Raw genomic sequence first — 56,188 nt, forward strand, 5'->3', positions numbered from 1 at the left:
TCGACCGCGTGCAGTCAATTTGGCATTCTTATGGCTGTTCACCCTGTCCTCGGCTCGGTTTACTGTTGTCTGTCAACTCCAGCTTTACCGGCTTGAGGCAGGGTGAACAACCTATTGGAACATTACACCTAGGGCATGACGCCGGGGATATGGCCCTGCGGGAGTTCGCGGACAAGCTCAGGGAATTTGCGGACAAGCGGAACGCTCTGGCCTGCCGCTACGGCGGGGATGAATTCGTGCTCTTCGCGCCTGTGCGGGACGACGCCGACATTGAGGCGTTTGCCTGTGAACTGAGCAAAACACAGCGGGGCAGCGTGGAAGGCAATGGCAAGGAGTACGTTTACAGCACAAGCATCGGCATCTGCCCGTATCCGCTTGAGGGCTTTCTGAGTTTTGAAGAAGCGCTGCAGGCTGCGGACCAGGCTCTTTACAAAGCCAAGCAGCGGGGACGGGCAACGTTTGCCGTCTACGAACCCGATGAAAACGCGCGCCGGGGCTGAGCCGCCCAGGCGTGCGGCCGGAAATTTTCTCCCTCTTTTCGTGCCTCCAGCCTCTGTGCGGAGGTTTTTTTCTTATGTTCATTGGCTGAACAAACAATTTGTAACGCGGCCAATAATGCGGATTTTCTTTCATTGGACACGGCTCGTGAAAAATGGAGCAGCAAGAATATTCGTAACATGCCTTCCCAAAAGGAAAAAAATTTACTATGATATTCAAAGGAGTCTCACCTCAAATAGGGTTTCACTGTAGCGTCGCAATAGAGAAAACGCTCCCTGTCGGTCCTCACCATTCACGCGCGGACGAAAATCGCCGTCGGCAATGGATTATGACGTCAGGCAGAGGAGCCCGGCCCGGGCGCTGTTCCCTTGCCTGCGGCGGGGGATTGTCGCGGTTTTATTACTGTAAGGGGTGCAGCGTTGCAAAAGCGTTACTTTCCTATAGCGTTGTTGACAGTCATTCTGGCGGTCCTGGCCGTGGTGGGATATGTGCTGCCCTTGCCTCACGAAGCCGTGCCCCAGCGCGTCCTGCTGGACAACGCCGGCGGCCCGGTGGTCCTCCAGCACGCGGAGCACGCCTTCCAGCAGAAGATCCCCTGTGAGAAATGCCACCACGAAAGTCCGGTCAGGCGCGAGAACGTGCAGCGTTGCGAATCCTGTCACGGCGCGGCGTTCGATGCGGCCTTCAGGAAAAACCACATGGCGGCCTTCAACGACAACGCATCCTGCGCCACCTGCCACCATTATGAGCTTGCGGCCAAGAAGTGGGGGCACAAGAGGCATCAGGAAGAATACGGGGTGGACTGCCGCGAATGTCACCACAAAAATACCGAGATCGAAGCTGAACCGCAGAATTGCGCGGACTGCCACGATTCCGGCGCGCCCACGGGCAAGAAGGCTGAAGAGGGCACGCCGCCCAATCTGGCCGACGCCGTGCACGCCCGTTGCGTGACCTGCCACGAGGAGATGTTCGCGGCCAAGGCCAAGGGCTGCGCCCAGTGCCACAGCCAGACGGCCGTGCGCGACATTCTGCCCAAGGAAGGCCTGGTCAAGCTCAATCCCATGTTCACCAATTGCGCCGTCTGCCACGGTCTGCCCGCGGAAAAGCTCATTCCCGGCCGCATGGACGCCTACCACAAACTGTGCATGGGCTGCCATGAAAAGCTGAAGAAGGGCCCCTACGGCAAGGAACAGTGCGCGCAGTGCCATACCAGCAAGTGAGGCGGGGATGAAAGAGTTATTTCAGATGTTGAACGATCCCCGTTTCCATCTGCTGTACGGGGTGACGCAGCGCTTCAGCACCGGGCCGGAGCCGCAACTGGTGCGCCTGAACCGTGAGGGCTTCAAGTTGGTGGAGGGGGTGACCAAGAAAACCCTGGTCCACCCGCGCATGCGCCTGGCGGTGCATCCCTCGCCGCTCAAGGGAGACGCCTTTTCGCCCATCTTCGGCCGCATTTCGGAGATCAACGAGCGCAGCATCTTTGTGGAAGCCGTGGAGCCCAACGAAGAGCAGCGTCTGGCCGCGGAAGCTGTGGAAAAGGACAAGGTGGACCTGCTGGCCCTGCCGGAACGCGGGGCGGAGCTGGGCAAAATTCTCAAGGGACTGGGTCTGAACACCCGCTCTCTGGGCCAGGACTGCAAGACGCTGATCATCAACGGCCTGAATCCGGACCCCGGCGTGACCTGGGCCGAGCCCATGCTGCTCACCCATCTGGACAATCTCAAGGCCGGTCTGGAAGTGCTGCGCCGCCTTTCCCCGGCGGAAAAGATACTGCTGGCCGTGCCCAAGGAAATGCGCCTGCACTACCATGATATTGAGGTGGCCCATGTGCCCTCCCAGTATCCGGCCAGCGTCAACGCTCTGGTCGTCAAGGCCGTCACGGGCAAGGAAAATCCCGAGGGCGTGGGCATCGTCGGGCTGCACAACGTCTGGAGCCTGGGCCGGGTGGCCCGCACCGGTCTGCCGCTCATCGAAACCGTGCTGACCATCGGCAGTTTCGAACACTCGGGCAATTACATCGTCAAAGAGGGCAGCACCATCGGCGAGCTGCTGCACTTCGCCAACATCGAGCTGAAAAACGGTGACACCCTGGTGCGCGGCGGCCCGTTGCGCGGCGAGAGCCTGGACAGGCTGGACCGCAGCGTGACCAAGGGCTCCACCGGCGTGTTTGTGGTGGAGGCGGGCACCATCCCGCCCATGCAGGGGCACAGTCCCTGCATCAACTGCGGAGCCTGCGTGCTGATCTGCCCGGCCCGTCTGAGCCCCAGCTTTCTCAGCCGCTACGCCGAATTCGCCCTGCATGAGCGCAACCGCGCCGAGCACATCGAATGTTGCCTGGAGTGCGGCCTGTGCGGTTATGTCTGCATCGCCCGGCGGCCCGTGCTGCAATACATCCGCCTGTCCAAGCATAAACTGGCCCAGGCCGACGCGGCCGCGAAACTTCAGGAGCTGCGTCCCGTGCCCGCCGAGGGCGCGGCGGTTCCCGAGGCCGCAACCGCCGCCAAACAGGGAGGTGAATGATGTCCGCAGCCGCCACGTCCGTGCTTCTGGCCATGAGCGCCCCGCCCTACTGGCACTGCGGGCGCACCATCCGCCAGACCAGTTTTTACATGCTGGCCGGTCTCGCCCCGGCGGTCATCATGGCCGTCTGGAACTGGGGCCTGCCCGCCGCGCGGGTCATGGCCCTGTGCGTGGCCACCGCCGTGCTCACCGAGGCCCTCTGCCAGAAAGCCATGGGCCGCGAGCTTTCGGTGGACGATTTCACGGCGGTCAATTCCGGCCTGCTGCTGGCATTTCTGCTGCCCGCCGCCGCACCCTGGTGGCTGGTGATGCTGGGCGCGTTCATCGCCATGACCCTGGGCAAGATGGCCTTCGGCGGACTGGGGGCCAATCCGGTGAACACGCCTCTGGTGGGGTGGGCCGTGCTCTTCGTCTCCTTCCCCCTGTTCATGGACCCCAACGCCATGCAGCTGGCCACGGACTACATGGACCCGCTGATCCGGCTCAAATATTTCGGCGCGGCCGCAGCCGACGCCATTCCCTTCACGGACCTGCTGCTGGGCGGACAGATCAACGGACTGGGCGCGGGCCAGGTGGGCGCGCTTTTCCTGGGCGGTTCTTTTCTGGCCGCGCGCGGGATTATCCGCTGGCAGATTTCGCTGGGCTTTTTCCTGGGCGTGGCCGGTCCGGCGGCCCTTTACTACATGCTGGACCCGGCCCTGAACGCCTCGCCCTTCTTCCATCTCTGCACGGGGTCGGTGATGCTGGGCGGCTTCTTTCTGGCCACGGAATCGGCCAACGCCCCGGCCCGGCCGCTGCCCATGTTCATTTACGGTCTGCTGGGCGGCGCGCTGACCATAGTCATCCGTAAATACGGCGTCTATGTGGACGGCACTCCCTTTGCCATCCTTCTGGTCAATCTGCTGACCCCCTTCCTGGATCTGATCCGTCCCAAACCTTTTGGAGCGCGTTAGTCATGATCGGCATGTTGCGAATGGTGGTGGTGCTGTCGGTGCTCTGCGGACTGTCGGGCTTTGCCCTGTCCTATCTCAAAATGGTCACGGCGCCGCGCATTGAGGAACAGGTGCTCACCTACGTGCAGGGCCCGGCTCTGGCGCGAGTGTTCACCCATGCCCAGAATTCGCCCATTGCGGACCGCCGCAAATTCCCGCTGGAGCACGGCTCGGTCATGGTCTTTCCGGCCTTGCGCGACGGCAGGCTGGTGGGCGTGGCCCTGGAAGAGCAGGGCAAGGGCTACGGCGGCGAGATCGGGGTCATGGTGGGCTTTAACGTGGGCAACGACAGCCTGGAGGGCATCGGCATCACCACGCTCAAGGAAACGCCAGGCCTGGGCATGCGCGTGACGGAACAGGCCTTTGCCGGTCAGTTCAGCGGCGCGCGCGCTCCTGTGGCTCTCACGGCGCAGGGCGGCGGCATCGACGCCGTTTCCGGGGCCAGCATTTCCTCCGGCGGCGTGGTGGCGGCCGTGAACAAGGCGGCCCAAGTCTACAGCCTGCTCAAGCCGGAAATTCTCAAGGCCTGGTCCAAATAGGGCGTCCCGCGCCGGACCGGGAGCGCCGCGCGCGGCGCGCTGATTTTGCCGTAAGGAGGCAGCCATGACTGTCATGCAGGAATTCACCAAGGGGCTCTGGAAAGAGCTGCCGCCTTTCCGTCTGGTGCTGGGACTCTGCCCCACCCTGGCCGTGACCAATTCAGCGGACAACGGCCTGGGCATGGGCCTGGCGGTTATTTTTGTGCTGGTGCTCTCCAATATGCTGATTTCCATGGTGCGCACCATCATCCCCAAGAAAGTGCGCATCGCCTGCTTCATCGTCATCGCGGCCTCGCTGGTGGTGGCCGTGGAACTGCTCATGCAGGCCTACGCCTATCCGCTTTATCAGCAACTGGGCATCTTTGTGCCGCTCATTGTGGTCAACTGCATCATTCTGGGCCGGGCCGAGGCCTTTGCCGCCAAAAACGGCGTGGCCGCCTCGGTGGCCGACGGCCTGGGCATCGGCATCGGCTACACCTTGTCCCTGACGTTTCTGGGCTCGTTGCGGGAAATCTGGGGCAACGGGACATGGTTCGGCCATGCCGTCATGTGGGACGGCTTCGAACCTTTTCGGATCATGGTCAAAGCGCCGGGCGCGTTCATCTGCCTGGGCCTGATCCTGGCGGCCATGAATCTGATCAACTTCTGGCAGGCCCGGCGCAAGGGCCGCGAACCCCAGCCCCTGACAGAGGGCTGCGGTGCATGCCAGGCCTGCAATATGAGCCGCGAGGCTTAGACCCCGGCCCCCACGGACGTGTGAAAGGAGCGGCGCATGGAAATTTTCGCGATCTTTATCTCCGCCATCTTCGTCAACAACATTGTGCTGGCGCAGTATCTGGGCAACTGTCCCTATCTGGGCTGCTCCAAGGAAAAAGGCGTGGCCCTGGGCATGGGCGGGGCCGTGATTTTCGTTATCATCGTGGCCACCTGCTGCACCTGGCTCATGCAGCGCTATGTGCTGGCCCCTTATAATCTCGGCTATCTGCAGACCATTGTCTTCATCGTGGTCATCGCCGCTCTGGTGCAGTTCGTGGAGATGTTCCTGAAAAAGGCCGTGCCGCCGCTCTACGCGGCTCTGGGCATTTTTCTGCCGCTGATCACCACCAACTGCGCGGTCATGGGCGTGGCCATCCTGGTGCAGCGCGAGGGCTTCGGCCTGCTGGAATCCATGATCTGGGGCGCGGCCTACAGCGTGGGCTTTACCCTGGCCCTGCTGCTCATGGCCGGCATCCGCGAGCGGCTGGACACCTGCCGCCTGCCCAAGTCCATGGCGGGCACGCCCATCGCCCTGGTCATGGCCGGGCTGATGTCGCTGGCGTTCATGGGCTTCAAGGGCATGGGCCATTGAGAAGAGGCGTCTTTTGGTCCCCGGCGGCGTCAGGCGTCGCGCCGCGGGACGTTGTGGGCGGCATTGCGAAGTAAAAGAAAAGTCGTATCTGATAGTGAGAAGTTAGTCGCGTTATTGTTACGTTAGCCGAGGTTGCCGTTATGGTCTTTGTCTCCATTCTGACCCTGTTCGCCCTAGGGCTCACGGCTTCGATCATTCTGGCCGTGGCGTCGCGTGTCTTTTACGTCAAAGAGGACCCCAGAGTGGAGGCCGTGGTGGAGGCTCTGCCCGGGGCCAATTGCGGCGGTTGCGGCTTTGCGGGCTGTGAAGGCTACGCCACGGCGGTGGTCAATGATCCCTCGGTTCCGGCCAATAAATGCTGTGCCGGAGGCGCCGCCACCAGCATCGCCGTGGGCGAGCTTACCGGCAAGACCGTGGCCGAGGCCGAACCTCTCTACGCCTTGCGGCGTTGCGACAAGCTGGCCGGAAAGGTGGCCCCGCGCTACCAGTACCAGGGCATGCCTTCCTGCGCGGCGGCGGCCCTGATGCGCGGCGGCACGGACGTCTGCGTGTACTCCTGCCTGGGTTTCGGCGACTGCGTGCAGGCCTGCCCCTTCGGGGCCATGGAAGTGCGTGACGGCCTGGTGCGCGTGGATCGCGGCAAATGCACGGGCTGCGGCGTCTGCGTGTCCGCCTGTCCGCGCGGCATACTGGAACTGACGCCCCAGCGGGGCCGTGTGGCGGTCTACTGCAACACCAGGGACAAGCTGCGCGCGGTCATGGACGTCTGTGACGTGGGCTGCATCAAATGCGGGAAGTGCATCAAGGCCTGTCCGGCCAAGGCTGTGCGCCTGGAGGACAACCGCATTGTCATTGATCAGCTCCAGTGCCTCTCCTACGGACCTGTCTGCGAAGAAGTCTGCGTGAGCGGTTGTCCGCGGCATATTTTGCGCTCCACCCGGAAGGCCATCGCGCTCCGGCCCGCTGCGGATGCCGAGGACACGGCCGCGACGCCGTCCGCGCCCGCCGGTCAGGAACAATCCCAGCCCCAACCCCAAGCCTGAGAGGAAGCAGCATGCCGTTGAATCACAGCCGTCGTCATTTTCTGCGTGCCGCGCTGCTGAGCGGCGGGGTTCTCACCGCCGCCTCCCTGACGCCCGCTCTGCTGCCCCTGGCCGTCAAGGCCGCTTCAACCGCCGAACCGCTGCAACAGACACGTTTGTTCATGGGCACCGTAGTCACGGTCAGCGTGGTCGACCCTGACGCGGACCGGGCCGAAGTCGCCCTGGAGCGTGCCTTTGCCCGGGGCCGCGAGCTGGCGGACGTCTTCACCCGTTTTGACGCGGCCTCGCCGGTGGGCGCGCTCAACGCGCGCGGTGTGCTGGCGGACGCCCCGCCGGAGCTGACGGCCTTGCTGGATCACGCCCGGCGCGTGAGCGACCTGACCGGCGGCGCGTTTGACGTGACCGTGCTGCCCCTGCTGCGTCTGCTGGACGAGCGCCGCAACCCGACAGGAAGCCTGCATCTGGCCGAAAGCGAGTTGCGCGAGGCCCTGGAACTGGTGGGCGCGGAACATCTGGACGTGGGAGGCGGCAGCCTGCGCTTCGCGCGTTCCGGTATGGGCCTGACCTTGGACGGCATCGCCAAGGGGCATATTGCCGAGTGTATGTCGCGCGAACTGGCCGCCGCCGGTTGCCCGGACCATCTGGTCAATGCCGGGGGCGACATGGTGGCGCGCGGCCGCAAAGCGCCGGGCGCGCCCTGGCGTGTGGCCGTGGAAGACCCGCAAAAGCGGGGCCGCTATCCCCAGGTTGTGGAACTGCCCTCGGGCGGGGCCATTGCCACGTCCGGCGGCTACGAGATTTTTTACGACGCCGCACAGACGCACAGCCATCTGGTCAGCCCGGCCACCGGCCAGAGTCCGGCTCTGGCCAGCGTGACCGTGACCGCGCCTGACGGGCTCACGGCCGACGCGCTGGCCACGGCCCTGTCTGTGATGCCCCCGCGCGAGGCCCTGAGCCTGGCCGACAGCCTGCCCGGCTGCGCCTGCTGCCTGCTGCGGCGGGACGGGCTGGTGCAGACGTCCGGACGCTGGCGGGGACGGACGGCATAGCGCCGTCTGATTGCGGACAGGAGTGATCTGTGGCCTCTCCGGCCTTTTTGCGTTGAATTTGTCGATCCGCTTTTCCTGATATAGGAAGCGCAGGCCATGGATTGCTTTTTTTGCACCATACACGCGGCCTGGCCCTAGTTGCGCCAGACCGGCGATGGTTGCGGCGGCATGGGCCAGGGGGAAGACACGCGTTTTGTCCTGGCGGACAAGGACTGCCGCGCTTCCTGGCTGGCGGTTTTCGACGAGCCTCCGCCGGGCACGCTCACCCGCGCGCCGCGTGAGCGGCGTGTCCTCTTTGTCACCGAGCCGCCGGAAATCAAGCGCTATCCGCGCTCTTATCTTGAACAGTTCGGTACTGTCATTTCCCCCTATCCTTTCCGGGGCGTGGAGCCCCGCGCGCTGCATCTGGAAAACCCCTGCCTGAACTGGCAGTACGGGGTCGTCACGGACGGCGCCGTTCCCGTCTCCCCCGCGCTCACCCGCCTCGACGATATTGAAAATCTGCCCGTGCCGGCCAAGCGCAAAAAACTTTCGGTCATCTGCTCCAGCAAGACGGCCACGGAAGCGCAGCGTCAGCGCATCCGCTTTGTGCAGCGCCTGAAAGAGGCGCTGGGGGACGATCTGGACGTCTTCGGACGGGGTTTCCGGCCCGTGTCCGACAAGGCTGAAGCCATAGCCCCCTACAAATACCACCTTGTGCTGGAAAACAATTATCTCGACAACTTCTGGACGGAGAAGCTGGCTGATGCCTGGATAGGCTGGACGTTTCCGCTTTATCTGGGCGCGCCCAATCTGGCGGCGGTCTGCGGGAGCACAGGAGGCGCTACGGGCGGTTTCCTGGCGCTTGACCCGGAGGATGAGACGGGCAATATGGAGCGCATTGCGCGTTGTCTGCGCGGCAACCTTTGGGAAGAGCGGCAAGAGGATCTGGCCCGCTGCCGCGCCTGGTGCCTGCGCCGCACCAATGTCTTTGCCCGTCTGGCGGAACTGATCCGTCAGGCTTCGCCAGGCATGCGGCGTCCGCCCATGCTTGAGCGCGCGGAAATGCTGTACGGCACGGACCGGGAAGCCATTGCCGCGCTGTATGAGCGGGCGCGCCGCTGAATCCATGCCGCGCGGGGAGCCGCCATATGCCCAAGATCACTGTCGCCATGCCCGCCCACAACGCCGCACCGTATATCAACGAGGCCGTGGATTCCATTTTGGGCCAGACCTGCCGGGATTTCGAACTGCTGGTGGTGGACGACGGCTCCACGGACGACACGGCCCGCCGCGTTGAGGCCTGTACGGACGCGCGCGTCCGCTTGATCCGGCTGGGGACCAACCAGGGCAGGGCGGCGGCGCGCAATGTGGCCCTGGAACAGGCGCGCGGCGCGTATCTGGCCTGGATGGACGCCGACGACATCGCCGTGCCCCGGCGTCTGGAAAAACAAGCGGCTTTTCTGGAAGCACATCCCGACGTGGATGTGTGCGGCGGCTGGCTGCAATACTTTCATCAGTCCACGGCGCTGGAGCGCTTTCCCGCCGCGCCGGAAGACGTCCGGGCCGCCACGGTCTTCGGCGCGGCCGTGGTCAACGGTTGCAGCCTGCTGCGGCTGGAGGTTCTGCGCGCCCACGGCCTGCGCTTTGATCCGACCCTGGAGCGGGCCGAAGATTTCGCCTTCTGGGCGGATCTGCTGCTGGGCGCGCGGCGGCGCGCCGCCAATCTGCCGGAAGTGCTGCTGCGCTACCGCTATTTCCGCCGTCCCTTTGTGCCGCAATGGCATGCGCGAGCCCTGCTGGGGCATGTCTTCCCCCGTCTGGGGCTGGCCCCCGGAGATGCCGGGGCCACGGAAGCCGCCCTGCACGCGGGCCTGATCTACGCCCCGCTGAAAGCGCATTGCGCCCGCCACGGCGCGCCCGCCCTGCTGGCCTGGCTGGACAGGCTCTGGCGCGGCTACACCGAAACATTCGGCACTGATCCCGCCTTTGAACACTATATTCTCTTCTTCGCGGGCAAAATCCTTTCCCTGTCCCCGGACCGGGAAGGGGCGGCCGCTTTTTTCCGGAGTCTGGACATCGCCGGGCTTGCGGGGCCCTGATCGCGGATATCGGGCTTTGTGGAGTTTTCGGGCGCATCCGGCATAGCGGAGAATCAGCGGAACCAAGCGCATGGGAAACCTTCAGCAACGAGCGTAACCATGATATTCGGCATTGCTTCCGGTCTGGCCACGGCCGTCATGCAGTCCACGTCCTATGTCTGCTCCAGGGTTTTTATTCACCGGCACAAGAGCGCCGTGGCCCTGGCCGTCTATTCCCAATTGCTTATGGGGCTCATGGCCGCGTTTGTCTTTCTGTTTGTGGCCGATGACTTTCATTTTCCCGCCACTCCCGGCAACTTACGGTTGCTGGCCGGTCTTGTGCTCAGCACCGCCGCCGGGCAGGTCTGTTTTTTTCTGGCGGCTGCGGAAATAGAGGCCTCGCGCCTGTCCTCCCTGACCGGCCTGAAGATCATCGTGCTCGCGCTGCTCTGTCAGTTCGTGCGGCATGAAGACTTGGGCTTCCAGGCCTGGGTTGCGGTGCTGCTCTGCACACTGGCCGCGCTGGGCATGAATTTTTCCGGACTGCGCATCAGGCTGAAAGGCGCATTCTGGCTTGGGTTGACCCTGTTGCTCTATTCGGCGGGGGATATCTTCATCAAGCTTTTGATCGGCGTCGTGGAAGGGCCCAACGCTGTGGCCCGCTCCATCGGAGCGGCGGCCCTGAGTTACGCGCTGCTTGGTCTGGTTTCGCTGCCCGCGCTGTTCTTCGTACGGCGTTCCCCGGCCCGGTGCAGGGATTCCCTGGGCTATGCCTGCGCCTGGTTCGGGGCCATGCTGCTGCTTTTTTACAGTCTGACCATGGTCAGTGTGGTGTTCATTAACATTATCGTGGCTTCGCGCGGCATCATTTCGGTGCTCATGGGCGCGGCCATGGCGCGTATGGGCCATACCCACCTGGAACCCGGCGTCAGCCGGGCGATCTGGTTCCGGCGGCTGGTCATGTCCGTGCTGATGCTGCTGGCCATGGCCTTGTATGTCACGTCTGACGCGGGCTGAGCCGCTTTAGGGCGTGTCAGCGCCATGCCTTTTTGCCCGCCTGCGGCTAAAGCTCCTGCGCCGCAACGGCTGAAGCAAGAGTACACTTCCTCAAAGCAGGCGTATCTTTCTTGCAGGCAAACAAAAATTCTATAGTGTTGCCAGGCTCTGGCGCAGCACGGGCAGAATCAGGTGGGAGGGACGCGCGGCGTCGTGGTATACGACTTGTTTGGCCAGATTCATGAGTGCGTTGTCGCCGAATTTTGCGCCGGTATTGGGATTGCGGTCAAAGCGCGGGAAATTGCTGTGGCTCAGTTCCAGACGCAGGCGATGTCCGGCCCTGAAGCAATTGGCGGTATGGCGGCAGTCGATCAGGTAACGGCAGATTTCCCCGCCCTCCAGCAGTTCCTCGACCTTGTCCGAATTTCGGAAGCGGGCGCGGATGATGCCGTCGCAGAGGTTCAGGGCCGTGCCGTCAGGGGCCACGTCCACCAGTTTGGCGCAGAAATCGGTGTCCGGCGCGCTGGATGAAGCCCAGAGGACAACGCGCACGCGTCCGGCGATCTCCAGGTCTTTGTCCAGAGGCGCGCTGGTGAACACCAGGATGTCAAGGCGTTTCTCCAGCTCGGACTGGTCCAGGCAGCCGTTTTTGCCGCCGCCCAGAAAGCCGCCGCCGGTGGTGGGCACGGGCTGGAAGGGATTGTAGATGCAGGTGTCGAACTGCTCGTCGGCGGGCGGTGCCAGGTTCAGGTCACCGTTGCCCAGCACTGAGTTGGCGCAACCGGACGAGTGCAGGTAGTATTTTTCCTCCGCGCTGTTTTCCGGCGGCCAGGTTTGCGCCGTGCGCCATTTCTTTGCGCCGAGCATGTAATAGGTCACGGGCGCTTCGTCCGGCAGAGGGTCGACTGCGGGATTTTCCATCAGCCCTTCTTTGAAGCGCAGGGCGCGGTCCGCCGCCACAGCCTCGGGCGTGGTTTCCTTGCCGAAAAGTTCGGGATTGGCCAGGCCGGTGTGCGTCCAGGGGCCGATCAGGCAACGGGTGAAGGCGCGCGCCTGTGGGTCGCCCGCCCGTTCCCGCATGGCAGTGAAGTTTTCCAGGGCGGCGTTGCAGTAGTGGTCGAACCAGCCGCCCACAATATAGGCGGGTGCGGCGATGCGCGTCCAGTCCACGTCGAATTGCGCCCAGTAGGCATTGCGGCGCGGATTTTCGATCCAGTCCCGCCAGAAGGGCACGGCTTCGCCCGTTGCGGCAAGGTCGATATCCTTCAACGGCAGGTTTTCCGCAAGCCGCAGCCGTTCCCAATTGGGAATGTGCTCGTTGGAGAGATTGGCGGCGCAGTGCATGGACATGCCCCAGCCGGAATAGAGATGCAGCAGCAGCGCCCCGCCCGGATAGACATCGGCATACAGATCAGCGGGCGCGAAAGCGGGCGTAAAGCCGACCAGAGCCTCGGGCGCGCGGGCCGCCGCGCCCCATTGCAGCCAGCCGCCGTAGGAGGCTCCGTCCAGGGTCAGTCTGCCGGAAAACCACTTCTGTCCGGCGATCCAGCGGATGGTGTCCTCGGTGTCGTCGGCTTCGTTTTGCCAGGGATAGAAAACGCCGTCGCTCATGCCGGTGCCCCGGCAGGACTGGTGGATAAATACGGCGTCGGCGCGAAAATAGCTTTCTTCCGGCGCTTTCAGGACGCTGTCCTTGTCATAGGGCGTACGTTGGAGGATAACATTGTGCCTGCCGGTTTCCCTCGGCAGATAAATGCGCGTATGCAGTCTGACTCCGTCCCGCATGGGGATCTTGCGGACCAGGAGGTTGTATTCGGAGGCAATGGTTTTCCTGCGCCGGGGGGAAGTCCTTTTTGCCGCCATGCCGCCCGCCTTTTTTGTTTTGGGAGTTTGACATACAGTAATTTTGTTCTCTTGCCTCAGTCGTTGCAGCGAAGCCGCTTACGGACAAGGACAGCAGAGATGTATGGCACTCAGCTGGAATAAAAGGCGAGGTTTGACGCTGTCAGGGAGAAAAAGAACGTAGTGTCGGCACTCCCTACCGCGCCCCCTTGGGAAAGAGCACCACGCCGATGGTTTTGAAAATAATGTGAATGTCCAGCAGAATGGACATGTTTTTGATGTAGTAGAGGTCGTACTCCAGCTTGCGGCGGGCGTCCTCCTCGGACGCGCCGTAGGGATAACAGACCTGGGCCCAGCCCGTGAGGCCCGGCTTCACCGTATGGCGCAGGCTGTAATAGGGGATGTCCTTTTTGAGCTGCGTCACGAAGGCCATGCGCTCGGGCCGGGGGCCGATAAAGCTCATGTCGCCCTTGAGGATGTTCCAGATCTGGGGCAGCTCGTCAATGCGCACCTTGCGGATGAACTTGCCGAAGCGGGTTACCCGGCTGTCGTGGGCGCTGGCCCAGACCGCGCCGTTCTTTTCCGCGTCCGCGCGCATGGAGCGGAATTTGTAGACCGTGAATTCCTTTTCGTACAGGCCCACGCGGTCCTGGCGGTAGATCACCGGGCCCGGCGATTCCAGGCGCACGATCAGGGCGGTCAGCAGCATGACGGGCGTGGCCGGAATCAGCAGCACCAGGGAGATCAGCACGTCCAGGGCCCGCTTCAGCCGCCGCAGCGAGCCGCGCGTGTTCAGGGAAAAGCCCTCGGTCTGCAACAGCCATTCGTCGTTGATCTGCGAAAGGGGCAGGCGCTGCACCACGTGCTCGTAAAAACTGCGGATGTCCACCACCATGCTGCCGCGCAGCTTGGCTTCCAGCAGGTCATGGGCAATGTCGTCGTCAATGGGCGCGTCGGGCAGCAGCAGAATCATGGTGGCCTTTTTTTCGCGGGCCACGTCCAGGGCCTTGAAGGGCGGTCCCAGGCAGGGACCGGCGTCCGGACCCTGGTCCCGTTCGCCCACATAGCCGATGATTTTGGCCTGCGGCAGACCCTCGGCCAGCAACTGACGCACCTTGCCCGCGCGGTCCACGCCCACCAGCAGGATGCGCAGGGGATGGGTCAGCCTGTCCGCATTGCGGTAATAGAGCCAGCGCCAGCCCAGGCTGAAGGCCAGGGACAGGGCGAAGAGCATCAGCAGGGTTTCGCGGTCGAAACGCCAGTGGTCGAAGGAATAGGAGGCCGTGGCCGAGGAGATGATGCCCAGCACGCAGGCCACCAGCACCCGGCCCGCGGTTTCCTTGAAGTCCTCCTGGCCCACGCTGTAGGCGTCCAGAATGTAGAAAAAGAGCATGTAAAAAAAGACCGTAAACAGCGAAGCGCCGGTATAGTCGTGGAACACGCTCAAATCCGGCGCGATGGTGCTCACGCCGGTGACGGTCAGCGCCAGCAGCAGACAGAAAATGTCCAGAACCTGCAAGAGCGCCATGCGGTACGTACTGATCATTGCACTTCCTTTTATGCCCCGGCGGGCACGCGCATGTCCCGCAGGATGCGGGCCGCCACTTTTTCGGCGTCGAATTCCCTGACGGCCAGCTCACGCCCGGCCGCGCCCATGCGGACGATGCTCTCCGGCGCGAGGATGAAGCTTTCCATGGCCCCGGCCAGGGCCTCGGGGTCGCGCAACGGAACCATGCGTCCGTTGACCCCGTCGCGCACCACCTCCCGGCAGCCGGGCACATCCGTGACCACCGCCGCCCGGCCCATACTCATGCCCTCCATGATGGACGTGGGCGTGCCTTCCCGCCAGGAGGGCAGCACCAGCACATGGGCTGCGGCCACATAGGGCCGCACGTCTCTGGTTTCGCCCAGGTATTCGATGCCGTTTTCATGCTCCCAGGTTCTGATCCGGTCAAGGCTCACGCTGCCCAGCCCCTGTTCCGGCGGGCCCAGAAGCTGAAAGCGCGCGTTGGGGTGGCGGGCCCTGAGCAGGCGCGCGGCCTCGGCGTATTCCGGCAGTCCCTTGGCTTCCAGCAGACGGCCCACCAGCAGAAAGATCACGGGGCCGGACGGCGGCAGCTTGGGCAGGGGCGCGAGGGCGAAACGCCTGATGTCCACACCCGTGCCGCGCGCCGTGAGCACCCGCGCGCCGGACTTCAGAATGCCCGACTCGCGGAAGATGCGGATGTCGTCCTGATTCTGAAAAAAAACGCCTTCCGCGTTTTTGAGCGCCTTGCGATAAAGCAGGACGCTCAGGCGGTTGACGCATTTCTTGAACAGGCTGTCAGCCTCGAAGGCGTAGCCCAGGCCGGTGATGGTGGCGTAGATGTGCGGCACGCGCGCGCGCCGCGCGGCCATGCAGCCGTAAATGACCGGCTTGATGGTGGAGGCGAAGAGCAGATCGGGCTTTTCCATGGCGAAGATCTGCCGCAGCTGCGCGAAAGTGCGCGCGTCATGCAGGGGATTGAGCCCCTTGCGGTCCAGTTCGTAATGGATCACCGCCGCGCCCAGGGCCTCCAGGGCCGCGTCGGCCTCGGGGTCGCCGGGCGGCACGCAGCAAAGCGCCCCATGGCCGCCCTGGCGCATCCGGCGGATCAGCACGCTCCAGAAATTGGACAATGCCCTGGCCTGGTTGCCCAGGACGATGATTTTCATGCCTTGCTTTCTCCCTTCCGTTGTGGCTGCGATCTGTTGTCAGGCGAACGCGGCGCATGGCCTGCCTATAGCACCTGCGCACGGCCCTGAAAAGAGGGCCGCCGCGCGGCGTCTTTACAGGTCTTGCCGCGCGCGGTACAAGGAAAGCGGTCCGTAGGGCCGCCATTCATCAACATTTAGACCGCAAAACAGGACATAACCATGAGCGCGTATGCCGCCTTGTGTGAAACCATGACCGCCGCCCCGTCCCGCTGGCTGGTGACCGGCGTGGCCGGTTTTATCGGCTCCAACCTGCTGGAGCATCTTCTGAAAATGGGCCAGACCGTGGTCGGCCTGGACAATTTTCTCACCGGTTATCAGAAAAATCTGGATATGGTTCGTGATCTGGTGGGAACGGAAGCCTGGAAGCGCTTTACTTTTATTGAAGGCGACATCCGCGATCTGGACACCTGCCGCAAGGCCTGCGACGGCGTGCAGCACGTGCTGCACGAGGCGGCGCTGGGTTCGGTGCCGCGCTCCATCGACGATCCCCTGCTTTCCAACAGCTGCAATATCGACGGTTTCCTGAATATGCTGGTGGCCGCGCGCGACGCCAAAGTGGAGAGTTTTGTGTATGCCGCCTCCTCCTCCACCTACGGCGACTCGCCGGAACTGCCCAAGGTGGAGGACAAGATCGGCCGTCCGCTTTCGCCCTACGCGGTGACCAAGTATGTGGACGAGCTCTACGCCGACGTCTTCGCCCGCTGCTACGGCTTCACCAGCGTCGGCCTGCGCTATTTCAACGTCTTCGGCCAGCGTCAGGACCCCTACGGCGCGTATGCGGCGGTGATTCCGCAGTGGTTCGCCAGCCTGATCAAGGGGGAAACCGTCTACGTCAACGGCGACGGCGAAACCAGCCGCGACTTCTGCTACATCGACAACGTGGTGCAGGCCAATCTGCTGGCCAGCTGCGCCCGTGACGAGGCCCGCGACAAGATTTACAACGTGGCCTTCGGCCAGCGCACCACGCTCAACGAGCTCTTTGCGCTGATCCGTGAGGAAGTGGTCCGTCATCTGCCCGCCGCCGCCACGGCCGAGGCCGTGCACCGCGATTTCCGCGCGGGCGACGTGCGCCATTCTCTGGCGGACATCAGCCGGGCCGAAAAGCTGCTGGGCTATGAACCGCGCTACGACGTGCGCCAGGGCCTGCGCCTGGCCGGAGACTGGTACGCGGCCAATCTGTAAGCGCGCCGCGCTGTGGCATACAATGATAAAGCCCGCCTGACGGCGGGCTTTATCATACAGCGTTGCGCGCTGCCACGGAGGTCATATGCCGCGCCCGCACCTCTCTTTTCCATTGTCGGCGTTTCTGCTGCTGGCGCTGCTTCTCCCGCCGTTTTTCCCCACAGGGGTTTTTTCAGGCGAGTCCGGAGCGACATCGGTCATCCGGGAGGGGGATATCCTTTTTCATACCTCCACTTCGTCCCAGAGCGCGCTCATCCGTCTGTTGACCAACTCGCCCTGGACCCATTGCGGCATTGTTCTGCGCCACAAGGGGCAACTACAAGTGCTGGAAGCGGTTCAGCCGGTGAAGCTCACGCCTGTGGCGGTCTGGACGGCGCGGGGCGCGGGCGGGCGCTATGCGCTCAAGCGTCTCAAAAACGCGGATGCCGTTCTCACGCCCGCCGTTCTGGAGCGCATGCGGCGTACGGGCGTGGACATGCTGGGTCGCGGTTATGACCGGCAGTTCCGCTGGTCCGACGAGAAACTTTATTGTTCGGAACTGGTCTGGAAGCTTTACCGGCGCGCCGCCGGCATCACTCTCTGCCGGCCCCGGCATTTTCGGGATTTCAATCTGTCCCGGCCCGCTCTGGCAAAGGAAGCGCTCCGCCGCTACGGGGGAAACATGCCCCCGCCGGAGGAGGCCGTGGTCACGCCCGCGGATCTCTTCGCCAGCCCCCTGCTGCGCACCCTGTGGGAGGAATAGCCGGACGCGTTGCGCGCCTCAGCTCCCTCCCACCACAAAGGCATGGGGGTAGAGCGCCCTGAACATCTCCAGCATCTGCTGCGCGCCGTTGGAATCCTGCCACGGCCCCACCTGCACGTTCCACATGTTGTTGCTGCCGAACTGCAGGCGGCCCTTGTGCCCGGACCGGGTCAGGATGCCGATCAGTTTGTAGGCGTTGTCCTTGTTGGCGAAGGCCCCCACCTGCACGTAGAAGGGGCCGGACATGTCGCCGTCCTCGCGCATCTGGGGAATGCCGCCCAGGCTCTGGATGCGCACCCTGGCCGTGCCCGTGCCCATCATGTTCAAACGCGTGGCCGCGCCGCGCGAGAGGTCGATGACCCTGTCGTCCACAAAGGGGCCCCGGTCATTGACCCGCACGATGATGGAGCGGCCGTTGCCCAGGTGGGTGACGCGCACCTTGGTGCCCAAAGGCAGGATTTTATGGGCCGCAGTCATGGCGTACTGGTTGTAGCGCTCGCCATTGGCGGTTTTTTTGCCGTGGAAACCCGGCCCGTACCAGGAGGCTACGCCCACTTCCACAAAGCCGTGGGCGGATTTGAGCGGATAATAGGTCTTGCCGCGCACGGTATAGGGTTTGCTGCCCGGCACGCCGCCCTTGCGCCAGGAGCGCGAGCCGCAGCCGCTCAGCAGAACCGCGCAGAGCAGGAGAGCCAGGCAGACCCGCAGGGCGCGGAAGGCCCTGTTCACGCGTCCGGCTCCGGGACGTCCATGCAGCGCAGCGCGCCGCTCTGGGCGCATGCGGCGCACAGCGCCGCGTCGTCTTCCCCGGCGGAACCGGCCTCCAGCCCGCGCAGCAGCTCCAGGCCTTCGGCGTTGAGCAGATTCCGCTCCCGCGCGCGCCGCAACAGGGCCTGGGCGGGCTCCTGCCGGCCGGACTCCAGAAAATCCCGTGCGGCCAGCAGATAGAGGCGCGCGGGTTCGCCGTCATACAGGGTCGTGAGCAGATCCGGATAATACTGCCCGAAGACCTCGCGTGCCAGCGGCTCCTCGCAGGCCAGCCAGCGGGCCAGGCGGCCGTTGTCGCCTTCCCCCGTCAGATAGCGGGTCAGCAGGAAGAGGCCGTGCGACAGCACATGCAGGATGCGCTCCAGTTCACGTGCCGAGCTTTCGGCGGTCTGAGCGGCCAGGGCGCTCAGGGGGCCGTAGAGTTCGTTGGTCACCGCAGGATGGCGGCCCAGCTGGGCCAGACGGTTGGCGTAATGCTGCCCCTGGAAGGCGTCTTCCTTGAGCTTGGCGCATTCGTGAAAAGCGTAACCAACGCACCAGTCGATGAGGGCCTCCACCGGGCTCTGCACGGCCATGCCGTCGGGATGCGGGCTGGCCGCGTACTGCCAGAGCACGATGCCCTGGCCTTCCACCGTTGCGGAAGCCGGGCGGGTCGCATTGCGGAACAGGTGATGGGCCGTGTCCTTGAGCCGCCAGAACACGCCCTTGCGCATGGCCTCGCCCAGCAGGTCGCGCAGGGCCGAGTAGGATACCGTGCCGTCGCGCTCAAAGCGCCGCCGCTGATCGGACAACAACCGGAAGACCATGCAGTAGTCGCGCACCAGGTCGCGCACAAAAAAGGCTCTGTTGGCCAGCAGCCAGCGTTCGCTCACGCTTCGTCCTCCCGCAGCAGGGCTCTGGCCACGGCCAGGTCGTAGAGCTTGAGGGGGTCGGCCTCCTCGTTGCGTTCCGTCCGGTACAGGCGGGCCGCGTTGCGCACCACGTCCAGGCTGAGCCAGGGATGGCGCTCCCAGATCTCGGGATGGTCCGCCTGCCAGAGGCGGAATTCCACTTCGCCGTCCGGCCCCCGCCGCACATAGACCCTGGCCTGGTTGTTGCCGGCCTGGGGGTGGTAATACAAGCCGCGTTCGTCTTTCATGGCTGTCCGTTTGTTTGCTGTGGTTTTGTCTTGTACATGGAATGGTGAAGCGCGGATATTCTATGCCCAAAGCGCCGTCTTTGCCAAGACCGCGCGCGTCCTCCGGCGGGAGAACGGCCGCGCCGCTGTGAAAATGTGGTCAATGTTCGGCTCTGCCGGTTGTCATCAGGGGAAAAATAAGATATGCAACCAATAGACCGCGTTGCGGCCCGAGGGGCCGAGGCTCTGGCTCGCCCGCTCGTTCCTGATCCCTATGGGGCGTTCCGCTGTGGCGGAGCGGGCGTCGCGGCGGCTTGAAAAGTTGCCGGCGGCACCGGGGCGGGACGCATTCCCGCCGCGGATCGGCGTACGCGCAGAAGTCCGTTTTGCGATGCTCCGGGATTGGCGCACCGGAACGGCATGTCACGCGATGGCGTGATACAATCAAACCATGTGGAGGTATGGCAATGGCGAAATATGCAACCCCCCAGTTGGATCAGCTCGAATCAGGCCCCTGGCCGAGCTTTGTGTCCGACATCAAACAGGAAGCGGCCGCGCGGGCCAAAAATCCCAAGGGTCTTGACTATCAGATCCCTGTGGATTGCCCTGAAGACCTGCTCGGCGTGCTGGAACTTTCCTACGCCGAAAAGGAAACCCACTGGAAGCACGGCGGCATCGTGGGCGTGTTCGGTTACGGCGGCGGCGTTATCGGCCGTTACTGCGACCAGCCCGAGATGTTCCCCGGCGTGGCTCACTTCCACACCATGCGTGTGGCCCAGCCTGCTGGCAAATACTACAATACCAAGTTCCTGCGCGACCTGTGCGACATCTGGGATCTGCGCGGTTCCGGCCTGACCAACATGCATGGTTCCACCGGCGACATCGTGTTGCTGGGCACCCAGACCGCCCAGCTGGAAGAAGTCTTCCACGAGCTGACCCACAAGATGAATGTGGACCTCGGCGGTTCCGGCTCCAACCTGCGTACGCCTGAAGCCTGCCTCGGCCAGTCCCGTTGCGAATACGCCTGCTACAACACGCAGGACATGTGCTATCAGCTGACCATGGACTACCAGGACGAACTGCACCGTCCGGCCTTCCCCTACAAGTTCAAGTTCAAGTTCGACGGCTGCCCCAACGGCTGTGTCTGCGCCATGGCCCGTTCCGACTTCGCCGTGGTGGGCACTTGGAAGGACGACATCAAGATCGACCAGGAAAAGGTCAAGGCTTATGTGGCCGGCGAAATCAAACCCAACGCGGGTGCGCACGCCGGGCGCGACTGGGGCAAGTTCGACCTCCAGAAGGAAGTCATTGACCGTTGCCCCAGCCACTGCATGAAGTGGGACGGTTCCAAGCTCTCCATCAAGACCGCCGACTGCGTGCGCTGCATGCACTGCATCAATACCATGCCCCAGGCCCTGCACATCGGCGACGAGCGCGGCGCCAGCATCCTGGTGGGCGCCAAGGCCCCTGTGGTGGACGGCGCGCAGATGGGCTCGCTGCTTGTTCCCTTCATCTCCTGTGAAGCCCCCTATGACGACGTCAAGGAAGTCATTGAAAAAATCTGGGATTGGTGGATGGAAGAAGGCAAAAACCGCGAACGCGTGGGCGAAACCATGAAGCGCCTCTCCTTCCAGAAGCTGCTGGAAGTTACTGACGTGCCGGCTATGCCCTGCCAGGTGAAAGCGCCGCGTACCAATCCGTTTATCTTCTTCAAGGAAGAGGAAGTGCCCGGCGGCTGGAACCGCGATCTTGCCGAGTTCCGCAAACGCCATCAACGCTAGTTAAAGGGGGAAACGAACATGGCTTTTATTTCTACCGGGTACAATCCCCAGAAACCGATGGAAGGCCGCATCTCCGACATCGGTCCTCATAAGTACGACGATTATTTCCCGCCGGTGATCAAAAAGAACTTCGGCAAGTGGCTCTATCACGAAATTCTGGAGCCCGGCGTGCTGCTGCACGTGGCCGAGAGCGGCGACAAGGTCTACACCGTGCGTGTGGGCGGCACCCGCACCATGTCCATCACTCACATCCGTGAGCTGTGCGACATCGCCGACAAATACTGCGGCGGCTACCTGCGCTGGACCACCCGTAACAACATCGAATTCATGGTGGAAGACGAAGCCACCATGAAGGCCCTGCGCGACGACCTGAACTCCCGCAAGTTCGACGGCGGTTCCTTCAAGTTCCCCGTGGGCGGTACGGGCGCCAGCGTCAGCAACATGATTCACACCCAGGGCTGGGTGCACTGCCACACCCCCGCCACCGACGCCTCCGGCCCGGTGAAATGCGTGATGGACGCCCTGTTCGACGAGTTCAAGCACATGCGCATGCCCGCGCCCGTGCGTGTGGCCTTGGCCTGCTGCATCAATATGTGCGGCGCCGTGCACTGCTCGGACATCGGCCTGGTGGGCATCCACCGCAAACCGCCCATGATCGACCATGAATGGGCCGACCAGCTTTGCGAAATTCCGCTGGCCGTGGCCGCCTGCCCGACTGCCGCCGTGCGTCCCACCAAGGTGGAGCACAACGGCGAGAAGGTGAACTCCATCGCCATCAAGGAAGACCGCTGCATGTACTGCGGCAACTGCTACACCATGTGCCCGGCCCTGCCCATCGCCGACAGCGAGGGTGACGGCATCGCCATCATGGTGGGCGGCAAGGTTTCCAACCGCATCTCCATGCCCAAGTTCTCCAAGGTGGTTGTGGGCTACATCCCCAACGAACCGCCGCGCTGGCCCAGCCTGACCAAGACCGTGAAGCACATTGTCGAAGTCTACGCCGCCAACGCCGAAAAATACGAGCGCCTGGGCGAATGGGCCGAACGCATCGGTTGGGAAAGCTTCTTCAAGCTGACCGGCCTTGAGTTCACCCACCACCTCATCGACGACTTCCGCGATTCCGCCTACTATACTTGGCGGCAGAGCACCCAGTTCAAGTTCTAGGCACTTTGCGTAACCCCGGCGGCGCGTCCGCGCCGCCGGGACAGGAGAAAGCTCATGGCTGACGACAAAGACGTTGTTGTTGAATTTCTGAAAAGCAAATCCGCGTCCAAATCCAAGTTCTACTTCAAGGACTTCCTGGAACTCTTCCCGGACAAGGGTCCCCGCGACGTGAAGAAAATCCTCACCAAGCTGATCAATGAGGAAGTGCTGGAATTCTGGTCCTCCGGTTCCACCAGCATGTACGGTCTGAAGGGTGCGGGCAAGCAGTCCCACGCCGAGGGCGAAGACTAGGCGCAAAGCGGTTCTTTTGTTTTTTCGCGGCGGCAGGCTTCGTCTGCCGGGTCGGTCATGTATGTCTGAATACACTCCCTCCCGCCGGATTCGCCTTTCTTGCGGAAAAAGCAAAACTCCGCGCTTTGCGCGTCGCGCCGATTTTTGCAAGATCTGCCGCAACACATGTTGTGGCATTTCTTGTTTTGAGGCCGTACAGCAAGCTTTGAACACCGGGCGTTATGTCTGAGGAGGCCGCATGGCGCTTTCCTTTTCCCTGAATGACGCGGAGCGGGACTATCTGAGCCGCGTGGCCCGTCTGGCCATCGAAAGCGCTCTGGCCGGGAGGGACGCGGCCCGGCCGCCGGAGCCGCCGGCGAGCGCGGGTGCAGCGGCGGCAGGCCCGGACACGTTGCGCCGCGCGTTGGGTTCTTTTGTAACGCTTACCCTGGACGGTCGCTTGCGCGGTTGCATCGGAACCATTGTGGGCCGCGAACCGCTCTTTCTGAATGTGTGGCGAATGGCCCGCGCCGCCGCTTTTGAAGACCCGCGTTTCCCGCCGCTGACCGTGCGCGAATGGCCCGAAACCGCTTCCCATATTTCCGTGCTGGACGAACTGACTCCCTGCCCGGACCCGCAAGCCATTGAAGTGGGACGGCACGGTCTTGCCCTGCAATACATGGGGCGCAGCGGCGTTTTTCTGCCGCAGGTGCCCGTGGAACAGGGCTGGGATCGCGCAACCTACCTGGAACAGCTCTGCGCCAAGGCGGGCCTGCCCGGCGGCAGCTGGCGCGCGCCCGGCGCGCGGCTGTTCTGGTATGAAGCGCTGGTGTTTTGAGGCCGGAGACGTCCGTATGCGTCCGCTCTCATCCGGGCATGTCCACACCTTGTCATACGCCCGCTCCGGGCGTATGCTGCCTCCATTCTCAGGGCGGGGTGCAAGTCCCCACCGGCGGTGATGCGGTCGCGCCCTGCGCGCCGCCAGCCCGCGAGCGCCTTCCGTGAAGGGTCAGCAGATCCGGTGTGATTCCGGAGCCGACGGTAACAGTCCGGATGGAAGAGAATGGTCATGCACGCCGCGCGCTTGCGCCGGGCGCTGTTTTTTCTGTGAAAAAGCGGCCGCCTGTTGCTGACGCCCGGCGTTCCGCCACGCCCTGATGCACCATCTCCCGGCCTGTATGGCCGGACAAGGAGCATGTCATGCATCAGTCCCAATCTCCCCTTGCCTCGTTCGGTTCTTCCCACCTGGGCCTCATGCCGGGCCACAACTTCAACTGTGTCCCAATCTCCCCTTGCCTCGTTCGGTTCTTCCCAGGAGCGGATGCGCCGCGCTCTGGACGCGGTGCGCGCCGGACAGGGCGTCTGCATCGTGGACGATGAAGACCGCGAAAATGAAGGGGATCTGATTTTTTCGGCCCAGACTCTCAGCGTGCCCCAGATGGCCCTGCTGATCCGGCATTGCAGCGGCATCGTCTGCCTTTGCCTGACGGACGAGCGCGTCCGCCGCCTTGGTCTGCCCATGATGACCGAGGTCAACACCAATACGCAGGGCACGGCCTTCACCGTATCCATTGAGGCGGCCGTCGGCGTGACAACCGGCGTTTCCGCCGCCGACCGGGTGACGACGGTTCTGGCGGCCGTCAGGCCCGGAGCCCGCCCCGAGGATCTGCGCCGTCCGGGCCATGTCTTTCCGTTGCGGGCCCGCCCCGGCGGCGTACTGGAGCGGCGGGGACACACCGAAGCCACAGTGGATCTCATGGCTCTGGCCGGTCTTGCTCCCTGCGGGGTCCTTTGCGAACTGACCAATGAGGACGGCAGCATGGCCCGCCTGCCGGAAGTGGCGGCCTTTGCCCGCGCGCACAGCATGCCGTTGCTCAGTGTGGAAGATATCGCGGCCTGGCGGCGGGCGGCCGGAGAAGAAAAAACACGGCAGGCCGGTCAGGTGGCCTGAAGCCGCCGCGTCAGCTGAAAGCGCGTTGTCAATGCGGGAGGGCGGCTTTTCAGCCGCCCTCCCGGTCGTGCCGCACCGGCACGAAAATGATCTGCCCGTGGCTGGACGTGAAGCCCGCCAAGCCTCATTTTATTTTGGTAAAGCCTTGGCTTTCCAGATGCTCGTACAGTTTTTTATGCGTCCAGTGGCTGATGGTGCCGTCGGCGCATTTTTCTTTGAGGTATTCACGTACTTTCTGGTGCTCCAGATACAGAGACGCGACATAATTGATTTCGTGATCCTGACTGCAATTGAAGAGCGCGTGATCGCTGGGCATGGCGCACCTCCCGCTTTTCTATAAAGATTTACCTAAAAAAGTGTTTTGTCAATATAGAATGGGATAAATTTCAGGTAATGACGTCTATTCGTCACAAAAAGGCCGCGTAAATGACCATGATAACAATCTTCGGCAAAATTTGTCAGTTTCCGGGGTTCAGCCGTTGGGCCAGACGCGTATAGCGCTTGCGGGTTTTGTTGTTCTTGACGGCCATGTGCAGGGCGCGGGATTCGCCCACCAGCACTACCAGCTTTTTGCCGCGCGTCACGCCCGTGTAGATCAGGTTGCGCTGCAAGAGCACGTAATGCTGCATCATAATGGGAATGACCACGGCCGGGTACTCCGAGCCCTGTGATTTGTGGATGGAAATGGCATAGGCCGGGGCCAGTTCGTCCAGTTCGTCAAAATCATAGGGAACCACGCGCTCGTCAAAATTGACGCTCAGCGTGCGCTCTTTGGGGTCCAGAAAGACGATGCGGCCCATGTCGCCGTTGAAGACGTCCTTCTCGTAATTGTTGCGCACCTGCATGACCTTGTCGTGCAGGCGGAAGGCCCGGTCGCCGCGCCGCACCTCCAGACCGTTGGGGTTCAGGGCTTCCTGCAGACGCGTGTTCATCTGCCCCGCGCCCACGGCCCCTTTGTGCATGGGGGTGAGCACCTGGATGTCGTCCACCGGGTCCAGGCCAAAGCGGCGCGGGATGTGGTTCTTCACCAGATCCACCATCAGGTCCGCCGCTTTTTCCGGGTTGTTCTGGTGGATGAAGTAAAAGTCCGAGAGCCGCTCCTTGCTGGATTCCAGGTTCGGCACCTCGCCGTGGTTGATGAGGTGCGCGTTGCAGATGATTTCGCTTTCCGCGGACTGACGGAAAATTTCGGTCAGCTCCACCACCGGCACCACGCCCGAGGCGATGATGTCCGCCAGCACGTTGCCCGGCCCCACCGAGGGCAACTGGTAGACGTCGCCCACCAGCACCAGGGTCGCGCCCAGGGGAACGGCCTTGAGCAGGTGGTAGAAGAGCAGGGTGTCCATCATGGAGGCTTCATCCACCACCAGCAGGCCGCAGGCCAGGGGATTGTCCTCGTTGCGGGCGAAGCCGTCCTCCTTGGGACTGTATTCAAGCAGGCGGTGGATGGTGCGCGCCTCGCGGCCCGAGGTTTCGGCCATGCGCTTGGCGGCCCGGCCTGTGGGCGCGGCCAGCAGAATGCGCGCCCGCACCTCGCCGAACAGTTTGATGATGGCGTTGATAATGGTGGTTTTGCCCGTGCCCGGCCCGCCGGTAAGCACCATGACCTTGCTGCGCGCCGCAGTGCGCACGGCCTCCAGTTGTTCCGGGGCCAGGGCGATGGGCAGCTCGCCGGTGACTTTGTCCACCAGGGCGTCCGGGTTTTCGAAACGCACGGCCTTGGGCGAATGCAGCAGGCGCTGGAGATAAAAGGCGGTTTTGGCTTCGCAATGGTGATAACGGCGCAGATAGACGCCCACTTCATTGCCCTCCTCTCCGTCCTCGCCGCTCTCTTCGCCGGGTCCGGCAGCGCCGCCAAGAGCCTCCAGGTCTTCCCGCACCAGACGCTCGTCCAGTTCCAGGGCGGCGATGGCGTCCAGAGCCCGCTCCGGCTCCACATTCAGCTGGACGCAGACCTCCTGCACCAGTTTGGCTTCGGGCAGGTAGACGTTGCCGTCGTCCGTGGCCTTTTGCAGGATATAGAGCGTCCCGGCCTGGATGCGCAGGGGGTGGTCCGGCTCGAAGCCGAGCTTGGCGGCGGCCGCGTCGGCCGTGACAAAGCCGATGCCGTGGATGTCCATGGCCAGCCGGTAGGGATTTTCACGCACCACGTTGAGGGCCTGGCTGCCGTAGGCCCGGTAGATGCGCACGGCATAGGCCGGGGTGATGCCGTGAGGCTGGAGAAAAAGCAGCAGATCGCGCATGCCCCGGTGCTCGGCCCATGATTCGCGGATGCGCGCCAGGCTTTTGCGGCCCACGCCGCGCACCTGGAGCAGGCGTTCCGGCTCCTCATCCAGCATGCGGATGGTGTCCGTGCCGAAGACTTCCACAATGCGCCCGGCCAGCTCCTCGCCCACGCCCTTGATCAGGCCCGAGGCCAGATAGAGGCGGATGCCCTCGCTGGTGGCGGGCAGCACTTCCTCGGAGCTGGAGAATTCCACCTGGCGGCCGAAACGGGCGTTGTTCACCCAGCGTCCGGCCACCCTGAGCTGCACGCCGGCCTGCGGGTCCACCATATGCCCCACGCAGGACACGGGATCGCGGCTCACGGTACGCGGCGGCGCGCCCGCCACCTTGGCCTCGCCGGGACGGCCTTTGTCCGGCAACAGACGCAGGACGGTGTAGCCGTTCTCTTCATTGTGGAAGATCACGCGCTCCACCGTGCCGGTAAGTTCCACGGCGTCAGGATCGCGCAGCAGGGGCAGGTCGGCCATCAGTCCTCCGCCCCGCCTGCCCCGGTAGCATTGCGCGTCTTGCGTCGGCGCGACCACCAGAACCAGTCGCACTGTTCCGGCGGCAGGTGCGGATCGCGGGCCTGGGCCACGGCGCAGCAAAAAAGATCGTACTGGCAGATGTCCACCGTGACGCCTTGCAGACGGCAGAGACGCTCGTAAAGCTCACGCGGATCAGCAGCAGCCAGGGCCGCCACGCTGTCCACGCCCAGCAGGTGGAAATCCGCCAGCGAAGCCTTGCCCACGGATTTCAGATCCGCCAGGGAGCGTGTTTTTGCCGTGGCTTGAGGATTCACAGGCCGTGCTCCATGCGGCTTTGCAGCAGCAGGGCGTCGGCCAGGGCCAGGGCGGTCATGGCCGAAAGCACAGGCACAATGCGCGGAATGGCGGACAGGTCGTGACGTCCCCCGACCAACACCGCGGCGGCCCGGCCTTCCTTGTCCACAGTTTGTTGTTCTTGGGCGATGGAGGCAATGGGCTTGACGGCCGCGCGCAGCACAATGTCCTGACCGCTGGAAATGCCGCCCAGTATGCCGCCCGCGTGATTGGAGGTGAAACGGGCGGAGGAGATGGAGCCGTCCGCACCGGGCAGCAGGGCGTCGTTGTTTTGCGAACCGCGCAAGCGGGCTGCCGCGAAGCCTTCGCCCACTTCCACGCCCTTGACCGCGCCCACGCTCATGATGGCGTGGGCCAGCACGGCCTCCAGCTTGTCGAAGACCGGCTCGCCCAGCCCGGCGGGCACATTGCGGGCCACGATTTGCACGATGCCGCCCAGTGTGTCACCGGCCTTGCGCGCCTCGGCCACAGCCGCGTCCCAGAGGGCCGGGGCGGCGTCGGAAGCCGCGAAATAGGGGCGGCTCAGGGCGCGCTCCATGTCAACGTCCCCGGCGGGCACGGCAATGCCGCCCAGTTCCACGCAGGCCGCCTGTATACCGACGTCCTTGCGGGCCAGAATTTTTTTGGCGATGACGCCGCCCGCCACGCGCGCGGCCGTCTCCCGGCCCGAGGAGCGCCCGCCGCCGCGATGGTCGCGGAGGCCGTTGTATTTCTGAAAATAGCCCCAGTCCGCATGGCCGGGCCGGAAGACGTCGGCCAGATTGCCGTAGTCGCGTGAGCGCTGGTCTTCGTTGGCGATGTAAAAGCCGATGGGCGTGCCCGTGGTGCGGCCCTCGAACACGCCCGAGAGCAGACGCACCGTGTCGGACTCCTTGCGCTTGGTGGCCGTGGGGCCCTGGCCGGGCTTGCGCAGATCCAGTTCGGCCTGCATGTCGGCCTCGCAAAGCTCCAGACCGGCCGGGCAGCCGTCCAGCACGCCGCCCAGACCCGGACCGTGGGATTCTCCAAAAGTGGTCAGACGCAGGATGCGCCCGAAGGTATTGCCCGCCATGCTCTGCCTCGTGTTCCGCGCGCTGCCGCGCCGCTGTTCGTGAAATGTCCCGAAAGGGGGAGAAAGGGCGGCTGGCTCTCCGCGCCGATCCGGCACAAGTATATGAAAGGCCCCGGCCGCTGGCAAGGCTTGCGCTTTTGAGGGAGACGACGGCATGACCAGGGTTGCCGTGCGGCCGTATGCGTGTTTTCTGACAAGAAAATATCCCGTAACGGAGCAGGCATGTCTGGGACGGGCCTGCTCCGTTACGGGATGTTGACGCGATTCAGAGGCAAAAGACGCGTCGGTCGCTGATCATCTTAGACTTTCGCGGCGGTGCGCAGATCGGCCACCGCATCCGTGGCTTCCCAGGTGAATTCCGGCAGTTCGCGGCCGAAATGCCCGTAGCAGGAGGTCTTGGCGTAGATGGGGCGCTTGAGGTTCAGGCGCTTGCTGATGAAGTAGGGACGCAGGTCAAAAACTTCGCGCACGGCCTTGGTCAGGATTTCGTCCGGAATGTCGCCGCTGCCCTGGGAGGACACCAGCACGCTCACGGGCTGGGCCACGCCGATGCAATAGGCGATCTGCACTTCGCAGACCGGCGCGAGACCGGCGGCCACCACGTTTTTGGCAATGTAGCGGCCCATGTACGCGCCGGAGCGGTCCACCTTGGAGGGGTCCTTGCCGGAGAATGCGCCGCCGCCGTGATGGCCGCTGCCGCCGTACGTGTCCTGGATGATCTTGCGGCCGGTGAGCCCGCAGTCGCCCATGGGACCGCCCACCACAAAGCGGCCCGTGGTGTTGATGAAGATTTCGCAGTCTTTTTCGTCAAAATAGCCGGAGGGTTCCAGAATGGGGCGGATGACCTCGTTCTTCACGGCTTCGGCCACTTCATCCTGGCTGACGCTGGCCGTATGCTGTGTGGAAACCACCACGTTGTTGATGCGCACGGGCTTGCCGTCCTGGTACTCGAAGGAAACCTGGGTCTTGCCGTCCGGGCGGAAGAAGTCCACGATGCCGTCCTTGCGCACGCGGGCCAGCTGCTGCGAGAGCTGGTGAGCCCAGTAGATGGGCGCGGGCATCAGGGTGGCGGTTTCATTGCAGGCGTAGCCGAACATCATGCCTTGGTCGCCGGCGCCCTGATCTTCGGGCTTGGTGCGCAGCACGCCCTGGGCGATGTCCGGGGACTGGTGGTCGATGGAAGAAATGACCGCGCAGGTCTGCCAGTCAAAGCCCATTTCCGAGCTGTTGTAGCCGATGTTCTTGATGGTGTCGCGCACCACCGTGGGCAGGTCCGCATAGCCGCGCGTGCTGATTTCACCGGCAATGACGGCCATGCCCGTGGTCACCAGGGTTTCGCAGGCCACGTGGGCCTCCGAGTCCTGGGCCAGCAGGGTGTCCAGCACGGCGTCGGAAATCTGGTCGGCCACCTTGTCGGGATGCCCCTCGGTCACGGATTCGGAGGTGAAAAAGTATTTGCCCTTGGTTTGCATTGTCGTCTCCTTCTCTGATCCTTGCGTACGTAAGCCGCAGCCGTCATTGGCGCAGCAAAATATTGTCGATAAGCCGGGCCTTGCCCATACGCACCGCGCAGGCCATCAGCGCCGGGCCGTCCACCGCGCCGAGCGGGGCCATGGATTCGGGATGCACGATGGAAAGATAGTCCAGCCGTCCCAGGGGCAGGCGCTCGGACCAGCGCCGCAGCACGGCTTCGCGCAGCAGGGCGGCGCTGGTTTCGCCCTCCCGGGCCAGCTTCTGCGCGTAGAGCAGGGCGGCGCGGATTTCCGGGGCCTGGGCGCGTTCCTCGGCGGTCATGTAGACATTACGGGAGGACAGCGCCAGCCCGTCGGCCTCGCGCACCGTGGGGCGGGCCTCAATGCGCGTGGACACGTTGAGGTCGCGGACCATGCGGCGGATGATGGCCTGCTGCTGCCAGTCCTTCTGGCCGAATACGGCCACGTCGGCCCGGGTGAGCAGAAAGAGCTTGAGCACCACGGTGCAGACCCCCCGGAAGTGGATGGGTCGACTCTGTCCGCAGAGGCCCTTGGCCAGTTCGGGCACTTCCACCCAGGTGGCGTGGTCCGGCGCGTACATGGAGCCCGGTTCAGGCATGAAAAGCACGTCCGCGCCGCGTCGTTCGGCAATGGCCGCGTCGCGCTCGGCGTCGCGGGGGTACGCTTCCAGATCCTCGCCGGGGCCGAATTGCGCCGGATTCACAAACAGGCTGACCACCAGGCGTTTGGCCAAGCCGCGCGCGTGGACCATGAGATCCTCGTGCCCGGCGTGGTAATAGCCCATGGTGGGAACCAGAGCGACGTCCTCGCCCTGGGCGTGCCAGGCCCGGCATTGGGCCGCCAATTCCTGGGGGGTGGTTAATATCTGCATATCAAGGTATTGTGATATAGTTGATGAATGTCCTCTTATACATGCGCGCCACCGGCTTGTAAAGGAAAAGGGCGGACGCAGCTGATTTCAACTTTTCCCGGCCCCTTCTCTGCCGTAGCGTATTCGTCAAAACCAGCCTTTTCGGCGTCGGGGGCGCTTGGTCCGTTCCTTGGGCCATCAGGTTTTTAGATGCGTCCGTCCTGCGGAGCGCCGCCCCGGCCGTCTTGACCCCTCCGGGCCTTGCGGGCATAACAAGGCCCGGAGGGGCCGTATGGTCAAACCGTTTTTCCAGGGCAAGCTGGACACCTTTTGCGCCATTTACGCGGTGCTCAACGCCTTGCGCCTGACCCACGGCATCCGGGTGCTCAAGGCGCGGGACATTCTCAACGAAACCCTGCTGGCTCTGGCGGGCGCGCCCGAGGCCTTCAAGGCCGTGCTGGAACAGGAAACCGATTATCTCAATCTGGTGGACGGCATGCTGCGGGCGCAGAGCCGCACCTTTCCCCTGGAAGTGCGCGTGCCCTTCAACGTTGAGGCGCAGCCCTCGGTAAGCGAACTCTGGCGGGTCTGTCAGGAATGGCTCGCGCCGCCGAGCGGGCGGGCGGTCATTTTCCGCTTCATGCGCAGCCTGACCCCGGAAGGCCCGCCGGTGAACCGGCACTGGACCACCGCCGACCGCATGGACGACGAGATCCTGCACCTTTTTGACTGCAGTCATGAGGCCGAAGCCATCCTGAATATCCGCAAGGACAGCTTTGTGACCCGGCCCGAGGCTGTGAGTCCCGGCCGGTTGCTCTACATTCAGCCCGACAGCCTGCGCCTGCTGCGTCTGCCGTTTTAATTTCGTGGTTTGATGTGTTTTGCTGCGGTACGTGCCGCGTCCGGTCGGCTCAGTATTCCCTGACCGGAGAGACCGGGGCCAGGGGCAGGTTCAGGCGGCGGGCTTCGCTCCGGATGCCGGGGTCCACCCAGAAGGCTTTTTCCTGCACAAAGCTGAGCACTTCGAATTCCGCGGGGTCCACCGGCCGCGAGTAATAGTAGCCCTGGGCGTAATTGCAGCCGATGCTGAGCAGAAAATGCGCCTGTTCCAGGGTTTCCACGCCCTCGGCGATAATCTTCATCCGCAGTTGGCGGGCCATGGTGATGGTGTTGCGGGCCACGATCTGGCCGCGTTCGTTGTCCGTGCCGTCGCTGATGAAGGTGCGGTCCAGCTTGACGATGTTGAAGGGCAGGGAGCGCAGGGTGCTCAGGGAGGAGTAGCCGGTGCCGAAATCATCCATGGAAAAGACGAAACCCTGTTCCTGAAGCTCCTTCATAACCCGGATCAGGGTTTTTTCGCTTTCAAAAAAGGCGCTTTCCGTGAGTTCCAGCTCCAGCAGATGCCGGGGCAAATTGTATTTGCCGGTCAGGCGCAGCAGTTTGTCGCAGAAATTGTCGTCGTTGAAGTGCATGCGCGAGACGTTGATGGACACGGGCGTGGGCCGGTAGCCCTTGTCCAGCCAGAGGCGCAGCATCTTGCAGGTTTCTTCCCAGATGTATTCGTCAAAGCGGACGATGAAGCCGTTGCGCTCGAACAGCGGCACAAAGCGGCCCGGCAGGATCAGGCCGTCCGTGGGATGCCGCCAGCGGGCCAGAGCCTCGGCCCCCACAATGCGGCCGGTGGAAATCTCCACCTTGGGCTGGAGGTAGAGCACGAACTGGCCTTTTTCCAGAGCCTCGTGCATCTGGTCCTTGATGTTGTTCTCGTCCAGCAGCCGGGCGCGCAGTTCGCCGTCGTAAAAGGCATAGTTGGTGAGATCGCTGCCCTTGACGGTTTTCAGGGCCAGGTGGGCCCAGTCGCAGAGCACGTGCACCGGCGTTTTGCGTTTTTCCACCGGGCAGATGCCGAAAAAGAGCATGACCCGGTAGGACTGGGTGTATTCGCGCAGTTGGAGCGAGAGCCAGTCCACAAAGCGCCGCACCCGCTCGCGCCCGCCCTCGAGGCAGGCCACAAAGACGTCGCCGGACAGCCGGGCGAAGGTTTCCCGCTGCTTGTCGATCTGTTCGCGCACCAGATGGGCGATGGCCCGCAGCAGGCGGTCGCCTTCTTCCAGGCCGAACATTTCATTGATGCCCTTGAAACCGGCCACGTCGAAACGCACGATATGGCGGGGCCTGTCCCCGCTCCGGCGGATCAGCTCTCCGGCTTTTTCAAAAAACGTCTGCATATTGTAGGCGCCGGTCAGGGGATCGTACTCCGCCCTGAAGCGCAGGGCCTGCATGGCCAGGGTGACTTCGTCCACATCATTGATGGTGCCGATGTAACGCACGCCGAGTTCGGGGTCGGTCAGGCAGGTGTAGGTCACTCTGCACCAGATGAAGCGCCCGTCGCGGCGGCGCAGGCGCACGGTCATCTCGCCGGAGGAAGCGCCCTGTTCCAGTTCGCGCAGACAGGCATTGAAAGCGCCGCCGTCCTCGGGGAACAGCACGCCGTCCTCGCGCCAGACGTCGAACAGACGGCGGCCGTTGTAATTGCCCGCCAGCAGTTGGGGAATGTGCGGCGAAGTGTAGGTGGGCTGTCTGGCGCGCCACTCGAAGACCAGGGTGTTGGTGTGGTCCAGCACGGTCTTGTAGCGCATTTCGTCCAGGCGCTGGCGCTGGAGCAGGGCGTTTTCACGGGCCAGACCGGCGGCCCGCTTCTGCTCGTCCACATCCTGCACGCAGACCATGTGCAGCGACTGGCCCGAACCGGCGTCGGACAGGGGAAAGACCGTGAAACGCGCCCAGCGGTAGCGCCCGTCGAGGCATTTTTTGCGCACATCGCCGGAGGCATAGCCCTGCCGCAGGCTTTCCTCGTCCCGCAGGGCCGCCGGATTGAGCAGTCGCAGGAAGGTTCCCTGATGCTCGGGCTCGATGAGCGTGCGCGCAATGGCCTGCAAAGTGTCGGCCAGGCCCATGCCGGGCGGCGGCGGGCAGAAGAGCACGTCGCCCATGTGGATCAGGCGGTAGGTGTCGGCGGTGAAATCCGCTTCAAAGATTTCGTCGAAGATGCTGCGCAACACGCATGTATAGCGGGCCAGTTCCACTTCGTCCGCCGCCGGGCTCAGGGCCGGGCCGGTTGATGTCTGAATCCGCTGTTTCATCTTCCGCCCCTGCCGCCGGGTGAGGATTGGAGCGGTTCACGCATGCAATGCGTCAACCGCGCGCAGGCGGCTTTTTCAAGCGTTAACTGCTCTGAAGGCCCGCCAAAACCTGTCCAGCTTTCTACCACCCCTGATAGCCGTTGGCAATCCGGGCCACTATGGTAGTAAAATATCCATTGTACCGAAACGCGCGGCGCGACGCCTACTTCTTCGCCCACACGTCATCCTCCGGGCGCGGCAGGGTTTCCTGAAGACGCGGGTCCACCCAGAAGCATTTGCGGCGCACGAAACTGAAGGTTTCAAAATCCCGCGCGTCCATGGGGCGCGAATAATAAAATCCCTGGGCGTGATCGCAGCCCAGGCTGCGCAGGAAGAGCGCCTGCTCCACGGTTTCCACGCCTTCGGCAATGATCTTCATGCCGAGTTGCTTGGCCAGAGTGATGGTATTGCGGGCCACAATGCGCCCGCGTCGGTTGTCCGTGCCGTCGCTGACAAAGGCGCGGTCCAGCTTGACGGTATTGAAGGGCAGGGCGCGCAGGGTGTTCAGGGAGGAGTAGCCGGTGCCGAAATCGTCCATGGAGAAGGCGAAGCCGGACTCCTGGAGGTCGCGCATGGTCTGCTGCAGGATTTTCTCATTCTCAAAAAAGGCGCTTTCCGTGAGCTCCAGTTCCAGCAGATGCCGGGGCAGGCGGTACTTGTCGGTCAGGGCCCGCAATTTTTCGCAGAAGCTGTTGTCGCTGAAATGCAGGCGCGAGACGTTGATGGACACGGGCACGGGGCGATAGCCCTTGTCCAGCCAGGAACGCAGCAGCTTGCAGACTTCCTCCCAGATGTATTTGTCCAGAAGGACGATGAAGCCGTTGCGCTCAAAGAAGGGAACAAAGCGGTTCGGCGGGATCAGGCCCCGTTCCGGGTGCCGCCAGCGGGCCAGGGCCTCTGCGCCCACGATGCGGCCGCTGAATATTTCCACCTTGGGCTGAAGGTAGGGCACAAACTGCCCATCGGCCAGGGCCGCGTACATTTCCGCCTTGATGAAGTGTTCCTCCAGCACCCGTCGGCGCAGTTCGTCGTCATAAAAGGCGTGGTCGGACAGGCCGCGTCCCTTGGCGGCCATCAGGGCCAGGTAGGCCCGTTCGCAGATTTCGCGCACCGGCGTTTCCGGATCGTCCAGTCGGCAGGCGCCGAAAAAAAGTTCCGGCCGGTACGCGTTGGCATATTCCGCGACGCCGCGCCGTAACCAGTCCATGAATTCCCGCACGCGTTCGCTGCCGCCTTCCAGGCAGACCAGGAAAATATCGCCGGAGAGCCGGGCGAAGAGCTCCCGGTCCGAGGCGAGGTTTTCCCGGGTCAGATAGGAAATGGCCCGCAGCAGACGCCTGCCCTCTTCCTGACCGAAGCGTTCGTCAATGGCCCTGAAGCCCGCCACGTCATAGCGCACGATGTGGCGGAGCGCGTCCGGGCGTTTGTGTCGCAGGCGTCCGGTTTTTTCCAGAAAGGTGGGCATGGTGCAGGCGCCGGTCAGGTCGTCGTATTCCGCCTGCTGGCGCAGGGAGCGCGCGATGTGGATGGCCTTGTCCACATCTCTGAGGCTGCACATGTAGCGCGGTTCGTCCGTGTTGTTTTCGAGACGTGTGCAGGAGAGGACGTACCAGGTGAACGCGCCCGTGCGGCGGCGCAGGCGCATGGTGACCGCGCTGGAGGGTTCGCTGTCGGCCAGGGAGCGCAAAAAATTCTCGAACACGGCGCGGTCTTCGGAAAAAAGAACCTTGTCTTCACGCCAGAGTTCAAAAAGATGACGGCCGTCGTAATTCCCGGCCAGAAGGCGGGGAATCAGGGCGTCCACATAGGTGAGCGCCGGGCCCTGCCATTCGAAGACCATGCTGCGCGTCTGCTCGGCAATGGCCCTGTAGCGCAGATGGTCCAGGCTCTGAATGTGCAGGAGAACGTTTTCGCGGGTGCTCGCGCCCACGTGCTTGTGGACGTCGATGTCCTGAAAGCAGACCAGGTAACGTTCCTGCCCGCTTCCTCCAAAAGGAAACACCATGACCCGCACCCAGCGGTAACTGCCGTCCAGACACTTTTTGCGGTATTCGCCGCCCGTGCTTCCGCCGGTAGAGGACAGGGCGCGGCGCAGCTCCGCCCGTTGAAACAGGCGCTGAAAATCGGCTTTGTCCTCGGGATGGATCAGCGTATCCGCCGCCGCTTCCAGCATGGCGGCAAGGCCGTGGCCTTCCGGCGGCGCGCAGAATTTGCCGTCGCTCTGGTAGACGGAGCGGTAAAAATCAATCCTGAAATCCAGATCGTAGATCTGGTCATAAAAATTGCTCAGCAGGCGGATATAGCGTTGTTCCATTTCCGCCGCGTCCGGAACATCCGGCCGACGGGGCATTACAGAGGCTCTCTCTCTCTCTCTCTCTCTCTCTCTCTCTCTCTCTCTCTTCATTCATAGGCCGTCCTTCAGCGCATGTTTGGAGGCGGCGGCCGAATCGGGACAGAGACCGCTGTAAGGAACGCAGTTGGCTACAGAAAAAAAGATAGCATGTTGTCTATCATTTTTACAAGATGCGCGGCGGATACGCTCCGGAGCGGGCCGGGTGACAAGCTGACGCGCGCGCTGTAGTATGCGCCGATGAACACGCGCATGGCAACAAAAGCCCTGACGGTCTGGTCCCTGAGTCTGGGGTGCCCCAAAAAACGGGTGGACAGCGAACGTCTGCTCGGTTCTCTGGGCGTGCCCGTCAAAAGCGTGGCCCAGATGGGCCGGGCGCGTCTGGTTTTCATCAATACCTGCGGCTTTATCGCCCCGGCCGTGCGCGAATCCGTGCGGGCCGTGCTGGACGCCGTAAACCGGCTGGCCCGCTGCAAGAACAAACCTCTGCTGGCCGTGGCCGGTTGCATGGTGGGCCGCTACGGCGCGGAGGAACTGGCCCGGGAACTGCCCGAGGTGGACCTCTGGCTGCCCACGGGGGATCTGGCGGACTGGCCCGCTCTGTTGGCCCACGCCCTGGGTCTGCCCGATCCGCCGGAAAAGGTCACGGGTAACGGCGGCCGCCTGCTCTCCACCGGACCGTCCTACGCCTGGCTCAAGATCGGCGAGGGCTGCCGCCACAAGTGCGCCTTCTGCACCATCCCTTCCATACGCGGCGGACTCCGCTCAGAGGCGGCCCCGGATCTGCTGGCCGAGGCCCGCGGCCTGCTGGAGCGGGGCGTGCGCGAACTGGTGCTGGTGGCCCAGGACGTCACTGCCTGGGGCGGCGATACGGGAGGGAAAAAAACTCTTCCGTACCTGCTGGAGAGGCTGATGGGCCTGGACGGCCTGGCCTGGCTGCGTCTGCTCTATCTCTACCCCAGCGGCGTCACGCCGGAACTGCTGCGCTTCATCAAGGAGGCGGGCGCGCCCCTGCTGCCCTATCTGGACATTCCCTTGCAACACGCTCACCCGGATGTGCTGGCCCGCATGGGCCGACCCTTTGCCGGCGATCCCCGGCGCGTGCTGGAGCGGGTGCGCGACATCCTGCCCGAAGCCGCAGTGCGCACCACCTTCATTGTGGGCTATCCCGGCGAAAGCGAAGCGCATTTTGACAGTCTCTGCCGTTTTGTGGAGGAAAGCCGTTTCCGGCATCTGGGGGTCTTCGCCTATCAGGCCGAGGAGGGCACACCGGCCGCCACGCTGCCGGATCAGGTGCCGGACGAGGTCAAGGAACGCCGCCGCGCCACGCTCATGGAAATTCAGGCGGGCATCAGCGAAAGTCTGCTGGAAGCCCACGTGGGCCGTCGCCTGCCCGTGCTGGTGGATGCGCCGCATCCGGAGTGGCCGGGCCTGCACAGCGGGCGGGTCTGGTTCCAGGCGCCCGAGGTGGACGGCATGACCTACGTCAGCGGCCCCGGCGTGACTCCCGGCGCGCTGGTGGAGTGCGATATCGTTGAGAATACGGAGTATGACCTGACCGCGTTGGCCTGAACCCCGGCTTGGCTCAGGCCGGACCGTCAGTATGGGATTTCAGGAGGAAGCGCCGCATGGGCGAAGGCATTTTCGGCACACTGCATCCCTTTCTGGAAGGCGGCGCGGTCTATGGCCGCAAGGTGGCCAATGTCGGCTTCATGGAAGCTTTGCTCCGGCTTGACCCCTTTGAGGAATACCATTTTTTTGTGGCCGACCCGGATGCGTTGCGCGCGGCCTTCGCTGCCCGCCGCGACCTGCCCGCCGCGGCGCGGGAGGCCGTGAAGATCTTCGGCCGTCAGGAATTGGCCGGGGCGCTGCGCGTCACGCCGTACCACTGCTTTCATCTTTCCGACCCCATTGCCGGCCAGCCGGAGCTGACCTCCCTGCGCAACGCTCTGGCCCCCCGGCTTTTCCCTATCACCAGCGTTAACCACACCCTCAGCTATGCGGACTACGCCCTGCGGTTCCTGGCCCAGATCTGGCCCGGCGTCACCAGGCGCGACGCCGTCGGAGCCACGTCACGCGCGGCGTCCAAGGTGCTGGAAGGCTATTTCGCGCAGTTGCGCGAGGGCTACCATCTGGACCCTTCCTGGCCACAGCCCCGGCTGGAGATCATCCCGCTGGGCGTGGACCCCGCCGCCTTTTCCGGACTCGTGCCGGAGGCGCGCCGCACGGCCAGGGCGCGCTTTGGTCTGGCCGCAGAAGAGACAGTCTGTTTGCTGCACGGCCGGATCAGTCTGGACGACAAGCTGGACGCCTTGCCCGTGCTCTATGCCCTGCGCCGGGTCATGGAGGAAGTCCCCTCCGCCCGCCCGCGCCTGGTGCTCTCCGGCGGAGCGCGGCCCGGCGACCATTATCCGGAGGCTCTGGAGGCCGCCGCGCGGGCGTTGAAGGTGCCGCTCACTCTGGCGCCCGATCCCTCGCCCGAAGATGTGCGTCAACTGTTCGCGGCGGCGGATGTCTTTGTGTCGCCGTCGGACAATATCCAGGAAAGTTTCGGTCTGACCCTGCTGGAGGCCGGAGCCGCCGGGCTGCCGTCCGTGGTTTCGGACTGGGACGGCTACCGGGACCTGGTGGAGCATGAAACCAGCGGTTTTCTGGTCCCGACTCTGGCCCCGGCGGCCACGCCTTTGCTGGATTGTCGCGCCCGGACCCTGCCCGACAACATTCACCAGATGTATCGGGCACAACAGACGGCGGTGGATGTTCCGGCCCTGGCCGAGGCTTTGCGCCGTCTGGTCTGTGACGCGCCGTTGCGGGAGCGCATGGGGCGCGCGGCCCGGCGGCGCGTGCTGGAAAACTTCACTTGGGAGGGCGTCATCCGACGCTGGCTGGCCTTCTGGGATGCACTCCGGCGGGAGCCCCTGAGCCCGGCGGACGAGGAGCGGGCGCGCACGGCCCGGCATCCGGCTTTTTTGCGCCTGGGGGAGCTATTTTGCGGTCATCCCAGTGCGACGCTCTCCGTGGAGGCCCCCGGACTCTGGGTCCGGACCACGGCCAGGGGTGAGCGCGTCCGGGCCGGGCGGGAATTCTGCATTTCCTGGCCCGGTCTGGAACATTGCCTGGACGGCGCGGATTTTCGCGGGATGCTGGTGCAGGCCCGGCATCCCGCGCGGGCGGATGAGCTGATCCGCCGGGCTTGTCCCCCGGGCCGCAGTGCCGAAGGTGCGCGTTTTGCCCTGCTCTGGGCTTTGAAGAATGATTTGCTGGAGTGTGTGGGCCAACCCGGCTGACCTCCCCACCTGATATTGCCGGATGCGGCGGAAAGCCGAATGAAAATATCCCCGGAGGGCACGCCCTCCGGGGATATGTGGTCTGCGCGTGCGAAGCGCGCCCTCAACCCGGACTAGCCGATAAGCTGCATAGCCATCTGCGGCATGCTGTTGGCCTGCGAAAGCATGGCCACAGCGGACTGGGTGAGGATCTGGTTACGGACAAACTGCGTCATTTCCGTGGCCACGTCCACGTCGGAAATGCGCGATTCAGCCGCCTGCAGGTTTTCGGCTTGTGTGGTAAGGTTGGAAATGGTGTTTTCCAGGCGGTTCTGCAACGCGCCCAGATGCGCCCGGATCTTGTCCTTGGAGACCACGGCGTCGGTCAGGCCCACCAGGGCCTTCTGCGCGGCCGCCTGGGTGGAGACCGTGTAGGCCTTGGAGTTGGCGTCAGCCTGATTGCCCACACCCAGAGCCGAGGCGGTGCTCGTGCCGATCTGGATGTAGTAATAGTCTTCCGCCGAGTCGTTGGCCGTGCCGAAGTGGATCTTCATCTTGCCGGTGGAGGTCATCGCCGTGCCGCTGTGCACGCTACTGGACAGATTGCCGTTCAGCAGATGGATGCCGTTGAAGTCCGTGGAGTTGGCGATTCGGGTGATTTCCGAAGCCATGGCCTGATACTCGGACTCAATCATCAAACGCTGAGTGGAATCATAAGTGCCGGTGGCGGCCTGTTCGGCCAGTTCCTTCATGCGGGTCAGCTTTTCGTCGATGACGCCCAGGGCGCCGTCAGCCGTCTGGATGAGGGAGATGGCGTCATTGGCGTTACGCACGCCCTGTTGCAGAGCCGCAATGTCGGTCCGCATCAGTTCGCGGATGGCCAGACCGGCGGCGTCGTCAGCCGCAGAATTGACGCGCAGGCCTGAAGACAGGCGCTGGGTCGAGGTCTGCAAGTTGCCGTAATGGCTGGTCAGGGTGTTGGCGACGTTGGTGGCCATTTGGTTGTGATTGATATACATGACATTCCTCCATGAATGTGCTGTCTGCCCGGCGGTGCACTACGCACGCCCGCTTCCTTGCGGACTGCCGCCGCACAATGCCTGCATTCGCAGGGTTTGCGCTGTTGTTCCCAATACGCTTGCCTGTTCTTTCGGCACGTTGGCCGGAAGCATTAGGGGCGCGGCCCCTGCCGTCAAGGGAAGGCCCTTGTTTCCTCTGACTCGTGGCGTCAGAGGAGGCAAAAATTGCCTGAAAAACCTGCACCTACACTTAAGCATGATCCGTGCCAAAACAAACGTCGGAAGTCCGGCGCGTCGGCAAGTGGATGCAATCAGCCTGCATTTGAACTTTTCAACAGCATCTTGACATAATAAATGGGATGATTATCCATAGGATAGAATGTTTTTCACAGGAGGTTTGCCATGAATAATATGCGTTTTTCCCCCCGCCGCTGGTTTGCGCCTCGCGAGACCGCGTCCCGTCGGGACGATCTGCCGATGACGCCGGCGCGCGACGACATAGACAGCTTTTTCCAGACCATGTTCAATGGCATGGTGACGCCGTGGGAAGCCATGAACGAGTTTTTGCCCTTCTGGCGGCATCAGCGCGCCGAGGCTGACATCCTGCCGAGCCTGGATCTGACCAGCGACGAGAAAGCCTATGCGCTGAGCATTGAGCTGCCCGGCGTGGAGCCGGAAAACGTCAAGCTGGAAGTGCGCGACAACGCTCTGATCATTGCCGGTGAGAAAAAGCACGAGAGCACGGACGACAAGAAAAACTGCCATGTGCTGGAACGGGTCTATGGTTCCTTCCAGCGGGTGTTGGCTCTGCCGGATGACGCGGATGTCGGCGCCATCACGGCCGCGCATAAAAACGGTGTGCTGACCGTCACCGTTCCACGTAAAGCCCCGGCCCAACCCCAGGCCAAAACCATTGAAATAACCAGGGAATAAATCCTCCTCCACACGGGCCGTCGCTCCGGACCATGAGCCCCCGTCGTTCCGGCGGGGGCTTTTGCCTTTCAGAGGGGAGCACATTGCGGTTTTGCGTTTTTGGATGACGCGGCATGTACAAAAGCCAGTAGTCCCGATACGCCACACCGTGCGGCATCTATTCCCGCCGTAAGCGAGCGGATTTCGTGTTGCTCCGCCCGGCGAGTTTTTCGAAAACGAGCCGCTGGCGGCGCAAACGCCGCGAAGCCGGGTTTGTCATCAATGTTAAAGCCCGGTCCGTTACTACGGACCGGGCTTTCTCTCACATCGTTACGGCCATGCGGCACTCCCCTGCCGCGTGGCCGGTTATGGGTCGTCTCCCTCCACCACGAAGTTTTTCCTAGCCGATGAGCTGCATGGCCATCTGTTGCATGCTGTTGGCCTGCGACAACATGGCCACGGACGACTGGGTGAGAATCTGGTTGCGGACGAATTGCGTCATTTCCGTGGCCACGTCCACGTCGGAAATGCGCGATTCAGCCGCCTGCAGATTCTCGGCCTGGGTGGTAAGGTTGGAAATGGTGTTTTCCAGGCGGTTCTGCAACGCGCCCAGATGCGCCCGGATCTTGTCCTTGGAGACCACGGCGTCGTTCAGGCCTACCAGAGCTTTCTGCGCGGCCGCCTGGGTGGAAACCGTGTAGGCCTTGGCGCTTGTGGCGGCGGCGTTGCCTACGCCCAGAGCCGAGGCGGTGCTCGTGCCGATCTGGATGTAGTAGTAGTCCTCCGCCGAGTCGTTGGCCGTGCCGAAGTGGACCTTCAACTTGCCGGTGGACGACATGCCGCTGCCGACGTGCGCGCTGCTTGACAGGTTGCCGTCCAGCAGCTTGATGCCGTTGAAATCCGTGGCGTTGGCAATCCGGGTGATTTCCGAAGCCATGGCCTGATACTCGGACTCAATCATCAGACGCTGGGTGGAATCGTAGGTGCCGGTGGCGGCCTGCTCGGCCAGCTCCTTCATACGGATCAGCTTTTCGTCGATGACGCCCAGGGCGCCGTCGGCGGTCTGAATAAGGGAAATGGCGTCGTTGGCGTTGCGCACGCCCTGTTGCAGAGACGCGATGTCGGTGCGCATCAATTCGCGGATGGCCAGACCGGCCGCGTCGTCAGCCGCGGAATTGATGCGCAGGCCTGAGGACAGGCGCTGGGTTGAGGTTTGCAGATTGCCGTAATGGGATGTGAGAGTGTTGGCCACGTTGGAGGCCATCGTATTGTGGTTGATATACATACATTCCTCCATGAATGCTGTATGTCCCGGGCGGCGCCCAATGCCGACGCGTCCGTGCGTCCTTCCACCCCTGTAATCCTATCGGCGTTGCGGATCGATGTATTAGGCCTGGCGGGAAAATTTTTCCTGCCGACATCCTGCTGTATTTTTTATGTTTTTGGAGAAGGGATAGGGAAAGCCCGGATTTTCCGGCGCGTGGGCGGCAAATTTTTCCTCCCCGCGCCTGCGCGCCGTCATGCGGTACAAGTCAAAAACCCCGCCTGTCTTGGACAGGCGGGGTTTTTAACCTCAAAAAACGGGGGGAGGATCAGCAGTCCTTGCCCACCATGCGCAGGAGGCGCAGCAGCTGGTTGGTGAAACCGGCCTCGTTATCGTACCAGATCAGCAGCTTGACCATGCTCTGATCCAGCACCTGGGTGGACAGGGCGTCCACCACGCCGCCGTAGGTGCTGCCTCTGTAGTCGATGGAAACCAGGGGCTCCTCGGAAAAGCCCATGTTGTCGCAAAGCGCGCCCCGGCTGGCCGCCTTGAGCGCCGCGTTGACGGCCTCGGCGTCGCAGGCTTTTTCCACTTCACAGGTCAGGTCGACCAGCGAACAGTCAAAGGTGGGCACGCGCACGGACATCCCGTTGATCCTGCCTTCCAGCTCCGGCATGACCACGCCCACGGCCTTGGCCGCGCCCGTACTGGACGGCACCATGGACACGGCTGCGGCCCGGCCGCGCCGCCAGTCCTTGTGCGAGCCGTCCAGAATGCGCTGGCTCATGGTATAGGAGTGAATGGTGGTCATCAGGCCGTGGCGGAAGCCGAAATTCTCATGCACGACCTTGACCGCCGGGGCCAGACAGTTGGTGGTACAGGAGGCGGCGGAGATGATGGCGTGTTTGGCCGGGTCGTAGATGTCCTGGTTCACGCCCATGACGATCATGGCGTCCACGCCCTTGCCCGGCGCGGAGATCACCACTTTTTTGGCTCCGCAGTCCAGGTGCCGCGAGAGGCCCTCGCGGTCCTTGATGGTGCCCGTGGTTTCCACGGCCAGGGTCACGCCCAGGCGTTCCCATTCCCATTCGCCCGCCTTGCAGCGGGTCACCGCGATATGCCGGCCGTTGACAATAATGCCGTCGTCATCGTGCCCCACCTCACCGGCAAAAACGCCGTAGGTGGAGTCATACTTGAACAGATAGGCCAGGGCGGCGTTATCCGCGCGGGCGTTGACGGCCGCGATCTGGAGATCCTGATCGTCGGCCAGCAGGCGCAGCAGGTAGCGTCCGATGCGGCCGAAGCCGTTCATTCCCAGTTTGACGGGCATGGTTGCACTCCTTGTGTGCGAAGAGGTTTATGCTTTGCCGGAAGATCCCATGACGTTGCGGATCTTGTGAGCCACCATGTTTTTGACGGCCTCGCGGGCCGGAGTCAGGTAGGAGCGCGGGTCGAACTGTTCCGGGTGCTCGGCCAGGAACTGGCGGATGGAGGCCGTGAGCGCCAGGCGGATGTCCGTATCCACATTGATCTTGCACACGCCCATGCCCGCGGCCTTGCGCAGCATGTCCTCGGGCACGCCTCTGGCGCCGCCCACCTGGCCGCCGTATTTGTTGCACAGCTCCACAAATTCCTGCGGCACGCTGGAGGCCCCGTGCAACACCAGCGGATAGCCGGGCAGCTTGGCGCTGATGGCTTCCAGGCGCGCAAAGTCCAGTTTGGCCTCGCCCTTGAACTTGTAGGCCCCGTGGCTGGTGCCGATGGCCACGGCCAGAGAGTCGCAGCCCGTGCGCCGGACAAAGTCCACGGCCTCGTCCGGGTCGGTGTAGACGTGCTCGGCGGAGCTGACGTGCTCTTCCACACCGGCCAGTTTGCCCAGTTCGGCCTCCACCCAGACGCCCTTGGGATGGGCATAATCCACCACCTGCTTGGTCAGGGCGATGTTTTCCTCATAGGGCAGATGCGATCCGTCGATCATCACCGAGGTGAAGCCGCCGTCAATGCAGTCCTTGCACATTTCAAAGCTGGGGCCGTGGTCCAGATGAACCACCACGGGCACGGACGGGTCGTCGATCAGGGCGGCTTCCACCAGTTTCATAATGTAAGTCTGCCCCGCGTATTTACGGGCTCCGGCGGAAACCTGAAGGATAACCGGGGATTTTTCCTCCGAGGCGGCACGCATGATGCCCTGGACAATTTCCATATTGTTGACGTTGAACGCGCCCACGGCGTAGCGCCCGGCGTAGGCGGCGGCGAACATTTCCTTGGGTCCCATAAGAGGCATGACTTCCTCCTTTTTTACTTGCGGTATGGCCGGGAGAGGTTCCCACCGGCCGAAAAACGGTCAGAACTACCACATATCCCATATGGAGGAAAAGCGCAAAGGGGAATGCTTTCCGGCTGGGCGGCGGCCCGCCTTTCCCGTGGCGGAAGCGGCGCGGCGACGACGATTTGTACGACTACTGCGCGGATGATCCCATGGGCCGGGCGTCTCAGCTCAGCTCCATGCCTTCCAGCTTTTTCAGGCCCGCCTGGTCCGTGAATTCGAAGCAGAGCGGCGTCACGGTGATGTAGCCCCGGTTGAGCAGGTCTTTGTCCGATCCGGCGTTGATGGTATGGGCCGGTATTTCGCCTTCCAGCCACCAGTAGGGCGCGCCGCGCGGATCGAAGCGTTCCAGATAGACGTTTTTCCAGACCGCGCTGGTCTGCGGGCAGACCCGCAGGCCTTTGGCCTGGTCCAGTGCGCCCGCCGGATAGTTGAGATTGATGACCCGGCGCGGGGCCAGGCGCGTCCAGTCGATGCGCTCCGCCAGGGCCACGGCGTGCCGGGCCTGGGGCAGCAGGTCGGCGCAGCCCTGATGGTCGTCGTAGGAGACGGCCAGACTGGGCAGATCCTCATGGGCCGCTTCCGTGGCCGCGCCCACCGTGCCGGAGTAAAGAATGTCCGGCCCCACGTTGGGTCCGGCGTTGATGCCGGAAATGACCATATCCGGCCTGTGCGGCAGCAGGCAGGCCAGGGCCAGCTTGACGCAGTCCGTGGGCGTGCCGTAAATGCCCGTGCCTGTGAAGCCGGGTTCTTCAAATTCCATGGCCCGCAACGGCTCGAAGACCGTGAGGGAGTGCCCGACGCCGGATTGCTGGCGCATGGGAGCCACCACGCGCACGCTGTGCCCGGCTTCCCGCAGGGCCGCGTACATGGCCCGGAGGCCCGGAGCGCGGATGCCGTCGTCATTGGTCAGCAGAACATCCATTTGACAATACCTCGTAAAGAAGGGAATCTGTAAAGACGTACCGTCTCGCGCAAGCCAGGGCGGCGCGGGGGAAAATCGTCATTCAGCGCGCCGCGGCGGACCATGCGGTCCGGGCGTGCGCGACAGCGGATACTATATGGAAAAAGGCAGTTACGTCAAAGACATCGGTCCCGCCTCCGAGGCGCGCGGTCTGTTCGTGGTCAGCCAGGCGGCCCAGGGCCAGTCGCGCAACGGACCGTACTGGCGGCTGACCCTGGCCGACGCCAGCGGCAGCCTGGAGGCCAAGATCTGGCACCCGCTCAGCGCGGAGTTCAGCGAGATTCCCGTGGGCTCCATAGTCTGGGCCGAGGGCCGCGCCGGTCTGTACCGGGATCAGGTCCAGCTTACGGTGGAGCAGTTGCGCCTACTCTCCCAGGAGGAGGGCGCGGCGGTGGACCAGGCCGCCCTGTTGCCCGCCAGTCCCTTTTCCCTGGACGACATGTTGGGTGAATTGCTGACCCTCTGCAAAGAGGAGTTCCGCCACGCGCCCTGGCGCAAGCTGGCGCTTTCCGTGCTCAACAATCAGGAATTGCGCGCGGCTTTCCGGGTCTGCCCGGCGGCCAAGGGCGTGCATCACGCCTATGTGGGCGGCCTGCTGGAGCACACCTTGAGCGTGTTCAAGCTCTGCCGCCGCATTGCGGACCAGTATCCCGAACTGGACCGCCAGGCTCTGCTGGCCGGGGCCCTGTTTCACGATTTCGGCAAGATTCGCGAATTTTCCGGCGGTCTGGCCAATGATTACACGGATGAAGGCCGCCTGCTGGGCCATCTCATGCTGGGCGTGGAGATGCTGGCCCCGCATCTGGATAAATCCGGCCTGGACGAGGGCCTGCAACGCCATCTGAAGCACCTCATCCTCAGCCATCACGGCGAATTGCAGTTCGGCGCGGTGCGTCCGCCGCACACGGCCGAGGCCATGGCACTGCACTATGCCGACAATCTGGACGCCAAAATGGCCCAGTGCCGGAGCCTGTTCGAACAGTTGGGGGAGGAAGGCCAGGACTGGACGTCCTGGCAGGCTACCTTGGGGCGGCCGCTGTACCGGGCCGCGCGCACCCCGGAATCTCCGGAGTCTTCGCAAGCGGGGGCGGCGTCCGCCAAGGGCCGCAAAAAAGCGGTGAGGGAAGAATGTTTATCTCTTTTGAAGGTATAGAAGGCTCGGGCAAGTCCACAGCCCAGCGTCTGCTGGCCGAACATCTGCAAGGCCTCGGGCACGACCCTCTGCTCACCCGTGAGCCGGGCGGCTGCCTTCTGGGCCGCAGCCTGAGGCCCATCCTGCTGGACGCCCGCACGCGCGGCCTTTCCACCCGGGCCGAGCTGTATCTTTTTCTGGCGGACCGCGCCCAGCACGTGGCCGAGGTCATCCGTCCGGCGCTGGAGGCCGGACAGCCCGTGCTTTGTGACCGCTATGTGGATTCCACCCTGGCCTACCAGGGCTATGGGCGCGGCCTGGACCCGGAGCGCCTGCGCCGCATCAACGACATGGCCACCGGCGGCCTCATGCCCGATCTGACTCTGCTGCTGGACCTGCCCGTGCACTGCGGCCTGGAGCGGGCGGGCCTGCGCAACCGGCAGGAAGGCACCGTGCTTTCCGAAGGCCGCTTTGACGCCGAAAGCCTGGAGTTTCACGAGCGCGTGCGCCAGGGTTACCGGAATCTGGCTGCCGAAGAGCCCGAGCGCTTCGCCATCATCGACGCGGCCCAGCCGCCCGAGGACGTGATACTGCAATGTCTTTCGGCGGTGGAGGCCTCCCTGCGGCGGCGGGGCAGGGGACTGGACTGAAAGAATCCTGATTGTCGCGAAATTGTAAGGAGCCCGGCATGAGCGAAATGTACACTATTCATGTGGACGGAAACCAGTTGCGCTTCGAGCCGCGCCAGGATGGCGTTCTGGAAGATGTTCTGGCGCAGGGCTCGCATCTCGGCGGCTATGACGCCGTCAGCCGCATGGGCGACCCCGGCCTGCTGCATTGCGCGGTCTTCCGCCGGGGCGAAGGCCACGGCGGTTTTTTTGCCATCCATGACCAGGACGGCCTGTTGTTCACCGCCGTGGCGGAAAGCAACCTGGCCTATGCCCTGGCTCAGGGTTTTTTTGGCGGAATGGTTTCCGAGGCCCGTTATGGGGCCGATATTTTTGAAAATATGGATGATCCCGATGAGTGCTGAACCCCTTGCGGCCGCCCGCCGTCTGGGTGTGGTCTTTTTCCCGGCCTTTGACTGGGCCATTTCCGCCACGCACCCGGAGCGCGAGGAGCGCCTGCTCTACACCCGCGACCAGTTGCAGGAAGAGGGCCTCTTCGACATCCCCGGCATCAGCGAATACCGGCCGTCCTTCGCCGGCCACGCCCAGCTGGCGCGCGCCCATTTCTGCCTGCCCTCGGTGGGCGCGGTGAGCACGGACTCCCACCTGGCCTCGGCCGGCGGGGCCATCACCGCCGCGCGCCTGGTGCTGGAAAAGAAAGAGGACAGGGCCTTCGCCCTGGTGCGCCCGCCCGGCCACCACGCCATGCGCGTGGTCCACGGCAATCGCGGCTTCTGCAACATCAACAATGAAGCCGTGATGGTGGAGTACATCCGCGACCACTATCCCCGTCCCGACGGGCGGCCCCTGCGCATCGCCATTGTCGATACGGACGTGCACCACGGCGACGGCAGCCAGGACGTGTTCTGGAACGATCCGCACACCCTGTTCATCTCCCTGCATCAGGACGGCCGCACGCTCTATCCCGGCACCGGTTTTCCGCAGGAATGCGGCGGCCCGGCGGCTCTGGGCCGGACCATCAACATCCCTCTGCCGCCGGAAACTTCGGACGAGGGCTACCTCTACGCCATCAAGCATGCCGTGCTGCCCATCCTGGCCGAGTTCAAGCCGGATCTGGTCATCAATTCCGCCGGGCAGGACAATCATTTCACCGACCCGCTGGCCAATATGCGCCTCTCGGCCCAGGGCTACGCGGCGCTCAACGCGGCCCTGAACCCGGACATCGCCGTGCTGGAAGGCGGCTACTCCATCCGGGGCGCGTTGCCTTACGTCAATCTGGGCATCTGTCTGGCCTTGGCCGGGCTGTCGGCGGAGGACATCCGCGAGCCGGGCTGGACCCCGGCCTCCATCCGCCAGCGGCCAGAAGTGGGCCAGTACATCGCCAAACTCTGCGACCAGATTGTGGACCTGTACCGGCGCCCCCCGGCGCAACCCACGGAAGGCCAGGAGGAAGACGGCTGGTGGGTGCGGCGCAAGCACATTTTTTACGACACGGACATGCTGCGCGAAAGCCAGCGCGAAGCCTGGCGGCTCTGCGCCGACTGTTCCGGCCTGGGGCGGATTGAAACCAGCTCGGAGCGGGTGGACCGCTCTCTCTGCCTGCTGATCCCGCGCCATGCCTGCCCGCGTTGCCGGAAGGAAGGCGCGGCCCTGGCGGAACAGGCCCGCAAAAGCGGCCGTTACGCGCATGTGCTGGTGCTGGACGGGGATTGCGCGGACAAGGCATCTTGCGGGGCGTGAGACGCGAAAAACCGTATCTGTTTCAGCTCAAGGGGGGAGGTTATGGCTCGTTCCCGCGGCATTTCGTTGGCCTTGTGTGTTCTGTCGATGTTACTGGGCGGCTGCGGTTTTCGTAGTGCGCCGCCGACCGAATCCCCGCATGTCCGGCCTGTGGGGCATCTTCAGATCGCCCTGCCTGGGAGCTTTACGCCCGTGCCGCGCGCGTCCCTCTATGCTTGGAGGAAGGAAGGGAAGGACGAATGTACGCTCTATCTCATGGAGCAGCCCTATGCCGACGCCGCGCAGTGGCAGCGGGAATTCGCCGAAGTCTGGCAGCGGTTGCGCAACGATCATACAAATCGACTGAGAGATAAGGTCGGCTGGGAGGGCGATGCTTCGGCCCTTTTCGGCGCTCCGGCCCGGTACTCCCTATGCGAATACAGCCAGTTGCACGTTCTGGTGCAAAAGGACGGCGCCCTGCTCCACCTGATGCAGAGACTCAGGCCTACGGAACTCAAGACCGTGGATGACTACGGCAGAAAGAAACAGGAAGAGGTGCGCCGCGACCTTGAACTCAAGGACTTCAATCCCGCTCCCTCGGATGTGGTTATGGAGTCCCTGCGCCGTATGGCCGATCTGGCCCGGCGCTGGAGTCCTCCCTATGCGGGTCAGACCGCGCCCGGCGAAAACGCGTTTTACACACTGCTCGGCAGGGTGGATGAAAGTCCGCGGTGCCCCGCTCTCTGGGAAAACGCCCGATTTACCTGGACGGATTTCGAACATGGATTGAACGTGCGCGTGGAGACCCAAACCAGCGCCTGGCCCAGCGACAACGGCTGGGCGGAACGGCACGAACTGGAAGATTACTATTCTTCCTCAAGAAGAGGCGGCGGCGGGATTTCACCGGTGTTGTTGGGTTACGCGCTTTTCAAACTCGCCGGGGAATCACTGGATTTCTCCCGGCAGAGAGCGCCGTCCCCCACGCGTGACCGGCACAGGGTGCGCCAGCTCAACGGTTTGTACGGCTTGGAAGAGGTCCGCTATTATACAAAGAAAAAGGCTGACAGCCCCGTTATCTATGATTTTTATGCTCGATGGGAGCATTTCGGCAACTTCAAGGACACGCATCTGCCGTACTTTAAGATTACGCTTGAAGGCGATACGGCGCAGCCCGAGGCTTTCATGGGGCTGTGGGACGCCCTGCTGGAAAGTGTGCGTCCCAATGATCCCCGCACTGTGCCCGTCTATGTGCGGCCCAAAAGAGGCAACTTCAGTTACGAGGAACACATCAAAAACGAGCCTCCCCGCTGGAAAGAGCGGGGAAAGAAGCCTTGGATGACGGATATCGACCCTGACCACTATGCGGAGCCTCTTTCGTGCGTGAACAAGGCTTTCGGCCGCTGAGCGGCCCGCCCTTTACCTCCGGCGCGCTTCAGGCTATGTGAGATACGCGCGCGGCCCGGCCGCGCCCAATCAGACGGAAAGGAGCAGACATGGCGAAAATCCTGATCATCGGCGCGGGCGGCGTGGGCAGCGTGGTGGCCCACAAGTGCGCCCAGGCGGCCAAGGAAACCGGTGTTTTTGAATGGATCACCCTGGCCAGCCGCACGTTGTCCCGTTGTACGGACGTGGCGCGCAGCGTCAAGGCCCGCGTCGGCGTGGACATCGACACCGCCCAAGTGGACGCGGACAACGTGCCCGAACTCTGCCAACTGATCCGGCAGGTCAAGCCGGATCTGGTCTGCAATCTCGCCCTGCCCTATCAGGATCTGCATATCATGGACGCCTGCCTGGAATGCGGCGTGCATTATCTGGATACGGCCAATTACGAGCCCCTGGACACGGCCAAATTCGAATACAAATGGCAGTGGGCCTATGCCGACCGCTTCCGCGAGGCCGGGCTCACGGCCCTGCTGGGTTCGGGCTTTGATCCCGGCGTGACCAATGTCTTCGCGGCCTGGGCTCTGAAGCATGAGCTGGACGAAGTGCACGTGCTGGACATCATCGACTGCAACGCGGGCGACCACGGCCAGCCCTTTGCCACCAATTTCAATCCGGAAATCAACATCCGCGAAGTCACCGCGCCGGGCCGTTACTGGGAGCGCGGCGAGTGGGTGGAAACCGACCCCCTGGCCTGGTCCATGAACTACGATTTTCCGGACGGCATCGGCAGCAAGAAATGCTACCTCATGTACCATGAGGAACTGGAATCCCTGGTGCGAAACCTCACGGGCATCCGCCGCGCGCGCTTCTGGATGACCTTCTCGGACAATTATCTCAACCACCTCAAGGTGCTCGGCAATGTGGGTATGACCCGTATCGACCCCGTACGCTTCCAGGGGCAGGAGATTGTGCCCATTCAGTTCCTTTCGGCCCTGCTGCCCGATCCGTCCTCCCTGGGGCCGCTGACCAAGGGCAAGACCTGCATCGGCGACGTCATGCGCGGGGTCAAGGACGGCAGGGAAAAGACCGTCTACGTCTATAATATCTGCGACCACGAAGCCTGCTATGCGGAAGTGGGTTCCCAGGCCATTTCCTACACCACGGGCGTGCCCGCCATGATCGGCGCCAAGATGATCGCGGAAGGGAAATGGCGCAGGCCCGGCGTCTGGAACATGGAGCAGTTTGACCCGGATCCTTTCATGGCGGACCTGAACGTCTACGGACTGCCGTGGCAGTGTGTGGAAGTGAAGTAGGGGAGTAGGCGGCCAGCTTGGGGCTTGACGCGCGGATGGAGTTTTGCGTGCCCTGCGGGCATGGCTTTTTTCGCCTGAATAGCGATGGGCCGCCTCCGGCGCGGAGGGGGCCGGGGGCGCAGCCCCCGGGCCCCCTTGAGCGTTGCTGTCTTTATCCGTCCGGCTGTGTCTCGCCTACGGCTAAAGCCAACCCCCCGCCCCCGCTTGGCAATGCAACGCGGCGGCGCGGCGTAAAACGGAGCTTGCCCGCGTGCGTGCGGCGCTCCTCAATCGCCGCACGTCAATTCCCGGGGGGATTGAACATCGCAGTTGCGCAAAGGCAGGCAGTGGATGGCATGGCGCGGCGCGGAAAGATGCCGGCAGCAGGGATATCTTGAGTCTGCGCGGGCGGGAGAGGCTCTCGTACAGCCAAAGCCGCACAGCTCGCAGGTCATGTAAAGCAGCAGCAATGTGTCAGACCTCTTTCCGTCAGCGTTGCACGGAAAACGAAAATTTGCGCGCCGCTTTTCCAAAAGGAACAGCAATGGACTGCCTGGACTTTTTGTTCACAGAGAACAACCCCGTCCCCTCCCCCTGCTTCGTGCTGGACGAGCCGCGTCTGGCGGCCAACGCCGCCACCCTGGACGAGGTGCAGCGCCGCACCGGCGCTAGAATTCTGCTGGCCCTCAAGGGCTATGCGGCCTGGGCCACCTTTCCGCTGCTTTCCCGCGCGGGCGCGGGGCCGCTCTGGGGCACATGCGCCAGTTCCGTGGACGAAGCGCGCCTGGGGCGGGAGGAATTCGGCGGCGAGGTGCACGCCTTCGCCGCGGCCTGGACAGCGGCGGAAATCGCCGAGCTGCTGGATCTGGCGGATCATATCGTGTTCAATTCCCCGGCCCAGTGGCGGCAATTCCGGCCGGTCATCGAAGCCCATAACCGCGCCCACCGCGCCGACAATCCCATTGCCTGCGGCCTGCGTCTCAACCCAGAGCATTCCGAGGGCGCAACGCCCATCTATGATCCCTGCTCGCCGGGTTCGCGCCTGGGCATCCGCCGGCGCCATTTCGATCCCGCCGATCTGATGGGCATTTCCGGTCTGCACTTCCATACCCTCTGCGAGCAGGGGGCCGACGCCCTGGCCCGCACTCTGGACGCCGTGGAGGCGAGATTCGGTCCCTGGCTGCCCGGCTGCGACTGGATCAATTTCGGCGGCGGGCATCACATCACCAAGCCCGGCTATGACCTGGACCTGCTCTGCGCCTGCCTGACCCGCTGGCGCGAGTGCTACAACGCCCGGATTTACCTGGAGCCGGGTGAGGCCGTGGCTCTGAACGCGGGCTGGCTGACGGCCACGGTGTTGGATGTGGTCATGGCCGACATGCCCGTGGCCGTGCTGGACGTCTCCGCCGCCTGCCACATGCCCGATGTGCTGGAAATGCCCTACAGGCCGGAGGTTTTTTACCGGCATGACGGCGCGACAACGCGCGCCGGGAACGCCGGGGAGGAGGGCTGGACCTGCCGTCTGGCGGGCAAGTCCTGCCTGGCTGGGGACGTGGTCGGCGAGTACGGCTTTGCCGCGCCTCTGCAAGCGGGGCAGCGCCTGGTTTTCGGGGACATGGCCATCTACAGCATGGTCAAGACCACGACCTTCAATGGCCTGCGTCTGCCGTCCATCGGCATCTGCGCGGCCGGGCCGGACAGTGCGGGCCGCGAAATGCGCTTTAGCCTGCTGCGCGAATTCGGCTACCAGGATTTCAGAAACAGATTGTCTTGAGCGGATTGTGCTGAACAGGATGGCAAAAGGCCGCATTCCTCACAAGGATGCGGCCTTTGGGTTCGCGGTTCAGGAAACCGGCGGCAGGGCGACCGCGTGGGCCGACGGCGGCAGGGGCGCGCCCGGCCTGTGCTGATCCCTCTGGCTGTGCTGATCCAGCGCCTGACCGGAGGAAGGCAGAGGCGCAACATTGTTTTCGAGCTGCCAGGGCTTGCTGCTGCGGGCCAGGGGCACCGGCCCGGAGCCTGCGGGCCAACTGCGCGCCGGCGGCGTCTCCGCCGAGCCTTCCACGCCTTCCACCGTATGGCGGGCCGCCAGAGGCATCTGCCCCAGTTCTTCCTTCAGGGGGCGGCGGGTCATCAGCAGGCCCGGTTCCGGGTCCAGCACGCCGTCCAGGTATTCGCTCACGGTCACAAAACGCTGGCAGCCGCCCGCGCGCAGATTCGCAATGATCCGGGGCAGATCCTCGACAGTGCTTTTGTGCGTGTCGTGAAAAAGAAAAATGCCGCGCAACGAACCCGTGGGATACACATAGCCCCGCGTGCTGCGCAGTTTGGCGTAATCCGCGGGCAGGCTTTTCCAGTCCCGGCTGTCCAGGGACCAGAGCACCACGGAAAGGCTCAGCGAGTCGGCAATTTCCACAGTGTAGTGGTCGAAGGCTCCGTAGGGCGGACGCAGAAAAAGCGGCGTGACCCCCAGAGAGCGCAGGATGGCGTCGGTGCGGCGGATTTCATCGGCTTTGCGCTCCGGCGAAAGCAGGCGCAGATTGGGATGGGAATAGGAGTGGTTGCCTATCTCATGGCCTTCGGCCGCGATGCGCCGGACAATGCCCGGATACAGTTCGGCCTGTTTGCCCAGCAGAAAAAAGGTGGCCGGGATGCCGTACTGGTCGAGCATGTCCAGAAGTTGCGGCGTGTTGCGCGACGGCCCGTCGTCAAAGGTGATGGCGCAGAGGTTTTCGCTCATGCGCTGGTCCATGATTATGTTGCCGTCCACCACGCGGGCGGGCGCATTTTGGGCCGCCAAAAGTATAAAGCCGCATAACGCGGCCGTTGCAAACTGTTTCCACGAGTGTTTCATTGTGCTGTCCGCCACCCCTGCAGTAATGAGTAAGCTCTATCACTCCACCCTATGCCCCGCAAGCCAGGGAACGGGCATCCCGTGGATGGTTGAAAAATTATCCTGTAAAATTAATATGTTATATTTTTATTTTTGTAAAAATTTTTTTACTCGACTAATTTTACTTGACTCTGAGGCCTGTTTCGCATAGTTAGATGTCTCCCGATGAGGGCAGTTAGCTCAGCTGGTAGAGCACCGCCTTCACACGGCGGGGGTCACAGGTTCAAGTCCTGTACTGCCCACCACGGAGCGGTAGTTAAGACGGTTATAACGCCGGCCTGTCACGCCGGAGGCCGAGGGTTCGAGTCCCTTCCGCTCCGCCAGCCAATTCAGGGGGTCAGATTATCTGACCCCCTTTTTTGTATGGCGAATCAGGTTGCGGGAGCTGACGCCGGAATGTTGCGCTTGTAAAAGCAAGGCACTCTGAAACGCCAGGCGTTTTCAAAAATTCATGCGGCCGGAAGTCGCGCTTTTCATCTGAATTCACGCCGTATTGTGTGCGGCGTCAGGGCATTTCAATATGGAGTCGCTCTAAAAATGGCGAACGGCCCGCGTCGCTGCCGGGCGAGCGCGGACCGTTCATATGCCAAGGAGGTCCTTTATGAAAGAGAACAAGATTAAAGCTGTGGTCGTGCGCTCGGGTTGTCCGTTGTATGCCGTGGGCGACGCCGTGTATTTTGACGGCCCGCTGCTGGACAAGGCGAAAAGCGGCAATCTGTGCATGATGGCCCTGAACGCCATTTTCCCCTTTGTCTATG

Annotated in this window: 51 protein-coding genes, 2 tRNA genes and 1 riboswitch (1 of these 54 cut by a window edge); of the genes, 33 read left to right on the top strand and 20 right to left on the bottom strand. The window is 63.3% G+C overall.

Annotation, left to right across the window (positions count from 1 at the left end; translation table 11 throughout):
- Positions 1-8 precede the first annotated feature (8 nt).
- From FYJ44_RS12435 to FYJ44_RS12490, 12 genes are all read left to right on the top strand, one after another.
- Positions 9-500, top strand: a complete 492-nt coding sequence (locus FYJ44_RS12435) for a GGDEF domain-containing protein (protein ID WP_326833688.1) — start codon at positions 9-11, stop codon at positions 498-500.
- Positions 501-947: 447 nt separating this feature from the next.
- Positions 948-1,718: a cytochrome c3 family protein gene (locus tag FYJ44_RS12440; protein WP_229772697.1), complete on the top strand. Its 771-nt coding sequence runs from the start codon at positions 948-950 to the stop codon at positions 1,716-1,718.
- A 7-nt stretch (positions 1,719-1,725) separates the two neighbouring features.
- Positions 1,726-3,018: an electron transporter RnfC gene (locus tag FYJ44_RS12445; RefSeq protein ID WP_154512631.1), complete on the top strand. Its 1,293-nt coding sequence runs from the start codon at positions 1,726-1,728 to the stop codon at positions 3,016-3,018.
- On the top strand, positions 3,015-3,971 hold the full coding sequence (locus FYJ44_RS12450) for an RnfABCDGE type electron transport complex subunit D (RefSeq protein ID WP_154512633.1): 957 nt from the start codon (positions 3,015-3,017) through the stop codon (positions 3,969-3,971). Before FYJ44_RS12445 ends, FYJ44_RS12450 begins: the two co-directional genes overlap by 4 nt.
- A 2-nt stretch (positions 3,972-3,973) precedes the next feature.
- Positions 3,974-4,549 carry an RnfABCDGE type electron transport complex subunit G gene (gene rnfG / locus FYJ44_RS12455; RefSeq protein WP_154512635.1) on the top strand — a complete coding sequence of 192 codons (576 nt, stop codon included), beginning with the start codon at positions 3,974-3,976 and terminating at the stop codon, positions 4,547-4,549.
- A 64-nt stretch (positions 4,550-4,613) separates the two neighbouring features.
- A complete protein-coding gene (gene rsxE / locus FYJ44_RS12460) occupies positions 4,614-5,285 on the top strand; it encodes an electron transport complex subunit RsxE (RefSeq protein WP_154512637.1) in 672 nt (223 codons plus the stop codon).
- A 36-nt stretch (positions 5,286-5,321) separates the two neighbouring features.
- Entirely contained in the window at positions 5,322-5,897 is a 576-nt protein-coding gene (locus FYJ44_RS12465; protein ID WP_154512639.1) for an electron transport complex protein RnfA, read from the top strand.
- Positions 5,898-6,037: 140 nt separating this feature from the next.
- Complete coding sequence (rnfB, locus tag FYJ44_RS12470) at positions 6,038-6,940, top strand: RnfABCDGE type electron transport complex subunit B (RefSeq protein WP_154512641.1); 903 nt, start codon at positions 6,038-6,040, stop codon at positions 6,938-6,940.
- A gap of 11 nt (positions 6,941-6,951) precedes the next feature.
- Positions 6,952-7,989: an FAD:protein FMN transferase gene (locus FYJ44_RS12475; protein WP_154512643.1), complete on the top strand. Its 1,038-nt coding sequence runs from the start codon at positions 6,952-6,954 to the stop codon at positions 7,987-7,989.
- A gap of 168 nt (positions 7,990-8,157) precedes the next feature.
- Positions 8,158-9,093, top strand: a complete 936-nt coding sequence (locus FYJ44_RS12480) for a glycosyltransferase family 10 domain-containing protein (protein WP_229772698.1) — start codon at positions 8,158-8,160, stop codon at positions 9,091-9,093.
- A gap of 26 nt (positions 9,094-9,119) precedes the next feature.
- Complete coding sequence (locus tag FYJ44_RS12485; protein ID WP_154512645.1) at positions 9,120-10,070, top strand: glycosyltransferase family 2 protein; 951 nt, start codon at positions 9,120-9,122, stop codon at positions 10,068-10,070.
- A 99-nt stretch (positions 10,071-10,169) separates the two neighbouring features.
- Positions 10,170-11,066 (top strand): EamA family transporter, encoded by an 897-nt coding sequence (locus FYJ44_RS12490; RefSeq protein ID WP_154512647.1) that lies wholly within the window; start codon positions 10,170-10,172, stop codon positions 11,064-11,066.
- A 129-nt stretch (positions 11,067-11,195) separates the two neighbouring features.
- On the opposite strand, the gene FYJ44_RS12495 is transcribed toward FYJ44_RS12490, so the two are convergent.
- The 3 genes from FYJ44_RS12495 to FYJ44_RS12505 form a co-directional block, all read right to left on the bottom strand.
- On the bottom strand, positions 11,196-12,908 hold the full coding sequence (locus FYJ44_RS12495; protein ID WP_154512649.1) for a CocE/NonD family hydrolase: 1,713 nt from the start codon (positions 12,906-12,908) through the stop codon (positions 11,196-11,198).
- A 175-nt stretch (positions 12,909-13,083) separates the two neighbouring features.
- Complete coding sequence (locus FYJ44_RS12500) at positions 13,084-14,433, bottom strand: sugar transferase (RefSeq protein ID WP_154512651.1); 1,350 nt, start codon at positions 14,431-14,433, stop codon at positions 13,084-13,086.
- Positions 14,434-14,444: 11 nt separating this feature from the next.
- Positions 14,445-15,581 (bottom strand): glycosyltransferase family 4 protein, encoded by a 1,137-nt coding sequence (locus FYJ44_RS12505; RefSeq protein ID WP_154512653.1) that lies wholly within the window; start codon positions 15,579-15,581, stop codon positions 14,445-14,447.
- A gap of 201 nt (positions 15,582-15,782) precedes the next feature.
- Here FYJ44_RS12505 and FYJ44_RS12510 point away from each other — a divergent pair, with 201 nt between their 5' ends.
- Together FYJ44_RS12510 and FYJ44_RS12515 are read left to right on the top strand one after the other, a co-directional pair.
- The gene (locus tag FYJ44_RS12510; protein ID WP_154512655.1) at positions 15,783-16,805 is read left to right on the top strand and encodes an NAD-dependent epimerase/dehydratase family protein; all 1,023 of its coding nucleotides are present in this window, start codon (positions 15,783-15,785) and stop codon (positions 16,803-16,805) included.
- An 85-nt stretch (positions 16,806-16,890) separates the two neighbouring features.
- Positions 16,891-17,547: a YiiX/YebB-like N1pC/P60 family cysteine hydrolase gene (locus FYJ44_RS12515; RefSeq protein ID WP_154512657.1), complete on the top strand. Its 657-nt coding sequence runs from the start codon at positions 16,891-16,893 to the stop codon at positions 17,545-17,547.
- Between the two features lie 18 nt (positions 17,548-17,565).
- Here FYJ44_RS12515 and FYJ44_RS12520 read toward each other — a convergent pair whose 3' ends face one another.
- From FYJ44_RS12520 to FYJ44_RS12530, 3 genes are read right to left on the bottom strand one after another with little or no spacing between them, the layout of a single operon-like run.
- Positions 17,566-18,276: a septal ring lytic transglycosylase RlpA family protein gene (locus FYJ44_RS12520; protein ID WP_287703550.1), complete on the bottom strand. Its 711-nt coding sequence runs from the start codon at positions 18,274-18,276 to the stop codon at positions 17,566-17,568.
- Entirely contained in the window at positions 18,273-19,187 is a 915-nt protein-coding gene (locus tag FYJ44_RS12525) for a hypothetical protein (RefSeq protein WP_287703551.1), read from the bottom strand. The genes FYJ44_RS12520 and FYJ44_RS12525 overlap by 4 nt, the downstream gene beginning before the upstream one ends.
- Positions 19,184-19,453, bottom strand: coding sequence for a hypothetical protein (locus FYJ44_RS12530; protein WP_154512661.1), 270 nt, complete (start codon positions 19,451-19,453; stop codon positions 19,184-19,186). Before FYJ44_RS12530 ends, FYJ44_RS12525 begins: the two co-directional genes overlap by 4 nt.
- A gap of 446 nt (positions 19,454-19,899) precedes the next feature.
- Between FYJ44_RS12530 and dsrA the strand changes: the two genes are divergently transcribed.
- The 5 genes from dsrA to ribB all read left to right on the top strand — a co-directional run bounded on the left by dsrA (position 19,900) and on the right by ribB (position 24,598).
- On the top strand, positions 19,900-21,213 hold the full coding sequence (gene dsrA / locus FYJ44_RS12535; RefSeq protein ID WP_154512663.1) for a dissimilatory-type sulfite reductase subunit alpha: 1,314 nt from the start codon (positions 19,900-19,902) through the stop codon (positions 21,211-21,213).
- Between the two features lie 18 nt (positions 21,214-21,231).
- Positions 21,232-22,377, top strand: coding sequence for a dissimilatory-type sulfite reductase subunit beta (gene dsrB, locus FYJ44_RS12540; protein WP_154512665.1), 1,146 nt, complete (start codon positions 21,232-21,234; stop codon positions 22,375-22,377).
- Positions 22,378-22,431: 54 nt separating this feature from the next.
- Positions 22,432-22,668 (top strand): dissimilatory sulfite reductase D family protein, encoded by a 237-nt coding sequence (locus FYJ44_RS12545; RefSeq protein WP_154512667.1) that lies wholly within the window; start codon positions 22,432-22,434, stop codon positions 22,666-22,668.
- 238 nt (positions 22,669-22,906) lie between these two features.
- Positions 22,907-23,485, top strand: a complete 579-nt coding sequence (amrA, locus tag FYJ44_RS12550) for an AmmeMemoRadiSam system protein A (protein ID WP_154512669.1) — start codon at positions 22,907-22,909, stop codon at positions 23,483-23,485.
- Between the two features lie 80 nt (positions 23,486-23,565).
- A riboswitch (FMN riboswitch) is annotated at positions 23,566-23,716 on the top strand.
- 252 nt (positions 23,717-23,968) lie between these two features.
- Positions 23,969-24,598, top strand: coding sequence for a 3,4-dihydroxy-2-butanone-4-phosphate synthase (gene ribB / locus FYJ44_RS12555; RefSeq protein ID WP_229772699.1), 630 nt, complete (start codon positions 23,969-23,971; stop codon positions 24,596-24,598).
- A 124-nt stretch (positions 24,599-24,722) separates the two neighbouring features.
- Here the strand turns inward: ribB and FYJ44_RS12560 are convergent, their stop codons facing one another.
- The 6 genes from FYJ44_RS12560 to panC form a co-directional block, all read right to left on the bottom strand.
- Positions 24,723-24,914: a hypothetical protein gene (locus FYJ44_RS12560; protein ID WP_154512673.1), complete on the bottom strand. Its 192-nt coding sequence runs from the start codon at positions 24,912-24,914 to the stop codon at positions 24,723-24,725.
- A 142-nt stretch (positions 24,915-25,056) separates the two neighbouring features.
- The gene (gene recD2, locus FYJ44_RS12565) at positions 25,057-27,351 is read right to left on the bottom strand and encodes an SF1B family DNA helicase RecD2 (protein ID WP_154512675.1); all 2,295 of its coding nucleotides are present in this window, start codon (positions 27,349-27,351) and stop codon (positions 25,057-25,059) included.
- The gene (locus FYJ44_RS12570) at positions 27,351-27,665 is read right to left on the bottom strand and encodes a helix-hairpin-helix domain-containing protein (RefSeq protein WP_320860505.1); all 315 of its coding nucleotides are present in this window, start codon (positions 27,663-27,665) and stop codon (positions 27,351-27,353) included. The genes recD2 and FYJ44_RS12570 overlap by 1 nt, the downstream gene beginning before the upstream one ends.
- Complete coding sequence (gene aroC / locus FYJ44_RS12575; RefSeq protein ID WP_154512677.1) at positions 27,662-28,756, bottom strand: chorismate synthase; 1,095 nt, start codon at positions 28,754-28,756, stop codon at positions 27,662-27,664. The genes FYJ44_RS12570 and aroC overlap by 4 nt, the downstream gene beginning before the upstream one ends.
- 299 nt (positions 28,757-29,055) lie before the next feature.
- Positions 29,056-30,228, bottom strand: coding sequence for a methionine adenosyltransferase (gene metK / locus FYJ44_RS12580; protein ID WP_154512679.1), 1,173 nt, complete (start codon positions 30,226-30,228; stop codon positions 29,056-29,058).
- Positions 30,229-30,271: 43 nt separating this feature from the next.
- Positions 30,272-31,120: a pantoate--beta-alanine ligase gene (gene panC, locus FYJ44_RS12585; protein ID WP_154512681.1), complete on the bottom strand. Its 849-nt coding sequence runs from the start codon at positions 31,118-31,120 to the stop codon at positions 30,272-30,274.
- A 271-nt stretch (positions 31,121-31,391) separates the two neighbouring features.
- Here panC and FYJ44_RS12590 point away from each other — a divergent pair, with 271 nt between their 5' ends.
- Positions 31,392-31,961 carry a hypothetical protein gene (locus FYJ44_RS12590; protein ID WP_154512683.1) on the top strand — a complete coding sequence of 190 codons (570 nt, stop codon included), beginning with the start codon at positions 31,392-31,394 and terminating at the stop codon, positions 31,959-31,961.
- 49 nt (positions 31,962-32,010) lie between these two features.
- Here FYJ44_RS12590 and FYJ44_RS12595 read toward each other — a convergent pair whose 3' ends face one another.
- Both FYJ44_RS12595 and FYJ44_RS12600 read right to left on the bottom strand, forming a co-directional pair.
- The gene (locus tag FYJ44_RS12595; RefSeq protein WP_154512685.1) at positions 32,011-34,242 is read right to left on the bottom strand and encodes a putative bifunctional diguanylate cyclase/phosphodiesterase; all 2,232 of its coding nucleotides are present in this window, start codon (positions 34,240-34,242) and stop codon (positions 32,011-32,013) included.
- A 202-nt stretch (positions 34,243-34,444) separates the two neighbouring features.
- Positions 34,445-36,631 (bottom strand): putative bifunctional diguanylate cyclase/phosphodiesterase, encoded by a 2,187-nt coding sequence (locus tag FYJ44_RS12600; RefSeq protein WP_154512687.1) that lies wholly within the window; start codon positions 36,629-36,631, stop codon positions 34,445-34,447.
- Positions 36,632-36,883: 252 nt separating this feature from the next.
- Here FYJ44_RS12600 and rimO point away from each other — a divergent pair, with 252 nt between their 5' ends.
- Together rimO and FYJ44_RS12610 are read left to right on the top strand one after the other, a co-directional pair.
- Positions 36,884-38,203 carry a 30S ribosomal protein S12 methylthiotransferase RimO gene (gene rimO, locus FYJ44_RS12605; RefSeq protein ID WP_229772700.1) on the top strand — a complete coding sequence of 440 codons (1,320 nt, stop codon included), beginning with the start codon at positions 36,884-36,886 and terminating at the stop codon, positions 38,201-38,203.
- Positions 38,204-38,259: 56 nt separating this feature from the next.
- On the top strand, positions 38,260-39,918 hold the full coding sequence (locus FYJ44_RS12610) for a glycosyltransferase family 4 protein (RefSeq protein WP_154512691.1): 1,659 nt from the start codon (positions 38,260-38,262) through the stop codon (positions 39,916-39,918).
- A 113-nt stretch (positions 39,919-40,031) separates the two neighbouring features.
- Here FYJ44_RS12610 and FYJ44_RS12615 read toward each other — a convergent pair whose 3' ends face one another.
- Positions 40,032-40,916 (bottom strand): flagellin N-terminal helical domain-containing protein, encoded by an 885-nt coding sequence (locus FYJ44_RS12615; protein WP_154512693.1) that lies wholly within the window; start codon positions 40,914-40,916, stop codon positions 40,032-40,034.
- A 402-nt stretch (positions 40,917-41,318) separates the two neighbouring features.
- Between FYJ44_RS12615 and FYJ44_RS12620 the strand changes: the two genes are divergently transcribed.
- Positions 41,319-41,849: an Hsp20/alpha crystallin family protein gene (locus tag FYJ44_RS12620; protein ID WP_154512695.1), complete on the top strand. Its 531-nt coding sequence runs from the start codon at positions 41,319-41,321 to the stop codon at positions 41,847-41,849.
- Between the two features lie 379 nt (positions 41,850-42,228).
- Here the strand turns inward: FYJ44_RS12620 and FYJ44_RS12625 are convergent, their stop codons facing one another.
- The 4 genes from FYJ44_RS12625 to surE form a co-directional block, all read right to left on the bottom strand.
- Positions 42,229-43,113 (bottom strand): flagellin N-terminal helical domain-containing protein, encoded by an 885-nt coding sequence (locus FYJ44_RS12625; RefSeq protein WP_154512697.1) that lies wholly within the window; start codon positions 43,111-43,113, stop codon positions 42,229-42,231.
- Between the two features lie 307 nt (positions 43,114-43,420).
- A complete protein-coding gene (gene gap / locus FYJ44_RS12630; RefSeq protein ID WP_154512699.1) occupies positions 43,421-44,422 on the bottom strand; it encodes a type I glyceraldehyde-3-phosphate dehydrogenase in 1,002 nt (333 codons plus the stop codon).
- A 27-nt stretch (positions 44,423-44,449) separates the two neighbouring features.
- Positions 44,450-45,376, bottom strand: a complete 927-nt coding sequence (fba, locus tag FYJ44_RS12635) for a class II fructose-1,6-bisphosphate aldolase (RefSeq protein WP_154512701.1) — start codon at positions 45,374-45,376, stop codon at positions 44,450-44,452.
- A 208-nt stretch (positions 45,377-45,584) separates the two neighbouring features.
- Positions 45,585-46,343 (bottom strand): 5'/3'-nucleotidase SurE, encoded by a 759-nt coding sequence (gene surE, locus FYJ44_RS12640; RefSeq protein ID WP_154512703.1) that lies wholly within the window; start codon positions 46,341-46,343, stop codon positions 45,585-45,587.
- A 136-nt stretch (positions 46,344-46,479) separates the two neighbouring features.
- Here surE and FYJ44_RS12645 point away from each other — a divergent pair, with 136 nt between their 5' ends.
- From FYJ44_RS12645 to nspC, 7 genes are all read left to right on the top strand, one after another.
- Positions 46,480-47,535, top strand: a complete 1,056-nt coding sequence (locus FYJ44_RS12645) for a 3'-5' exoribonuclease YhaM family protein (RefSeq protein WP_154512705.1) — start codon at positions 46,480-46,482, stop codon at positions 47,533-47,535.
- Positions 47,511-48,164 (top strand): dTMP kinase, encoded by a 654-nt coding sequence (gene tmk, locus FYJ44_RS12650; protein WP_154512707.1) that lies wholly within the window; start codon positions 47,511-47,513, stop codon positions 48,162-48,164. Before FYJ44_RS12645 ends, tmk begins: the two co-directional genes overlap by 25 nt.
- Positions 48,165-48,202: 38 nt before the next feature.
- Positions 48,203-48,547 carry a hypothetical protein gene (locus tag FYJ44_RS12655; RefSeq protein WP_154512709.1) on the top strand — a complete coding sequence of 115 codons (345 nt, stop codon included), beginning with the start codon at positions 48,203-48,205 and terminating at the stop codon, positions 48,545-48,547.
- Entirely contained in the window at positions 48,537-49,883 is a 1,347-nt protein-coding gene (locus FYJ44_RS12660) for a histone deacetylase family protein (protein ID WP_154512711.1), read from the top strand. Before FYJ44_RS12655 ends, FYJ44_RS12660 begins: the two co-directional genes overlap by 11 nt.
- A gap of 42 nt (positions 49,884-49,925) precedes the next feature.
- Positions 49,926-51,266: a hypothetical protein gene (locus tag FYJ44_RS12665; RefSeq protein ID WP_154512713.1), complete on the top strand. Its 1,341-nt coding sequence runs from the start codon at positions 49,926-49,928 to the stop codon at positions 51,264-51,266.
- Positions 51,267-51,355: 89 nt separating this feature from the next.
- Entirely contained in the window at positions 51,356-52,558 is a 1,203-nt protein-coding gene (locus FYJ44_RS12670; protein WP_154512715.1) for a saccharopine dehydrogenase family protein, read from the top strand.
- A gap of 523 nt (positions 52,559-53,081) precedes the next feature.
- On the top strand, positions 53,082-54,311 hold the full coding sequence (nspC, locus tag FYJ44_RS12675) for a carboxynorspermidine decarboxylase (protein WP_154512717.1): 1,230 nt from the start codon (positions 53,082-53,084) through the stop codon (positions 54,309-54,311).
- A 69-nt stretch (positions 54,312-54,380) separates the two neighbouring features.
- Here nspC and FYJ44_RS12680 read toward each other — a convergent pair whose 3' ends face one another.
- Positions 54,381-55,337 (bottom strand): polysaccharide deacetylase family protein, encoded by a 957-nt coding sequence (locus tag FYJ44_RS12680; RefSeq protein WP_229772701.1) that lies wholly within the window; start codon positions 55,335-55,337, stop codon positions 54,381-54,383.
- Positions 55,338-55,599: 262 nt separating this feature from the next.
- Here FYJ44_RS12680 and FYJ44_RS12685 point away from each other — a divergent pair.
- The 3 genes from FYJ44_RS12685 to FYJ44_RS12695 all read left to right on the top strand — a co-directional run.
- Positions 55,600-55,675 (top strand) — tRNA-Val (locus FYJ44_RS12685).
- A 1-nt stretch (position 55,676) separates the two neighbouring features.
- Positions 55,677-55,753: transfer RNA gene (locus FYJ44_RS12690), tRNA-Asp, on the top strand.
- A 278-nt stretch (positions 55,754-56,031) separates the two neighbouring features.
- Positions 56,032-56,188: the 5' portion of a TIGR04076 family protein gene (locus FYJ44_RS12695; RefSeq protein ID WP_154512720.1), read on the top strand. The gene runs 110 nt beyond the window's last position; the window shows 157 of its 267 coding nt (coding positions 1-157); it begins with the start codon at positions 56,032-56,034; its stop codon lies off the right edge, out of view.

Source organism: Desulfovibrio porci (assembly GCF_009696265.1).
GTDB classification, from domain to species: domain Bacteria; phylum Desulfobacterota; class Desulfovibrionia; order Desulfovibrionales; family Desulfovibrionaceae; genus Desulfovibrio; species Desulfovibrio porci.

Excerpts from the sequence above, each read along its gene's own strand:
- FYJ44_RS12505 (WP_154512653.1), bottom strand. The coding sequence starts at position 15,581 with ATGAAAATCATCGTCCTGGGCAACCAGGCCAGGGCATTGTCCAATTTC.
- amrA (WP_154512669.1), top strand. The coding sequence starts at position 22,907 with ATGGCGCTTTCCTTTTCCCTGAATGACGCGGAGCGGGACTATCTGAGC.
- dsrA (WP_154512663.1), top strand. The coding sequence starts at position 19,900 with ATGGCGAAATATGCAACCCCCCAGTTGGATCAGCTCGAATCAGGCCCC.
- rnfB (WP_154512641.1), top strand. The coding sequence starts at position 6,038 with ATGGTCTTTGTCTCCATTCTGACCCTGTTCGCCCTAGGGCTCACGGCT.
- metK (WP_154512679.1), bottom strand. The coding sequence starts at position 30,228 with ATGCAAACCAAGGGCAAATACTTTTTCACCTCCGAATCCGTGACCGAG.
- FYJ44_RS12665 (WP_154512713.1), top strand. The coding sequence starts at position 49,926 with ATGGCTCGTTCCCGCGGCATTTCGTTGGCCTTGTGTGTTCTGTCGATG.
- FYJ44_RS12450 (WP_154512633.1), top strand. The coding sequence starts at position 3,015 with ATGATGTCCGCAGCCGCCACGTCCGTGCTTCTGGCCATGAGCGCCCCG.
- FYJ44_RS12670 (WP_154512715.1), top strand. The coding sequence starts at position 51,356 with ATGGCGAAAATCCTGATCATCGGCGCGGGCGGCGTGGGCAGCGTGGTG.
- FYJ44_RS12445 (WP_154512631.1), top strand. The coding sequence starts at position 1,726 with ATGAAAGAGTTATTTCAGATGTTGAACGATCCCCGTTTCCATCTGCTG.
- gap (WP_154512699.1), bottom strand. The coding sequence starts at position 44,422 with ATGCCCGTCAAACTGGGAATGAACGGCTTCGGCCGCATCGGACGCTAC.
- FYJ44_RS12510 (WP_154512655.1), top strand. The coding sequence starts at position 15,783 with ATGAGCGCGTATGCCGCCTTGTGTGAAACCATGACCGCCGCCCCGTCC.
- FYJ44_RS12465 (WP_154512639.1), top strand. The coding sequence starts at position 5,322 with ATGGAAATTTTCGCGATCTTTATCTCCGCCATCTTCGTCAACAACATT.
- FYJ44_RS12485 (WP_154512645.1), top strand. The coding sequence starts at position 9,120 with ATGCCCAAGATCACTGTCGCCATGCCCGCCCACAACGCCGCACCGTAT.
- FYJ44_RS12475 (WP_154512643.1), top strand. The coding sequence starts at position 6,952 with ATGCCGTTGAATCACAGCCGTCGTCATTTTCTGCGTGCCGCGCTGCTG.
- nspC (WP_154512717.1), top strand. The coding sequence starts at position 53,082 with ATGGACTGCCTGGACTTTTTGTTCACAGAGAACAACCCCGTCCCCTCC.
- FYJ44_RS12530 (WP_154512661.1), bottom strand. The coding sequence starts at position 19,453 with ATGAAAGACGAACGCGGCTTGTATTACCACCCCCAGGCCGGCAACAAC.
- recD2 (WP_154512675.1), bottom strand. The coding sequence starts at position 27,351 with ATGGCCGACCTGCCCCTGCTGCGCGATCCTGACGCCGTGGAACTTACC.
- surE (WP_154512703.1), bottom strand. The coding sequence starts at position 46,343 with ATGGATGTTCTGCTGACCAATGACGACGGCATCCGCGCTCCGGGCCTC.
- FYJ44_RS12595 (WP_154512685.1), bottom strand. The coding sequence starts at position 34,242 with ATGAAACAGCGGATTCAGACATCAACCGGCCCGGCCCTGAGCCCGGCG.
- ribB (WP_229772699.1), top strand. The coding sequence starts at position 23,969 with ATGCGCCGCGCTCTGGACGCGGTGCGCGCCGGACAGGGCGTCTGCATC.
- aroC (WP_154512677.1), bottom strand. The coding sequence starts at position 28,756 with ATGGCGGGCAATACCTTCGGGCGCATCCTGCGTCTGACCACTTTTGGA.
- FYJ44_RS12610 (WP_154512691.1), top strand. The coding sequence starts at position 38,260 with ATGGGCGAAGGCATTTTCGGCACACTGCATCCCTTTCTGGAAGGCGGC.
- rsxE (WP_154512637.1), top strand. The coding sequence starts at position 4,614 with ATGACTGTCATGCAGGAATTCACCAAGGGGCTCTGGAAAGAGCTGCCG.
- panC (WP_154512681.1), bottom strand. The coding sequence starts at position 31,120 with ATGCAGATATTAACCACCCCCCAGGAATTGGCGGCCCAATGCCGGGCC.
- FYJ44_RS12655 (WP_154512709.1), top strand. The coding sequence starts at position 48,203 with ATGAGCGAAATGTACACTATTCATGTGGACGGAAACCAGTTGCGCTTC.
- FYJ44_RS12590 (WP_154512683.1), top strand. The coding sequence starts at position 31,392 with ATGGTCAAACCGTTTTTCCAGGGCAAGCTGGACACCTTTTGCGCCATT.
- FYJ44_RS12645 (WP_154512705.1), top strand. The coding sequence starts at position 46,480 with ATGGAAAAAGGCAGTTACGTCAAAGACATCGGTCCCGCCTCCGAGGCG.
- FYJ44_RS12500 (WP_154512651.1), bottom strand. The coding sequence starts at position 14,433 with ATGATCAGTACGTACCGCATGGCGCTCTTGCAGGTTCTGGACATTTTC.
- FYJ44_RS12515 (WP_154512657.1), top strand. The coding sequence starts at position 16,891 with ATGCCGCGCCCGCACCTCTCTTTTCCATTGTCGGCGTTTCTGCTGCTG.
- FYJ44_RS12490 (WP_154512647.1), top strand. The coding sequence starts at position 10,170 with ATGATATTCGGCATTGCTTCCGGTCTGGCCACGGCCGTCATGCAGTCC.
- rnfG (WP_154512635.1), top strand. The coding sequence starts at position 3,974 with ATGATCGGCATGTTGCGAATGGTGGTGGTGCTGTCGGTGCTCTGCGGA.
- FYJ44_RS12625 (WP_154512697.1), bottom strand. The coding sequence starts at position 43,113 with ATGTATATCAACCACAATACGATGGCCTCCAACGTGGCCAACACTCTC.
- FYJ44_RS12600 (WP_154512687.1), bottom strand. The coding sequence starts at position 36,631 with ATGCCCCGTCGGCCGGATGTTCCGGACGCGGCGGAAATGGAACAACGC.
- FYJ44_RS12545 (WP_154512667.1), top strand. The coding sequence starts at position 22,432 with ATGGCTGACGACAAAGACGTTGTTGTTGAATTTCTGAAAAGCAAATCC.
- FYJ44_RS12615 (WP_154512693.1), bottom strand. The coding sequence starts at position 40,916 with ATGTATATCAATCACAACCAAATGGCCACCAACGTCGCCAACACCCTG.
- fba (WP_154512701.1), bottom strand. The coding sequence starts at position 45,376 with ATGCCTCTTATGGGACCCAAGGAAATGTTCGCCGCCGCCTACGCCGGG.
- FYJ44_RS12495 (WP_154512649.1), bottom strand. The coding sequence starts at position 12,908 with ATGGCGGCAAAAAGGACTTCCCCCCGGCGCAGGAAAACCATTGCCTCC.
- rimO (WP_229772700.1), top strand. The coding sequence starts at position 36,884 with ATGGCAACAAAAGCCCTGACGGTCTGGTCCCTGAGTCTGGGGTGCCCC.
- FYJ44_RS12660 (WP_154512711.1), top strand. The coding sequence starts at position 48,537 with ATGAGTGCTGAACCCCTTGCGGCCGCCCGCCGTCTGGGTGTGGTCTTT.
- FYJ44_RS12620 (WP_154512695.1), top strand. The coding sequence starts at position 41,319 with ATGAATAATATGCGTTTTTCCCCCCGCCGCTGGTTTGCGCCTCGCGAG.
- tmk (WP_154512707.1), top strand. The coding sequence starts at position 47,511 with ATGTTTATCTCTTTTGAAGGTATAGAAGGCTCGGGCAAGTCCACAGCC.
- dsrB (WP_154512665.1), top strand. The coding sequence starts at position 21,232 with ATGGCTTTTATTTCTACCGGGTACAATCCCCAGAAACCGATGGAAGGC.
- FYJ44_RS12480 (WP_229772698.1), top strand. The coding sequence starts at position 8,158 with ATGGGCCAGGGGGAAGACACGCGTTTTGTCCTGGCGGACAAGGACTGC.
- FYJ44_RS12560 (WP_154512673.1), bottom strand. The coding sequence starts at position 24,914 with ATGCCCAGCGATCACGCGCTCTTCAATTGCAGTCAGGATCACGAAATC.